General features: G+C 62.5%; 48 protein-coding genes and 5 pseudogenes (1 of these 53 running past the window's edge). 22 read left to right on the forward strand and 31 right to left on the reverse strand.

Going from position 1 to position 57,671, the window contains the following annotated elements:
* Positions 1-144: 144 nt before the first annotated feature.
* Together U1737_RS06510 and U1737_RS06515 are read left to right on the forward strand one after the other, a co-directional pair.
* Positions 145-1,176, forward strand: coding sequence for an HAD family hydrolase (locus U1737_RS06510; protein WP_332796053.1), 1,032 nt, complete (start codon positions 145-147; stop codon positions 1,174-1,176).
* A gap of 275 nt (positions 1,177-1,451) precedes the next feature.
* Positions 1,452-1,742 (forward strand): hypothetical protein, encoded by a 291-nt coding sequence (locus tag U1737_RS06515; RefSeq protein WP_332796054.1) that lies wholly within the window; start codon positions 1,452-1,454, stop codon positions 1,740-1,742.
* A gap of 134 nt (positions 1,743-1,876) precedes the next feature.
* On the opposite strand, the gene U1737_RS06520 is transcribed toward U1737_RS06515, so the two are convergent.
* From U1737_RS06520 to U1737_RS06535, 4 genes are all read right to left on the reverse strand, one after another.
* Positions 1,877-2,104 (reverse strand): ribbon-helix-helix domain-containing protein, encoded by a 228-nt coding sequence (locus U1737_RS06520; protein WP_443027100.1) that lies wholly within the window; start codon positions 2,102-2,104, stop codon positions 1,877-1,879.
* A gap of 98 nt (positions 2,105-2,202) precedes the next feature.
* Positions 2,203-2,871 (reverse strand): ParA family partition ATPase, encoded by a 669-nt coding sequence (gene parA / locus U1737_RS06525; RefSeq protein WP_332796056.1) that lies wholly within the window; start codon positions 2,869-2,871, stop codon positions 2,203-2,205.
* Positions 2,872-3,156: 285 nt separating this feature from the next.
* A complete protein-coding gene (locus tag U1737_RS06530) occupies positions 3,157-3,963 on the reverse strand; it encodes a helix-turn-helix domain-containing protein (protein ID WP_332796057.1) in 807 nt (268 codons plus the stop codon).
* A gap of 447 nt (positions 3,964-4,410) precedes the next feature.
* Entirely contained in the window at positions 4,411-5,454 is a 1,044-nt protein-coding gene (locus U1737_RS06535; protein ID WP_332796058.1) for a replication initiator protein A, read from the reverse strand.
* 553 nt (positions 5,455-6,007) lie between these two features.
* Here U1737_RS06535 and U1737_RS06540 point away from each other — a divergent pair.
* Positions 6,008-6,472, forward strand: coding sequence for a hypothetical protein (locus tag U1737_RS06540; protein ID WP_332796059.1), 465 nt, complete (start codon positions 6,008-6,010; stop codon positions 6,470-6,472).
* 785 nt (positions 6,473-7,257) lie between these two features.
* On the opposite strand, the gene U1737_RS06550 is transcribed toward U1737_RS06540, so the two are convergent.
* The 5 genes from U1737_RS06550 to U1737_RS06570 form a co-directional block, all read right to left on the reverse strand.
* A complete protein-coding gene (locus U1737_RS06550; protein WP_332796060.1) occupies positions 7,258-7,713 on the reverse strand; it encodes a hypothetical protein in 456 nt (151 codons plus the stop codon).
* Between the two features lie 9 nt (positions 7,714-7,722).
* A complete protein-coding gene (locus U1737_RS06555) occupies positions 7,723-8,091 on the reverse strand; it encodes a helix-turn-helix domain-containing protein (RefSeq protein ID WP_332796061.1) in 369 nt (122 codons plus the stop codon).
* A 23-nt stretch (positions 8,092-8,114) separates the two neighbouring features.
* Entirely contained in the window at positions 8,115-8,417 is a 303-nt protein-coding gene (locus U1737_RS06560; protein WP_332796062.1) for a type II toxin-antitoxin system HigB family toxin, read from the reverse strand.
* A gap of 216 nt (positions 8,418-8,633) precedes the next feature.
* A complete protein-coding gene (locus tag U1737_RS06565; protein ID WP_332796063.1) occupies positions 8,634-9,530 on the reverse strand; it encodes a site-specific integrase in 897 nt (298 codons plus the stop codon).
* 505 nt (positions 9,531-10,035) lie between these two features.
* Positions 10,036-10,773: a Crp/Fnr family transcriptional regulator gene (locus U1737_RS06570; RefSeq protein ID WP_332796064.1), complete on the reverse strand. Its 738-nt coding sequence runs from the start codon at positions 10,771-10,773 to the stop codon at positions 10,036-10,038.
* A 294-nt stretch (positions 10,774-11,067) separates the two neighbouring features.
* Between U1737_RS06570 and U1737_RS06575 the strand changes: the two are divergent.
* Positions 11,068-11,792, forward strand: a pseudogene (locus U1737_RS06575) (IS3 family transposase); the annotation flags it as partial.
* 10 nt (positions 11,793-11,802) lie between these two features.
* On the opposite strand, the pseudogene U1737_RS06580 reads toward U1737_RS06575, so the two are convergent.
* Positions 11,803-13,044, reverse strand: a pseudogene (locus tag U1737_RS06580) (IS3 family transposase).
* 775 nt (positions 13,045-13,819) lie between these two features.
* Between U1737_RS06580 and U1737_RS06585 the strand changes: the two are divergent.
* On the forward strand, positions 13,820-14,611 hold the full coding sequence (locus U1737_RS06585) for a hypothetical protein (protein ID WP_332796065.1): 792 nt from the start codon (positions 13,820-13,822) through the stop codon (positions 14,609-14,611).
* Between the two features lie 85 nt (positions 14,612-14,696).
* Here the strand turns inward: U1737_RS06585 and U1737_RS20660 are convergent, their stop codons facing one another.
* Complete coding sequence (locus U1737_RS20660; protein ID WP_443027094.1) at positions 14,697-15,218, reverse strand: J domain-containing protein; 522 nt, start codon at positions 15,216-15,218, stop codon at positions 14,697-14,699.
* 20 nt (positions 15,219-15,238) lie between these two features.
* Between U1737_RS20660 and U1737_RS06590 the strand changes: the two genes are divergently transcribed.
* The 4 genes from U1737_RS06590 (at position 15,239) to U1737_RS06605 (ending at position 20,970) form a co-directional block, all read left to right on the forward strand.
* Complete coding sequence (locus U1737_RS06590) at positions 15,239-16,030, forward strand: WecB/TagA/CpsF family glycosyltransferase (RefSeq protein ID WP_332796066.1); 792 nt, start codon at positions 15,239-15,241, stop codon at positions 16,028-16,030.
* Positions 16,031-16,108: 78 nt separating this feature from the next.
* Positions 16,109-18,256 carry a cellulase family glycosylhydrolase gene (locus tag U1737_RS06595; protein WP_332796067.1) on the forward strand — a complete coding sequence of 716 codons (2,148 nt, stop codon included), beginning with the start codon at positions 16,109-16,111 and terminating at the stop codon, positions 18,254-18,256.
* A gap of 144 nt (positions 18,257-18,400) precedes the next feature.
* Entirely contained in the window at positions 18,401-18,619 is a 219-nt protein-coding gene (locus U1737_RS06600; RefSeq protein ID WP_332796068.1) for a hypothetical protein, read from the forward strand.
* A 386-nt stretch (positions 18,620-19,005) separates the two neighbouring features.
* Positions 19,006-20,970 (forward strand): acyltransferase family protein, encoded by a 1,965-nt coding sequence (locus tag U1737_RS06605; protein ID WP_332796069.1) that lies wholly within the window; start codon positions 19,006-19,008, stop codon positions 20,968-20,970.
* A 702-nt stretch (positions 20,971-21,672) separates the two neighbouring features.
* Here the strand turns inward: U1737_RS06605 and U1737_RS06610 are convergent.
* From U1737_RS06610 to U1737_RS06625, 4 genes are all read right to left on the reverse strand, one after another.
* A complete protein-coding gene (locus tag U1737_RS06610; RefSeq protein WP_332796070.1) occupies positions 21,673-22,566 on the reverse strand; it encodes a P-loop NTPase family protein in 894 nt (297 codons plus the stop codon).
* Positions 22,563-23,927 (reverse strand): GNVR domain-containing protein, encoded by a 1,365-nt coding sequence (locus tag U1737_RS06615; protein ID WP_332796071.1) that lies wholly within the window; start codon positions 23,925-23,927, stop codon positions 22,563-22,565. Before U1737_RS06615 ends, U1737_RS06610 begins: the two co-directional genes overlap by 4 nt.
* Positions 23,924-25,255, reverse strand: a complete 1,332-nt coding sequence (locus tag U1737_RS06620; protein WP_332796072.1) for an AAA family ATPase — start codon at positions 25,253-25,255, stop codon at positions 23,924-23,926. The genes U1737_RS06615 and U1737_RS06620 overlap by 4 nt, the downstream gene beginning before the upstream one ends.
* Positions 25,256-25,397: 142 nt before the next feature.
* Positions 25,398-26,522 carry a GumK N-terminal domain-containing glycosyltransferase gene (locus U1737_RS06625; RefSeq protein ID WP_332796073.1) on the reverse strand — a complete coding sequence of 375 codons (1,125 nt, stop codon included), beginning with the start codon at positions 26,520-26,522 and terminating at the stop codon, positions 25,398-25,400.
* A gap of 183 nt (positions 26,523-26,705) precedes the next feature.
* Here U1737_RS06625 and U1737_RS06630 point away from each other — a divergent pair, with 183 nt between their 5' ends.
* The 6 genes from U1737_RS06630 (at position 26,706) to U1737_RS06655 (ending at position 33,622) form a co-directional block, all read left to right on the forward strand.
* Positions 26,706-27,620: a glycosyltransferase family 2 protein gene (locus U1737_RS06630; protein ID WP_332796074.1), complete on the forward strand. Its 915-nt coding sequence runs from the start codon at positions 26,706-26,708 to the stop codon at positions 27,618-27,620.
* Positions 27,621-27,711: 91 nt separating this feature from the next.
* Positions 27,712-28,890 carry an outer membrane beta-barrel protein gene (locus U1737_RS06635; protein ID WP_332796075.1) on the forward strand — a complete coding sequence of 393 codons (1,179 nt, stop codon included), beginning with the start codon at positions 27,712-27,714 and terminating at the stop codon, positions 28,888-28,890.
* A 15-nt stretch (positions 28,891-28,905) separates the two neighbouring features.
* Positions 28,906-29,685 carry a polysaccharide biosynthesis/export family protein gene (locus U1737_RS06640; protein ID WP_332796076.1) on the forward strand — a complete coding sequence of 260 codons (780 nt, stop codon included), beginning with the start codon at positions 28,906-28,908 and terminating at the stop codon, positions 29,683-29,685.
* A 72-nt stretch (positions 29,686-29,757) separates the two neighbouring features.
* The gene (locus U1737_RS06645; RefSeq protein WP_332796077.1) at positions 29,758-31,299 is read left to right on the forward strand and encodes a lipopolysaccharide biosynthesis protein; all 1,542 of its coding nucleotides are present in this window, start codon (positions 29,758-29,760) and stop codon (positions 31,297-31,299) included.
* A gap of 53 nt (positions 31,300-31,352) precedes the next feature.
* The gene (locus tag U1737_RS06650) at positions 31,353-32,456 is read left to right on the forward strand and encodes a cellulase family glycosylhydrolase (RefSeq protein ID WP_332796078.1); all 1,104 of its coding nucleotides are present in this window, start codon (positions 31,353-31,355) and stop codon (positions 32,454-32,456) included.
* A 14-nt stretch (positions 32,457-32,470) separates the two neighbouring features.
* Positions 32,471-33,622, forward strand: a complete 1,152-nt coding sequence (locus U1737_RS06655) for a glycosyltransferase family 4 protein (protein ID WP_332796079.1) — start codon at positions 32,471-32,473, stop codon at positions 33,620-33,622.
* On the opposite strand, the gene U1737_RS06660 is transcribed toward U1737_RS06655, so the two are convergent.
* Positions 33,619-34,944, reverse strand: a complete 1,326-nt coding sequence (locus tag U1737_RS06660) for a hypothetical protein (protein ID WP_332796080.1) — start codon at positions 34,942-34,944, stop codon at positions 33,619-33,621. The genes U1737_RS06655 and U1737_RS06660 overlap by 4 nt on opposite strands.
* A gap of 157 nt (positions 34,945-35,101) precedes the next feature.
* Here U1737_RS06660 and U1737_RS06665 point away from each other — a divergent pair, with 157 nt between their 5' ends.
* Entirely contained in the window at positions 35,102-36,058 is a 957-nt protein-coding gene (locus U1737_RS06665) for a glycosyltransferase (protein ID WP_332796081.1), read from the forward strand.
* Between the two features lie 58 nt (positions 36,059-36,116).
* Here the strand turns inward: U1737_RS06665 and U1737_RS06670 are convergent, their stop codons facing one another.
* Positions 36,117-38,078 carry a M10 family metallopeptidase gene (locus tag U1737_RS06670; RefSeq protein WP_332796082.1) on the reverse strand — a complete coding sequence of 654 codons (1,962 nt, stop codon included), beginning with the start codon at positions 38,076-38,078 and terminating at the stop codon, positions 36,117-36,119.
* Positions 38,075-38,527, reverse strand: coding sequence for a hypothetical protein (locus U1737_RS06675; RefSeq protein ID WP_332796083.1), 453 nt, complete (start codon positions 38,525-38,527; stop codon positions 38,075-38,077). Before U1737_RS06675 ends, U1737_RS06670 begins: the two co-directional genes overlap by 4 nt.
* Before the next feature lie 234 nt (positions 38,528-38,761).
* Here U1737_RS06675 and U1737_RS06680 point away from each other — a divergent pair, with 234 nt between their 5' ends.
* Positions 38,762-39,346, forward strand: a complete 585-nt coding sequence (locus U1737_RS06680; RefSeq protein ID WP_332796084.1) for a serine acetyltransferase — start codon at positions 38,762-38,764, stop codon at positions 39,344-39,346.
* Between the two features lie 104 nt (positions 39,347-39,450).
* On the opposite strand, the gene U1737_RS06685 is transcribed toward U1737_RS06680, so the two are convergent.
* The 9 genes and pseudogenes from U1737_RS06685 to murB form a co-directional block, all read right to left on the reverse strand.
* Positions 39,451-41,364, reverse strand: coding sequence for an Ig-like domain-containing protein (locus U1737_RS06685; protein WP_332796085.1), 1,914 nt, complete (start codon positions 41,362-41,364; stop codon positions 39,451-39,453).
* 340 nt (positions 41,365-41,704) lie between these two features.
* Positions 41,705-41,962, reverse strand: a complete 258-nt coding sequence (locus tag U1737_RS06690) for a hypothetical protein (RefSeq protein WP_332796086.1) — start codon at positions 41,960-41,962, stop codon at positions 41,705-41,707.
* Between the two features lie 95 nt (positions 41,963-42,057).
* A complete protein-coding gene (locus tag U1737_RS06695; protein ID WP_332796087.1) occupies positions 42,058-42,402 on the reverse strand; it encodes a hypothetical protein in 345 nt (114 codons plus the stop codon).
* A 52-nt stretch (positions 42,403-42,454) separates the two neighbouring features.
* Positions 42,455-42,526 (reverse strand): annotated as a pseudogene (locus U1737_RS20665) (hypothetical protein); the annotation flags it as partial.
* A 248-nt stretch (positions 42,527-42,774) separates the two neighbouring features.
* Entirely contained in the window at positions 42,775-44,424 is a 1,650-nt protein-coding gene (locus U1737_RS06700; protein ID WP_332796088.1) for a TolC family outer membrane protein, read from the reverse strand.
* Positions 44,425-44,512: 88 nt separating this feature from the next.
* Positions 44,513-45,856, reverse strand: a complete 1,344-nt coding sequence (locus tag U1737_RS06705) for an HlyD family type I secretion periplasmic adaptor subunit (protein ID WP_332796089.1) — start codon at positions 45,854-45,856, stop codon at positions 44,513-44,515.
* Between the two features lie 32 nt (positions 45,857-45,888).
* Complete coding sequence (locus tag U1737_RS06710) at positions 45,889-47,661, reverse strand: type I secretion system permease/ATPase (RefSeq protein ID WP_332796090.1); 1,773 nt, start codon at positions 47,659-47,661, stop codon at positions 45,889-45,891.
* Positions 47,662-47,688: 27 nt separating this feature from the next.
* Entirely contained in the window at positions 47,689-48,996 is a 1,308-nt protein-coding gene (locus tag U1737_RS06715; protein ID WP_332796091.1) for a UDP-N-acetylglucosamine 1-carboxyvinyltransferase, read from the reverse strand.
* Between the two features lies 1 nt (position 48,997).
* Positions 48,998-50,038 (reverse strand): UDP-N-acetylmuramate dehydrogenase, encoded by a 1,041-nt coding sequence (gene murB / locus U1737_RS06720; RefSeq protein ID WP_332796092.1) that lies wholly within the window; start codon positions 50,036-50,038, stop codon positions 48,998-49,000.
* A gap of 394 nt (positions 50,039-50,432) precedes the next feature.
* Here murB and U1737_RS06725 point away from each other — a divergent pair, with 394 nt between their 5' ends.
* The 3 genes from U1737_RS06725 to U1737_RS06735 all read left to right on the forward strand — a co-directional run bounded on the left by U1737_RS06725 (position 50,433) and on the right by U1737_RS06735 (position 53,493).
* Positions 50,433-51,734 carry a UDP-glucose dehydrogenase family protein gene (locus tag U1737_RS06725; RefSeq protein WP_332796093.1) on the forward strand — a complete coding sequence of 434 codons (1,302 nt, stop codon included), beginning with the start codon at positions 50,433-50,435 and terminating at the stop codon, positions 51,732-51,734.
* Positions 51,734-52,711 (forward strand): SDR family NAD(P)-dependent oxidoreductase, encoded by a 978-nt coding sequence (locus U1737_RS06730; RefSeq protein ID WP_332796094.1) that lies wholly within the window; start codon positions 51,734-51,736, stop codon positions 52,709-52,711. The genes U1737_RS06725 and U1737_RS06730 overlap by 1 nt, the downstream gene beginning before the upstream one ends.
* Positions 52,712-52,854: 143 nt before the next feature.
* Entirely contained in the window at positions 52,855-53,493 is a 639-nt protein-coding gene (locus U1737_RS06735) for an acyltransferase (protein ID WP_332796095.1), read from the forward strand.
* 160 nt (positions 53,494-53,653) lie between these two features.
* On the opposite strand, the gene U1737_RS06740 is transcribed toward U1737_RS06735, so the two are convergent.
* The 4 genes from U1737_RS06740 to U1737_RS06755 form a co-directional block, all read right to left on the reverse strand.
* Positions 53,654-55,042, reverse strand: a complete 1,389-nt coding sequence (locus tag U1737_RS06740) for an exopolysaccharide biosynthesis polyprenyl glycosylphosphotransferase (RefSeq protein ID WP_332796096.1) — start codon at positions 55,040-55,042, stop codon at positions 53,654-53,656.
* A gap of 233 nt (positions 55,043-55,275) precedes the next feature.
* Positions 55,276-55,689: a hypothetical protein gene (locus U1737_RS06745; protein WP_332796097.1), complete on the reverse strand. Its 414-nt coding sequence runs from the start codon at positions 55,687-55,689 to the stop codon at positions 55,276-55,278.
* A gap of 176 nt (positions 55,690-55,865) precedes the next feature.
* Complete coding sequence (locus U1737_RS06750) at positions 55,866-56,348, reverse strand: hypothetical protein (RefSeq protein ID WP_332796098.1); 483 nt, start codon at positions 56,346-56,348, stop codon at positions 55,866-55,868.
* Positions 56,349-56,515: 167 nt separating this feature from the next.
* On the reverse strand, positions 56,516-56,647 hold the full coding sequence (locus U1737_RS06755; protein ID WP_332796099.1) for a hypothetical protein: 132 nt from the start codon (positions 56,645-56,647) through the stop codon (positions 56,516-56,518).
* A gap of 119 nt (positions 56,648-56,766) precedes the next feature.
* Between U1737_RS06755 and U1737_RS06760 the strand changes: the two are divergent.
* Together U1737_RS06760 and U1737_RS06765 are read left to right on the forward strand one after the other, a co-directional pair.
* A pseudogene (locus U1737_RS06760) lies at positions 56,767-57,225 on the forward strand (transposase); the annotation flags it as partial.
* Between the two features lie 204 nt (positions 57,226-57,429).
* A pseudogene (locus tag U1737_RS06765) lies at positions 57,430-57,671 on the forward strand (integrase core domain-containing protein); its annotated part runs 70 nt beyond the window's last position; the annotation flags it as partial.

A 57,671-nucleotide genomic window follows, 5' to 3' on the forward strand; every position in this document is an offset into this window, starting at 1 on the left:
CCTCCTTCAGGATGCCGATGATCTGCTCTTCCGAAAACTGCTTCCGCTTCATCTGTCCGTCCCTTTCCGGGGTCGGACTCTAGCTCCAACTGGAGGAAAAAACGGGGGTCACGTCACCGCACACCAGCCGAGCAAGCCGCCTATGTGGCCGTGCTGGATGACCTCGCCGGCCGCGATCGGGGAGACGAAGCAGTCATGATTTTCCGTGAGCCGACCGACCCGGACGCGGCGGTGGTCGCCGATGCCATGATCCGCGCCGGCAACGTCAGTGACGATCAATACGCCCGCCTGCTCGCCGCTGCCGATCGTCTCTATGGTCCACCGCAGGTCACCCGCGCGGTCGCATTCGATGCGTTCGGCACACTGGTCCATATCCGCCGCAAGCGGCATTCGTTCGAGCGACTGATCCGGCGGGCGCGTAGCCGAGCGGAGGCCCTGCCCTCGCCAATGGTCCAACCAATCGGCCTTGCCGACTATGCCGCGGCGCGGGGCTTGCCGCACCCAGATGCCGAGCTGGCGATGCTAAACGAGGAACTGGCGACGATCACGCTCTACCCCGATACGCTGGATGCGCTGCGCCGTGTTCACAAGCAGGGTGTGAAGGTCGCCGTCGCCTCGAACCTTGCCCTGCCCTACGCCGCCCCGCTGAAGGCCCTCCTGAGCGATTTGGTGGATATTTGGCATTTCTCCTTTGATGCAGGCGCGATCAAGCCTGACAGGGCGTTCTACGCCAGCCTGACGGCACGCCTGGGATGCGAGGCCAGTGAGCTGCTGATGGTGGGCGATACTTGGCGCGATGATATCGTCGGCGCCGTGGAGGCTGGATCACGTGCGCGATGGGTCAATCGCGAGGGCCGCGCCTCCCATGCCCGCCGGTTTATCGTCGCTCGCGAACTAAGCGACGCCTATCCCGATCGTCGGAGAGCCGCGCAAATGACGGAACTGGAACCTGTCCGCATCAGCATCAATGCGAACCTTGCCTACCTTCATTCCCAACGGTGGGCGGTTCAAGCGGGTCTGTTGCGGCAGGCTCTTGAGGATGCCGCGGATGCGGAAAAGGTAGCTGCAAAGCGGGCGTTGGACGATCATTACGACATGCGTGATCAACCCGAAACCAGCCGTGCCGCCCTGATGCGAAACGCAATTGCAACTATCGCTGCACGAAAACATGTGTGACGGCCACTCTCACTACCCTGCCCTTCCCCGCTCTCTTCGACGCTGAGCTGACGCAACGCGCGGTGCATGTTCTCAGGGACCCTCATGAACGCCGGAAACTCACCCTCAGGTTGGATGAGAAACCGGGGGACCCTCACCTCAGCACAGAACAGCCGTGCGGCGTGGTCCAAGTGAAAGGGGGCGCCGCGTCGGCGGGATCGCGTGTGCATCCAGCACCCCCATCCACCCGTAGCTAACCCTAACTCAGCACATTATCATAGCCGGGGAGCGTGGTTATGGACGTCGAGCGCGAATTCGATTTCATGATCGAACAGGGCGGGGTCCCGGGTGTAATTCTACCGAAAAAGATACACATTCGCGGGGCGTTGAACGCGGCCGCGCTCCGATCTTTTCGGCACCACACAAAAAACCTCAACGACACGGCGATCGAAGACTTCCTGCGGCAAGCGTTCAAACGACGAATAGAACTAAAGGGTTTGGGCAACCCGGTGGTGGAGTTAAAAGTATCGGACATTCTAGAGTCAGCCCGTGCACGACCAACGAAAATAGGGGTAGACGGTAAATAGTACTTTGCTGAGTGCGCTCATCATGCCCAAGTTTACAGGCGAGCGACACGTCGCCGGCGCGTAGATAGGCCAGTGCTTTAGATGGTCAAGTTCTCCTCTATGCGGCTGCAGCTCCGAGAATAGGGTCTACGACCTCAATCGCCGATCGGGCTCTCTCCGTGCTTTCGCAGGACGTCGTTGAAGGCTTCGGCCATTAGCGCCTGGAGGCTTCGGCCCTGGCGACGTGCGAGCGTGTGCATGGCAAAAGACATTTCCGGCGAGAAGAAACCGGCGATCTGCTTGCGGCCCTGGCGGCTGGCGGGACCGGTGGTGGCCCCCTGCCCCCCTATGGTCTGGCCGTTCGGGATATTCACGGTCGGCATCTGGCCGTCAGTCGTTGCCTGCGCCGTGACAGTTCTAGGGGCCGTGACAGCTCCAGGGGATGTACGATCGCGCAGATTGGCGAACGAGGGTTTGCGGCTCATGCTGCGACTTTTCCTTTTCGAGCCGGTTTGACAGTCGGTGTCGACATGCCGACCTGTCGACATGTCCACTCATAGATTTGTCGAACATCGTCGGCGGCCTTGCCTGTCGGCTCGAATTCCATGACCGTACGCCCTTCGGCGCTGGCGTGACGGAATGCGGCGCGATCGGGGATCTGGATCGGACAGGCGGGCGTACCGAAGCTTTCGACCAGTTCGCCCGCCTCCTGATACACGCGTGGCGCATTGGGCGAGCCGGCAGTGAAGACGACGAAGGCGGGCTTGCGGAGCAACTGCACCAGCTTGGCGGTCGTCTGGATCGCCGAAAGATCGAACGCACTGGGACGGCACGGGATCAGTACCAGGTCGGCGATTTCGACTGCGGCGCGGGCGGCGCTGTCGGCATGCGGGGGCGTATCGATGACGATGAACTCGGCCCCCTGCTCTTTCGCCTGCGCGACCTTGGCGGCGAGCCGTGGTGGCGGGCTGTCGATTACTTCGGGTGGAGCCTCCTCGCGCCACGCTGCCCATTGACTGGCGGTCGCCTGGGGATCGGTGTCAATGACAAGCGCAACCCGTCCGGAATCGTGCGCGGCTGCGGCAAGATGCAGCGCCAGCGTAGTCTTGCCGGCCCCGCCCTTCTGGCTGATGATTGCGATTGTCGTCATGTCAGACCCCCTACATGTCTACATGGCGACAAAGCAACAGGGCTGGCAAGCGATCCGGCCACAAACCTTGCCCTTGCCCTCTTCTCGACGGTTCTCACCGATCGACAGGTCAGCCGTCTGAAACGCATCGCCAACCGCTTGCTCCAGCTAGGGAGCATATGACGGCGTAGCCGGCATCTCGGTGGTTTCCTTCGTTCCTGCGTTTGTTTCGGTCCGATCGTGCTTTCTGGTGCCGTCAGGCAGAGGCACCGACCGGCTAGGTCGGTTCGATATAATATAGTCATATTAACTGAGGAGCGGTTGCGGATGAATATGAGACTCGCGTTCTCGACGATCGATCGTTGCACCGAGCTTGGCGAGCATCTTGCCCAATTGCCCCCCGACCGTAGATGCTGCCATGTCCCGGCAAGATAGTCCCGCGACCATCGCCGCGACCGCGCCGGTGCGGTCGATCTCGTGCTGTACCGCATCGTCGGGCAGGGGGGCCGGCCGCATCCAGCGGGGCATGAAGCCGAGCACGCGCTGGGGCAGGGTCGGGCGGTACGCATTGGACGTCTGCCGATAGCGCGGTCCCGGTCCGTCCGCGTCGATCCGCTTGAAGCGGCGCTGGCGAACGAGAAATCCGATGTCCTCAAGGATGTGGAGGGCGCGGGCGATGGTCGCTCGACCGAGGCTCGTCGCATCCGACAGATGATCGTAGCTTGGGAAGACCCGCCCGCGGTTGAGCCGTGCCAGTGTGAGGATCTCCTCGTAGACCCGTACCGCGGCAGCGGTCAGCGTGACGATCCGGCGCTCGGCCGCGGTCAGGATGCGATCGCCGGCGCGGGCCTCGCGGCGCAACCGGCGGCCCGCATCGAGCGTCCGCCGGGCGATCCGGAGCAATTTGTCGGTCTCGCCCTTGGCCGGCACCGCATAGAACAGCTCCTCGAACGTCCCCGCCTCGATGCTGTCGCGCAGTACCGGCGCGCCTGTGCGATGCGGCATGCGGGCGCGCTTGGCGCCGGCATCAGACGCTGCATTGCGCGCGCTTACGCTCGCGACAGCCTTGCCGAGCGCCCTCGCGGTCGCCTGGCCCAGGGTAAAAACTGTCATCTTCCATCCCCTTGTAGGGGCTGGGACCAAGGCAAAAAGGGGCGTGGCGCGAAACGCGCATCCTTGAACCGAAGTTCGTGTCCGGCTATATGAAGGGGGTCTGAGTGAGACCCCGGATCGACGTTTGGCGACGTCGCTCCATCTAAGCTTGGGATGCCCGGCCTCGTGCCGGGCTTTCCTTTATGGGGTCACAGCCACTCCATCTTCGGTCGTGCCGGCATCAGCGCCGACATTTCTCGATTTTTGCAGCAAATCCCGAAGAGCGAAAGCACCTACGGTTCGTGCTTTCGAGTATCAAATACGAATTACTTTACATTTCGCCGTCGGAAGTTCGTGCTTTCGAGTATCAATTCATGCGCGCATTCGTGGTTTCGAGTATGAATTGCTGTGCACATTCGTGCTTTCGGATATCAATTCCGATGCAAGTTCGTGCTTTCAAGTATCAATTCACGTTGCCCGATCCGAATCGGACGATGTCGATTCGCGCCGTGATTCGGAAATCGAGTGGCGCATAGATTCCCGCGCCACGTCCCGCTCCGCTTCGTGGGCCGGTTCCGTCGGCGGACCGATCAATGGAGCAGAGTCAAGCGAGGCCGGGCGCCGGGTGATGACGACCTTGACCGGGTTGCTCTTGCGGCCGCGCTTGACGGTATCGACCACCGCATCGGGGTCACTGACGGTCTCGATCAGCTCGAGCCGGTAGTCCGGGATCGTGTCGGCGGCCGCGATTTGCCGCAGTGCAGCACGGAAGTTGGCGAGTGGATTCTGGTAGCCGATCTGCAGCCGGAAGGTCGCGAGATCGATCTCGAACCCGTCGCCATCGCCCGTCGAGCGTGCGACTTCGTAGATCCGACGTTCTATCGGCCCCAGTTGAAAATACGCCGCGGCATAGTCTAGGACATGCCTATCGAGCAGAATCGCCCTGAACAGCCAGTCGCAGAGCCGTACCTTGACTGCCTTCAACCGCCGTTCGCCGGCCCGCGTCTTGTTGTAATGCAGTTTTGCCTCGGACAACCACGAGAAAAACCCTTCCTCGCCTTCGCCGCCCGCCTCGATATTGGTCTTGATCTGCGTGCCCTGGAGCCGCTCCAGCGCCTCCGACAGCCGGCCATAGGAGCGCGCGCTGTGATTGCTGCCGGTCACGCTGAACAGATCGTGCGCGGTGAACACGAAATCCTGCGCGACATCCTCGCCCGCCTCGAGCTTGGCGGCCATGAGGCTGGCGATGTAGAGCACGATCTCTTTGTCGTAGATCGTCGCCACGCCACTGGCGCTCGGGCGGACCTCGATCGTGACGGTATCGGTCTGGTAGCTGAGCGGCTTCATCCAAGCATTCTTGCTGAGCGCGAAGAACGGGAAGGCCATCAGCGATCGCTCGCCGCGGATCTCTCCGTACAGCGGGCTGTCGAGCAGGAAGAGCTCGCCCTGGGGGATCCTGGACGGCGTCGTCTTGCCATCCTTGGTGCGCTTTACGGTGGGCGATCGGGTCATTGGCTATTCCTACTCGAAAGCACGAACTTTTGGCATCCCATCTCCTGTCATACGGGGCAGGGGGGGCGCTACCGCCCTCCAGTTCGTGCTTTCGAGTAGAAATACACCGAGCCTTTCAAGCAAATCGACAAAATGCCCCACTTGGACCGGACGTGGCTCGTACGCGTCACACCCTGTCCGGATGTCGACATGTCGGTGCGTCGAGGCTTCGACAGGTGCGGAAGCGTGATAGGGTAAGGGGCGCATTTGCCACGGGTATTCGCTTGGTGACGTTAGTCCGTATCCATCTCCCCGTATTGAGGGGAGAGGCACCAAAGCAAACATTTCCAACATCTGGACGTTCCGACGATCAAACAGATAGACAGTTCGACAGATCGACAGCTCGACAGCTCGATATGTCGACATGTCGGCAAATCGACATTTAAAAATGTTGCCGTACGGTCGTGGTTCTATCCCTGGCCGATCCGCCTCTCGAACATGTCCGGAACAGGACGGTAACGAAAAGCGAAAGATTTCGCTTTCCTTCGAATCGGCGGTGACTCATAGAATCACGATGCCGATCCGACCTGAAAACCGCTGGCTCTATCCGATCGACTGGCGGCAAGTGTCGGACACGATCCGGTTCGGCCGCGCCGGCGCACGCTGTGAACAGTGTGGACGGCCTCATCGCCGCTTCGTGGCGCACCTCGGCGACGGGCGCTGGTGGGACGCCGAAAATGGGTATTGGCGCTCCGAGCGCGGTCGGCGGATCGCGGTCCGCGACCGGTTCGAACTGGCCGGCGTCCGTACCACCTATGTCGTCCTAGCCTGTGCGCATCTCGATCACGATCCGGGGCACAACATGCCGGCCAACCTCGCCGCTCTGTGCCAGCGCTGCCACATGCTCCACGACGCGGCCGAGCATCGCTGGCAACGCTGGTGGAACGCGTTCCGCCTGCGCGCACTGCGCGACCTGTACGAGGATCCCCGCCTTACCCGCGAACGCCTAGGGCGAGGGGGCATGGTGGCGCGAGGGTAGGGGGCTTCGGTCTAGCGACGTCATCCCTTCCCAGCAGGGACGATCGTTCGCATCGGACGCCTGCAAACGCACCCGATGCAGCGCCAGCTCGATCCAACCACCGACCCTCCGGCCAACGGCCTTACCGGCAGCAACATATCCGAGGTCATCCAGAGTTTGATGGCAGCCACGGTCGAGCATCTCCATAGATAGGTGAACCGCGTGCCAAGTCGAACATGACAGCACTCGGCTACGTCACCACAGCTTTTCAAGCTTGACCTGATCGCGAGCACCACTCCAAACGTTAACGATGTCAGCAGACGCAGCGACCCTCGTCAGATCGGACGGGGCGTTCGAGTTAACCATTGTTGACGATAGCGCACCCGGGGTATTTCTCCCCGTGACAATCGTGGTGCGCGGGCAGATGTCTAGAGCTGCCCTTCGCCTGTATAGCAAGGCCGAACGCAATATGTCAGCCGAGCAACTGGACCACCTTTTGCGCTCGGCTGTAATGCTTGGGCGGAAGCGTGTCGGGGCCAAGGGTGGTCCCATTAACGTGACGATGACCGATTTTCGGTAGTTTTCCGGAATAGTCTTGCCGCCACCTGCATGAACCATTGGGCCGACGCCGCTGGATGGCGGAGCCAGCAAGGCATCCGTTTGCCGGATCTTCAAGGTCCCGCGCTCAACCCTCCTTGGCACGCTGCCCCGGATCGGCTGGCCCCCACCTGCTAATGTCTGAGCCGATGCCGCGTCGCGCCGTCCTGTCGGAGGAACAACGCGCGACATCGGCTACTTGGCTCGGGCTACTTGGCGCGATCCAGCGTCGCCACGCGTGTTCGGTTCTCAAGTTCGGGCAGACTAAGCTTCGAAGGCTTCTGCGGTTTCGTCTGGCGAGTGTCGCTTGGTCTCGAAACCGACCGCGAGGGCTGACCAGAATCGGATGTCGATTTTTCGGCCGGCATGTCCGGTGAAGATGCCGCGCCATATATCTTGGCTTCCAGTGCCTCCACCCGGCTGGTCAAAAGCTCCAGGTCGAGCTTGTCGGGGGTCGACTGCAATGCACCGACCTGCCGCGTCAATTCGTCGATCCGCTTGTTGGCCGCGGCTATGCGTATATCGGTCTGTATCCGGTCGATGTCCGCATCTATCTGGTCCTGCGCCGCTTTCGGTTTATCGGGCGTGGGCGATGATGCCCGGTCGCAGCCAGCCACAAGGATCAGGCACGCCAGCGACGTGGTGGCCCTACGAAAATATGTCATGCTCTCCGCCTACGCCTTTGCCAGCGCGTAATCCTGCACCAGCACCTTTTCGGGGACGTGCCACGCTCCCGCGATCTTGCGGATCATCGGCAGGGTGAGCGCACGGTGACGCGCCAGTATCTCGGTCGCGCGCGACTGCCCGATCAGCGCAGCGAGTTCGGCCCGGGTATAGCCGTTCATCTCCATCGCCGCCTCGATCGCACGCACCGGATCGAGTGGTTCGATCGGCCAGCGCCGGCTTTCATATGTCTCGGCCAAGGTCGCCAGCACGTCGAGCCGATCACCCGCCTCGGTGCCGTCTTCCGCGCCCCACAGCGCCTCGATCTCGCGCAGCGCCATTTCGTGATCCTCGTCGGTCCGGATAGGACGAATGTGCATCGCACCACCTCCATTGGGCATAGTCAAAACAGGCTCACCGTCAGGGCATCGATCTTGTCATAGTCCGCATGCGTGCCGACGAACTTGATGAAGGCGATCGACCGCTTCCAGTCGAACGCGGCCACCATCCGATAGTCCCCGCCGGCAACCTCGAACTGCACTCGCTCGCCGTCGAGCGACTTGGCTTTCGAAAAATCCGCGACGACCTCCAAGGGACTTTTCCACGAGGCCGCGTTGGCGACCTCATGCCAATGCCGCAAGGAAGCTTCGGTCGTCAGATGCCTCGCCCAGAACGCGATCAAGCTGTTCCTGGCGATGATCCTCATGACTTGGCGAGCTAGCATTTCCCGTCATGGGAAGTAAGGCACTTTCCCGCCATGGGAAGTATGCGCTCGCGCGTCCTATATACCGGCCTACATATAAGGCCGGATCGCTATCGCTTCGCCGCTACAGAAAGCGCTCGCCAGCATGGTCGCAGAACAGCTCGTGGTTGCGGACATAGTCGGACAGGATCTCGAGCGACTTGTGCCGGCTGACCTCCTTCATCTTAACACCGTCGCGCCCTGCCGCGCCGCTTCGGTTAGAAAACAGGCACTCAGCGAATGCCCGGCAACCTGCGCCGGGTTATAGCCCGCAGCCGCGGCGCGCGCCTTGACCACCGGCGCCACGCCGCGGTCGCTCATCGGCTTGGCCGTGATCCGCCCTTGCGGGGTCAGCTTGCGGAACACCGGGCCGTCACCGAACCCGGCACAAGCGATCCATGCCAGCACCAGTGCCTTGGGTTGGATCCGGCGCCCTTCGGGCACCGCGATCGTCGCGCCTTCGCCTTCTTTGTCGGTCTTCGATTTGCGGATCGTGATCAACAGCCCGTCGGGCGTGAGCACGACGTCGTCGATATCCAGCGCGACCAGCTCGGATCGCCGCAGGGCGGCCGCCATGCTGATCGCGAGCAGCGCGCGATCACGCACCGCACGCACGCGGTCGCCCTCGCAGCCACACAGCATATCGCGCAGCATGTCGCCGTCCGCAGCACGCTTCTGGACCTTCTTGATCCCGTGAGTGCGCCGGATCCTGGCCATGACATTGCGGATCGCGACCGCGCCCGGCTGTTGTTGCGGCGGATCATATCCGGCCTGCGCGTGCATATAGCCGATCGCAGCCAGGCGCCGCCCGATTGTCGATGGCCGCGCGCCAGCCTCCGCTTCGGTCGACAGGAAGATCGCCACTGCGCCGGACGCGGCGGGCATAGGGTCGATCGCCCGCGCCGCGCACCAGGCGAGAAATATCCGCCAGTCCGATTCATATGCCCGTCGCGTCGCCGACGACCGCGCCGCGGCGACATAGCCGCGTGCCGGCTCGGTCTCGTCGTCCAGCAGCAACGGGATCAACGGTGTCAGCGAAATCCGCTTCAGCGCGGTGTCGTCGAGATCGTCGGTCATGTGTCGTTGCTCGGGATCGGGGATAAACGGCGACAGGTTCGTTTGATCGCAAGAATGCGAGCCTTTTTTGCCTTCCCCAACCCTATATCTTTATTCCGAGAAATACCAATTATCGGAATAAAGATATAGGGTTGGCTAAACGGAGTCGGGGCCAGATCGATAGCGATCACTCGGTCATCGACTCAATGCCGCACGCCTTCCAATCGATCAGTTCGGCACCGTGAACATTATCTGCCAGCTTTTGTTTAAGCTTTATTATCAACATAGAGAAGTATGCGACTAATTGGATGATATATTCTTCAAGTACACTCTACAGATATCATGCCTTCCACTACCTATAATTAGCTAGTAATCAGGGTGTGGCGCGCAGTAGGCGACCCAAAGTCGGACGCTCAGGTTGGAGATCCGCGAGCCCGAAAGCAGTCATTCGACAAGCCCAGAGCCGCATCGATGCCTCAGCAGCAGGTGCTTCGCTTGCAGCAGGGAGACCGCGCGGCGTACCACACTAGTTTTCGCTCGTTTCTCTACTTGGCAAGTGTAGATACCGGGCGTTGAAATCGGCTCGGTCCCGTAGGGCGACGATACTAGGTATGCGCAGCTGGCGACCCATTTTCACAATCAAACTCTCGGCCTCAAGTAGTTTAAGCATTCGGTTCACATGAACAGCAGTCAAGCCGGTGACGTCACCCAACTGTTCCTGCGTCATTGGAATGTCTATTACGTCACCGGAAGAAAGACCTCGGTCGTTCATACGTGCCGCATACTCACAGATAAAATGCGCAATGCGAGTTTGTCCATCCCGCCGCCCAAGGTTTAAAATCCATTCACGACTTATAGATCCTTCGGTTAGAACCGACAACAATATGGCCCCAGCGAGTGCTGGCGAATTCTGTACAAGCTCATTAAATTGGACTGCTGAAACGGTTGCTATATTAGCTTTTGTTAATGTCCGAACATCGTGATCGGTAGTCCCGAGAAAGACATTTGGTAGGTCCAGCGCGTCACCGGGAATAATAAGGGAGACAATCTGGCGATGACCGAAAGCGGAAACCTTTTGACGGAGCGCAATCCCACTTATCAGGATCGAACAGGTGCGTGCGACGTCACCCTCCCGTACGATATAGCTGCCCGCGGGCATCTCTCGTTGCGTCACATCCAACGATAATAGGTCGTCCTGGTCATTCTTCGATAGTAGGAACATATCGGAGAGGAGGTTCGTAAAAACTGAGAGAGCTCTTGCCACACATACTCCTCGAGGACTCAACGCCGTTGCGGGAACGAAGCGCAAGGACCAGCGTGTTCGGGCATGACCTTATAACACATAGCAAGCTCGGAGAAGCTCCCTATATTAACGCCCGATGAGAAAGTTGGCCAATACTCAGCGAACGAATTCGACTTCAGTAGAGACACTTTCCGTCGCAACTGGTGCTTGTCAGCAGGGAACAGTCCGGCATTGATCCCGCTCGTGGTCAAAAACCATCCGTACCGCGCGCTCGCGAACATCCGGCGCAAACTTGTTCGTCCTCTTGCTCAGGCGCCCCATGCTGTAAGTGAGCGGCGCAGTTGCTCGGCGTTGGGCGTTGAGCGGTCGTCGGTGCGCTACATTCCGCACAAACCGGACCAGACACCGCTGGTGATGCGCATCCGTGATCTGGCGGCAACGCGGACACGCTATGGCTATTTCCGGATCTACATCCTGCTGCGCCGGGAAGGATGGGTCGTGAACCACAAACGCGTCTATCGGTTATATCGGAATGATGGACTGAGCCTTCGGCTCAAGAGGCCAAGGCGCAACGTCAGCGCTGCCAACCGCGAACGCCAACCTGCGGCACTGGCGGCGAACGAGATGTGGTCGATGGATTTCGTCTCGGACGCCCCTTCGACAAGCTCAGGACAGGCCTGTTCGACGGCCGGCGGCTACGGGCGTTGACCGTGGTCGACGCCTTCACCCGCGAAGTACTGGCGATTGACGTCGACCAGGGGATCAAGGGCGAACATGTCGTCGAGGCGATGGCACGGATCTCGACTATCCGCGGCGTGCCGAAGGCCATTCGCGTGGACAATGGTCCGGAGTTCATCTCGAAGGCGCTCGACCGCTGGGCGTACGAGAACGGCGTGACGCTGGACTTCAGCCGACCAGGCAAACCGACCGACAATGCCTTCGTGGAGTCGTTCAACGGTAGCCTTGGCGACGAGTGCCTGAACGCGCATTGGTTCCTGTCCATCGCCGACGCCCGAGCCAAGATCGAGGCCTGGCGACGTGTTGTTGCCCCTAAAGGCCTGACAGGGCCTCGCAGGTTTGCGCGATGAACTCGCGGGGTGATCGATAGCGCAAAGCGCGGTGCAGATGCACCTCGTTATAATGGGCGAACCAGCCGGGCAGTTGGTCGATAACGCTCTGCGCATTCGGCCTGGGGTTCACACGGACATAATCGCGCTTGAGAGTGCGAACGAACGCCTCGGCCATGCCATTCGATTGAGGACTGCTGACCGGGGTCGTGCGCGGGATCAGCCCGATGCCCCGGGCGAACGCACGTGTGTTGCGAGCGGTGTAGCAGCTGCCGTTATCGGTGAGCCACTTGATCGGTTCGGGCACGCGGTTCACCTGTCCGTAGCGATGCTCGACCGTGGCGACCATCAGGTCCTGGACGTCCTCTGCGGTGATGCCGCCCGTCGTCGCCACGTGGCCCATCGCCTCGCGGTCGCAACAGTTGAGCGCGAAGGCGACACGCGCACCTTCTCACCATTGTCGCAGGTGATCTCCAACCCGTCGGAACACCAGCGGGTGTTGCGGAGGTCGACGGCGACCCGGCCATCGTGACGCCGTTCCTCACGGCGTTCGCCGTCTCGCTGTAGGAGCAGCCCGTGCACTTTCATGAGGCGGTAGACGCGTTTCGGATTAGGTGCTGCGCGCCCGGTCTTCTCGGCTTCCCGGCGCAGCAGAGCATGAACGCGGCGATAGCCATAGGACGGCAGATCGGCGACGAGCGCGCGGATGTCGGCGACCAGCTCGGCATCCGGCAGCGGCGGTCGTCCGCGTGGTCGGGGCGCCGGGCGATGGCGCATTGCGCACAGGTGTGGGCGAGCAATTCCGACCGCCTCTGCGACCGCGCTTACCGTGCATCCCGCGGCAACGAGGTCGAGCGCAACAGCAGTTTTTTGGGCCTGCGGCCCGGAACACGGCCTCGCGGAGCAGCTCGTTCTCCATGGCCTTTTTGCCGAGCAGCCGGTGTAGTTCGCGCACCTGCGCTTCGAGCGCACGATACTCGGACGCCGGCACCACTTCCTCGCCAGCTGCCGCGGCGGTCAGCGCACCTCGCGCCATCAGGCGCCGCCAGGTGAAGATCTGACTGCCACCGATGCCGTGTCGGCGGGCGACGAGCGACACGCTCATCCCCGGTAGATACGTTTCTTCGACGATCCGGACCTTTTCCTCCGGTGTCCACCGCCTCCGGCGCTGAACACCAGAGAGAACCTCGCCATCGTTGTAACGCCTGGTCGTACCGTCAGTCATATGCCTCACTCTTATCTAAGAGCCGGGCCCTGTCAGGTCATTTAGGGGGCCACCTCACAACGGGACTATAACGAAAGCCGCCATCACACATCGCTTGGCTGGATGACGCCGGTCGAATATGCTGCTGCCGCGGCCATCAAAGCGGCCGAATGAACGCCGGAAACTCACCTTCAGATTGGATGAGAAATCGGGGGACTCTCATGAACGCCGGAAACTCACCCTCAGGTTGGATGAGAAACCGGGGGGCCCCTAAACGCTGCGCCATATTCGGATATCTCCATTATTGCCGGCAACGCTGCGGCAGCCATCGTGAAAGTCGGCCGATTGCGGCAACATGCCGGCAACTCGCAGATCAATCCGTGAGCCATGTGGTTAACGTGACAATTTTTCTAACGCGGCGTTAATTTTCGTACCGCCGCGGTGCAGGGCATGGCGGGGGATCGTGCTGCACCCCGCTAATTCCTAGCCGAAACACGTCGCCGAGCGTCCCTGTGTGAGGTGTCTTTCGTCGTAATCCTGCGGTTTAGCGCTAGTCTGCGTCATTCTGGCACATTTATCTTGATATTGCTGTGGAACTTCATGGTTGATGAAAAGTAAATGCGCTACGTAACAGGCACTGAGGTGGTTGCCGGTTTGGTGGTTATCGCGTCTGCGAAAGCCCAGAGCCTGAGACGAAGTTAGTTAACGGGGTGAGAGGCGGGGGGGTACCAACCCGAACTGCTGGTTCACTATCACAGTCGTTTATCGACAGACGCAAGATACAGGGATGATGGACATGGCTTTTCGCAACAATGACGTATTGATTCGCACGGCTGCTACGCAGAACGTTGCCGTAGGCAACACCGACGACGTATTCAACGGTGCCGGTGGTGCCACTGCATTCGTCATTGCCAACGGCGACGTAGGTGACGACACCTTTACGAACTTCGGCAGCGATGATTCGATCATCACCGGCAAGAAGATTTTTGACGGCAACAACGATGGCTTTATCGCATTTGGCCCGAATGGCGTGCTTGACGTTGATCGTTTTGGCGGTGGCGATAACCGTGCGGGCAATGACCAGATCCAGGTCGTTGGTGAAAACGGCAATGACATTACCGAGATCCGCTATCTTGGCACCAAGGGCGGCAATTTTGCTTACGCCGATTCGGCAACCCTTCGTAACTTGTTTGACACGTTCGGTCAGACCAACGTGATCGAAGGTACCGTCGGCAACAACACGATCGAAGCCGGCGCTGGCGCCAAGGTCATTCTGCATGACAACGCCCTGGGCCTGAACCTCGGTGGGGACACGATCAACGGCTTTGGTGCCGACGATCTGTTCGTTACCACCGCCAAGCTGTTCGACAGCGACAGCAGCGAAGTTGTGACCTTCGGTAGAAACGGCGTGCTCGACGTTTCGGGTTCGACCGGTCCAGCAGCAACTGATCCCAGCAAGGGTCCGGGCGGCCAGGTCGATTTCACCGGTATTGACGGTATTGCCTATCTGGGTACGAACGACATTGATGGCGTGACCTATTACTACTACGGCACCGCCGACACGACGGTTAGCCCTTTTGGTAATTAACCTGACCGGGTCGGGCGATGCTCGACCCTGTCGGATACGATAAAGAGGCCCGCCCCGTCACGGGGTGGGCCTTTTCGTGTTTAGGCTACATCAGCGCGCGTAGTACGTCACGGCTGAAATCCGTGGGTGCCGACAAGGCAGGCAGAAACGTAGCGATCGCCACCAGTGCGGCACTCCCTGTCGAAGCAATCCACAGCATCGTCCGCCGCCGGTGAACCGCCCTGTCGACGCATCCTATTTGGGGTGATGGTTGCCGGCGTTCGCCATGGCGGCGATCCGATCCGGGCAGTATCGGTATCTGCTGACGGCGTCGGTCATATTGCCGTCGACGTTCGGGATGCGACAGCGTCCGGTATGCTTGGATGATCTGTGACGCTCGGTCCTGCGACCCGCCCTGTTCGCCGCAATCGGCCCGTCCGCTGCAATCGGGATGCCATGTGCGGATGAGCGCGCGAAACGCCGCGCGCACGGTTGCCGCGTCGGCAACGGGGGAAACCATCAGGATATCGTAATAACTGGGACAATAACGGTCCGACACCCCCAACCCCTTCAATTGCGACCAGGACCGAGACTTGCTACAAACCGGTGTACCGAACGTTGAATTCATTGCTTAGCGAGCCGTTCACCATGGAACCGTCCCCGAATATCATGACGGCAGCGGTTTCTGCCGGTTGTCCGATCAGCCAGATCGGTCCGGTCCGGATTGCCGTACTGACCGAAGCCGAGGCCGTGCGCCGCGTAAACGCGATGATTGATGCCACCGGCGAACGGATCGTGGCATTCTGCAACGCCCACAGCGTCAACCTGGCACGCAAGAATCCGGCATTGCGCGACGCCTATGCCCGGTCGCTGGTGCTGAACGACGGGATCGGCGTCGACCTTGCGCGCAAATGGCTGGAAGGGGAGGCCTTCCCCGCCAACCTTGCCGGTACCGATTTCCTCACCCGGCTGCTGTGCGAACGTCGTACGCCACTGTCGCTTTATCTGCTGGGCAGCAAGCCCGGGGTCGGCGCAGCGACCGCCGTCGGGCTGTCGGTGATCGCCCCGCAACATCAGGTGGTCGGCATGCAGGACGGGTATTTCACACCGGATCAGGCCAATGCGGTGGTGGCTGACATCGTCCGCTGCAAACCCGATATTGTCCTGGTCGGCATGGGTCAGCCCCGGCAGGAGATTTGGGCAGCCGATTACGCCGTACGGACGGGCGCGCTGGTGATCTGTGTGGGTGCCTATCTGGATTTCGTCGCCGGCGTTTTTCCCCGCGCACCGGCATTGTTGCGCATGCTGCGGGCCGAATGGCTCTATCGACTGATCCTGGAGCCGCGGCGACTGTTTAGCCGTTACGTGATCGGAAACCCCAAGTTCCTGCTCGGCATTTTGCGAGATCGCAGTAAATCCGAAATTAAGCAGTCATCCTAAGGCTTTACACAAGTCCCTTGCCGCATTGGTTGTCTGAACGGTCGCACCACGCGACTATCGGGGCTAGGCAAGGCGAACATGCTGGGAATCAATCTCTCCGGGGCGGAATTCGGCAAGGGTGACAAGTATGGATATGACTATATCTATCCGTCCTCGAAAGATTTGACACTTTACGCTGATCAGGGACTGACGCTGGTTCGATTGCCGGTGCGGTGGGAACGTCTTCAACCGGAACTGGGGGGTGCGCTCGACGCCGCCGAACTCGGACGGCTGAACACCTTTCTGTCCAATGCGGCGAAGGCCGGGGTGCAGGTCATCATCGACGTGCATAATTACGGGCGGTACGACGGCAAGGTGATCGGATCGGCCGACGTACCGATCGCCAGTTTCGCCGATTTCTGGTCAAAATTGGCCGGCGCCATCGGATCGTCGCCCGCGCTACTCGGCTACGACCTGATGAATGAACCGCACGACATGCCGAACAAGACGATATGGCCCCAGGCGGCGCAGGCCGCGACTGACGCCATCCGTGCGGTGGGCGATACCAACACCATCTTCGTCGAGGGCGAACATTGGGCCAACGCGTCCAACTGGGCGGCGAAGAATCCGTTCCTCGACGTGCAGGACCCGCTCGGCAACCTCGCTTACGAAGCCCATGTCTATTTCGACAAGGATGGTTCGGGCACGTACAAGGGCACGTACGAGCAGGAAGGTGCCTATACCGAGATCGGCGCAAACCGGCTGAAAAGCTTTGTCGGCTGGCTGGAAGAGAAGGGTGCCAAGGGCTTCATCGGCGAATTCGGTGTTCCCTCGGACGATCCCCGGTGGCAGACGGTGCTCGACCATTTTCTGGCGACGATGAATGACTATGGGCTGTCGGGAACCTATTGGGGCGCGGGTTCGTGGTTCAACGGCTACAAGCTGGGCCTGCTCGACAAGAAGGGGGCGGGGACGGCGTCGCTGGACACCTTGCTGTCGCACGTCGCCGATGGGGCGGATGTCGGAATCGGTGCCGTTGCACCTGTGGCGATCGACAGCCCGCTGCGCGTCGAACAGAACGGCACCGTCCGTTATGTCGGCACGGCGGACCATGACGCGGTCGACCTGTCGGCGTCGGGTGACGCCGTGATCGCCACGCTTGACGGGGTCCGGTTCGTTTCGATCGAGGAACTGATCGGCGGTCGCGGCAACGACGTCCTGACCGGCGACGGCATGGCCAACCGTCTGCAGGGCGGTGGCGGCAACGACTGGCTGGACGGGCGCGGCGGCGCAGACATCCTGACCGGCGGGGCCGGCGATGATATCTATTTCGTCGACGATGGTGGTGACCAGGTGATCGAGCGTGTCGGCGAAGGCCGCGACCAGGTGATCGCCAACGTCGACTGGACGCTGGGCAGCTCGATCGAGAACCTGACCCTGGGCGGAGCCGCGGTGCAGGGGACCGGCAACGGCTTGGGCAATGTGCTGATCGGCAATGCGCTGAACAACCGTCTGATCGGGCTAAGCGGCGACGACGTGCTGGACGGCGGGGCAGGGGCGGACACGCTGACCGGCGGGACCGGCAACGACCGGTATCTTGTCGACAATGTCGGCGACCTGATCGTCGAGCGGGCGAAAGAGGGAACCGATACGGTCGTGGCGTCGCTGAACTGGACATTGGGCGCCAATGTTGAACATCTGACGCTGACCGGTACCGCGCGCCTGACCGGCACCGGCAATGCGCTTAACAACCGGATCGACGCCAACAATGCGGGCAATAGCCTGATCGGTGGCAGCGGCGATGACATCCTGACCGGCGGGGCCGGTGTCGACCGCCTCGAAGGCGGAAACGACGAGGATACGCTGATCGGTGGCGGCGGCGACGATATCCTGATCGGTGGTCTGGGCCGCGACTGGCTGACCGGGGGGGGCGGCAACGATCGTTTCGTGTTCCTGACGCGCAACGATTCCAAGAGCTCGGGCATGGACCGGATCCTCGATTTCGTGCGCGGCGAGGATCGGATCGACCTGTCGGCGGTCGACGCCAATACCAGGGTATCGGGCAACCAGAACTTTGCATTCATTGGCGCGGACGCGTTCGGCAAGCGTGCCGGCCAGCTCCGCTACGACACGCGTGACGACTATACCGTCGTCCAAGCCGATCTGAATGGCGATGGCGTCGCTGATATCGCCTTTCGTCTCGAATCCTTTGTCCACAAGCTGGACGCATCCGACTTCCTGCTGTGAACCGGGTCAGGGGGGTGCCCGACCGACCGCGCCTAGATCACGCATCGAAAGTTTAGTAACCAAAGAACATATACGCTACGACAGCTTAGCGATAAATGCATCGTTAACCATTGGCTGACAAGCTACGGTGACGGGAGAACAATGATGCTGTCCGAAATTGCGAAGCTGATTGCCGACGTCGAGACCATGGGCGGCGATCCGATCAGCGAGATACTAGCGCCCAGCGAAATCCGCGCGATTGCTGAGACGATCATCGCGTCGAATCTGCTGGCCGGCGGCAAGGTCATGACGGCGGCCTATCCCCCGCATGTCGCGTGGATGGCGGCGGTCCCGTCGCACCTCCATGACTGCTTCAGCGCCTGAAACTTGTGCCGACGGCGGAGTTACTGGGAAGCGGTTTCCGACCGACCGACCGACCCGTATCATGATCGGCACCAGCGATCTGGAAAGATACGGTATCAGGGTGCGGCAGCGACTGCAGCGGACGGACACTAAACCGATACCCGCTCTAACCACACAGCAGCGCGCCGACCGCCCGCAACCCCTGGATGTCGTCGTACCGATCCTGGCGCGGGCGTGGAATATCAAGGACCGTCTGCAGTGCGCCATAGTGTAGAAGTGCTGAAACCAAGACTTCGGGACATTTTAACCGTGGCTGTGATAGGCGACCAGTATGTGACCGCAGCCGGGCCTGCCCTGACAGACAGGGGGACAGGCCAGCGTACGGAACAGTGAAACGGGGTGGTGGCGTGTTGAAATATCGTACCGATATCGATGGCCTGCGCGCCGTTGCGGTGGGTGGCGTGGTCCTGTTCCATGCATTCCCGACGTTGCTGACCGGGGGGTTCATCGGCGTCGACGTGTTTTTTGTCCTGTCGGGCTTCCTGATTACCGCGATCATCCGTTCGGATGCGGAGGCCGGCACCTTCTCGATCGGTGGTTTCTACGAACGCCGGTTCCGACGCATCCTGCCCGCGCTGCTGGCGATGGTGGTGGTCACGTCGCTGGCCGCGATCGCCATCCTGCCGCCGTTCGAATTGCGGAACTACGGCAAAAGTCTGGGCGGCGTCGGACTGTTCGTGTCCAATATCGTCTTCTGGAACGACAGCGGCTATTTCGACACCGCGTCGGCCGACAAACCGCTGCTGCACACCTGGTCGCTGGCGGTGGAAGAGCAATTCTACATCGTCTGGCCGATCGTCGCGGCGGCACTGGTCCGCATGGGGCGACGGCGGTTGCTGGCTGGGTTCGTCTGGGTGACGGTCACGTTGTCGCTGCTTGGCGCGATCATAGCGGTGCGATATGCACCGTCGCAGGCGTTCTACCTGTTGCCCTATCGCGCGTGGGAACTGGGCATGGGGGCGCTGCTGGCCACCGGCGCGGTACCATCGCTGCGGACCCGCTGGTCGCGCGAAGGCGCAGGCTGGGCCGGGCTGGCGCTGATCCTGGTTCCGATGCTGGTCTACAGCGAAGCGACTCCCTTTCCAGGCCTGGCCGCGTTGCCACCGTGTCTGGGCGCACTGCTGATCCTGCATGCCGGACAGGGGGCGGAGACCCGTGTTGGGCGGATGCTGTCGTGGCGGCCAATGCTGTTCGTCGGGCTGGTGTCGTACAGCTTCTACCTGTGGCACTGGCCGTTGCTGGTGCTGCCGCGCATCGCGCTGAACCGCCCACTGACACCGATCGAGGCGGCATTGGCGGTGGCCGTCGCGCTGGGGCTGGCGGCGCTGTCGCTACGCTACGTCGAGAAACCGTTTCGCGGGCGGGGGACGATTGCATTGTCGCAGCGCAAGGTTCTGGTCGCCAGCGTGGCGGCGTGTGCGACATTGATGCTGACAGGGGCCGGGCTGTTCGCGACCTGCGGGTTTCAGGCGTTTGCCGCCCCCGACGTGGTTGCCGCCGAACGCGCGGTCGAGAGTATCAACCCGCTGCGCAAAGTCTGCCACAACGACGCCGGCACCGACGTGCTAGGGCCGGTCGGTCGCTGCACCGGCGGTACACCGCACCCGGATGGTGGGTATCAGGTGCTGCTATGGGGAGACTCGCATGCCGATCACCTCGCCGCCGGGTTCGACCGGTTGGGCCGCGAACAGGGATTTGTCTTCCGCCAGGCCAGCGTTTCGGGATGCGACACACTGGCGATTCTTGATACCGACGATCGGCGCAAGGCTTGTGCGGATTTCCATCGCAAGGCGCTGTCCGAGGCGGCAAGGCAGCCCGACCTGCGCGCGATCGTCATCAGTTCGCGCTGGTCAAAGTCGTTGCCAGGCCGTGCCGCCAACCTGAAGTCGGAACCGGCGGCCATCCGCCAGATGCACGACAAGCTCACGCAGATGGTGCAGCGCATCCGAACCCAGGCCGGACCGCGGCCGGCAATCATCCTGATCGGCTCGACACCCGAATTCGATTTCTGGCCGGCAACCTGTCTGGCGCGTGCCGCCAAGTCGGGGCTGGGCAGGGCGCAATGTACGCGCGCCGTCGCCGCCGACCGGGAATGGGGGCCAAAGGCCGATCGCGTCTTGACCGGGACCGCCGGCGTGACCGTGATCCTGCCGCGTCGTTCCTTCTGTGCCGGTGACCGGTGCCAGACGGTGGCGGGCGACATAATGCTCTACCGCGATGACGATCACCTGACCAACGAAGGGGCATGGTTCGTGGCCCGCCAGACGGCAGCGGCGATCGCCTCCGCCCGGTTTTCGAGTAGCCAGCCCTGACCAGATAGCCGGTTTCCCCCTTCATGTGTGGTGACATCTGTGCCGGCATGCAGAAGCTTGTTCAATGTTCGCAGTCCCGCTCGTTTCGATGGTCAGTGCCTTCTGTAACCGTGCCGGTCGGCTGGTGGAATTGGTCGGCAGCGTGCTGGTGCAGGATTATCCGCCCTAGAAGTTATCGTTGTCGTCGACGACGGATCGCGTGATGACACGCTGGTCGATCCACGGCTGACGACCATCGGCCGTAAAAACTGTGGGTTCTTGGCATCCATGAACGAGGCCATCGCCGTCAGTCGCGGCCAGTTCATCGCGGTGCATGGTTCGGCGCGCTGATGATGGTGAAGGGCAAGGTCGAACAGGGCTGGCCCATCGTCGAACGCGCATGGCGAGCGTCCGGGCCAACAGGTCCGAATGATCCGCGCGCTGGCCACGCTTCACGATCGTCTAGTGCTGTGGGTGCGGATCGGTCGCCCGATCCTGGCACGGCGGTTGAGTCAGTTCCGCGAGGGTACTGCCCCCCCGGAGTGGCTTCCGTCCGGTTGGCACCACTGTCATCCCTCCCGTGGGCGACGCCTAGCCCGCCGGGGTTTCCGATCTTGGGTTTTTCGGTCCGGGGCGGCGTTGCCGGTCGTGGTCGATGCCGCAGCATTGACCACGCCTCCCGCCCTGCCGTACCGGCGGTGCAAACTGGTTCAACCTGGTGGCTCAACGCACTAGGATGTTGCCCAGGATTGGCACGTCGTTAGCGACCAGACGGTCGATCAGGGCGCGCACCGACTTCAGTGAGGTATGGCGACGCTCGGACAACAGCAGCACGCCATCGGCACCCCGCGCGATCGCCGCAACGACGTCGGCGGGTTGATTGCCGGCATCAACGATGGCGAAGCGATAGCCGCCACGCAACGCGCGCAGCTGTTCAACCAGCGACACCCGTTCCACCGCCTCGCTCAACCCGGAGATAACGGGGCCGGATGCAATAAGATCGAGGTTGGGTACCGGGGTCGAAACAATGCTGTCCTCGCGCGCCGCGCCGCCGGTCAGAAGCGATGTCACCCCTTCTACCGGAGCGACCCCGAACAACGCATCCTGTGCCGGTGCGGCAAAATTGGCGTCGACGACGATGCCAAGCCTGCCCAGTTGCGCGAACAGCGTCGCCAGATTGGCCGCCACTCCCGCCGTATCGTCGGTGCCGCAGCCCGCCAGCACGATGACCGACAATGCATCACGGTCGAGATCGAGCACGGTCAGCAAAGACGACCGCAGCTCACGCAGACTCACCGACAGGGGATCGTCGGGCGCATAGGCGGCGACGACCGCACGGTTGACGCCGGTGGCATCGGGATCAATCAGTTCGCCCGCTTCGGCATGGCGAGCCACCGCCTGGCGCATCACATTGGGATCAATCAGTCCTAGGTCGACCGCGGCGGCGTCGATACTGGCACCAGTACGTGCCTGATACTGAACGATGCGTTCGCGATCCTCAGCACTCAGGCTGTCGGTATCGATCAGCGACGCATCCGTTCGCCGGGCCTTGCCCGGCTTGCCGAGATCGACAGATGTCGCAACCGGGCCTCTACCCGTGCTGGAACGCAGCTTCATGCCATGGCTCCCGAACCCAGAATCTTCTGCTCCCGGTTGAGGTCTGCCAGCACCGGCACGCCGGTCAGCGACACCAGTCCGCCAACCGTGCGGACCTTGGGATTGCGCCATTCCAGGAACAGCGCGGCAGCGATGCCGGCGAACAGGCCCGCGAACAGCCCTAGCAGGAAACGCAGCGCGACATTCGGGCTGGACGGCAGGGTCGGCGCGACCGCACGGTCGAGCAGGCTGACGTTGCTCATCGGCACTTCGCTCTGCAGTCGTACTTCGTTCAGGCGTGTCGTGACCGCGTCATAGGCGTTGCGGGCGGTATCGACGTCGCGCTGAAGCACGGCCATCTGATCCTGCGCCCCCGACAGACGCAGCACCTGATCGCGTTTGGCCTGAACAAGGCCGCTCAGCGCGCCGGCGCGGGCTTGAGCGGCGGCATTGGCGGTCTGTACGGCGGATACGGCCAGACCGACCGCCTGGCCGCGCTTGGAACGCAACTCGGCGATCTCGGCATTGGCGGCCGTCACCATCGGATGATTGGGACCGAGCGACTGGCGCAGCTGCTGCAACGCCGCGGACTTGCCGGCGATCTGGGTGTCGAGGCCCTGTACCACCGCCGATTGCTGGGCATCCGACGAACTGCCAATGTTGCTGCCCGCCTTGGCGCGCGCCTGGGCTGCATCGGCCTGCGCGGCGGTCAATTGCTGGCTCAGTTCGCTCAGCTGCGTCTGTTCGATGTCGAACCGACCGGCCCCAACCAGCCCGCGTTGCTGCTGAAACCGCGTCAGTCGGGCCTGCGCCTGTTCCAAGCGGCCGCGTGCATCACGGATCTGGCTTTCAAACCACTGCGAATAGACCCGTGCCGGATCAATGCGCAGCTGGAGCTGGATCTGCACATAGGCCTGCGCAAAGGCGGTCGCCAGACGCGCCGCCAGAGCCGGATCCTCACTCTTGTAGTTGACGGCTAGCACGCTGGTATTGCGGGTCGGCAGGATATCGAGCGGCTTTGTAATACGCCGGCCGATCCATTCGCGGATCGGCAGCGTGCTGCCGGATGCCTGGTACTGGCGGACCAGTTCGGGGTTGCGGTCCATGGCCAGATTGCCGGCGACACGTTGCGCGACATAGACGCTGCGGATGATGTCCGCCTGGGTGCCGATCACCGCCGCGGCCTTTGCTGCGCCGCCCGCCCCGGATTTGGATGCGACCGGGTCGGCCTGTTGCGTGTCGAACAACAGCGTTGCCGCAGCGGTATAGGTTCTGGGCGAGGTCAAGGTCCACACGCCCACCACCGCGAGAACGACCAGCGTCGCCAAGACGATCAGGCGCCAGCGGGCGCGCAGTGCCTCGATATAATCCCAGGCGTTCATCGCCCTTCCCCCTTGATGATCCGGGCCGGGCCGGTCTGATTGGCCGACCGTTCCACAGCGCAGAAGGTCAGCAGAAACTGCGGGGCCAATACATCCTCGAACGCCAGCCGCGCAGCTCCTTCGTCGAGGCGGCCCAGCGCCGGCGACAGGGCCTCGATCAGTTGCGGCATGATCGCCGGGTCGATACCCGCCCCGGCCAGCGCCCGGGTCAGGTCGTCGGGCGTAAATTCCAGCCGCATCGCCGCGGTCTGGGCAAAAGCCTCGATCGCGGCCAGCGGGAAGCGACTATCGCGCACCAGCGATGCAAACAGCGCCTCGTCGCGCAGGTTCGTTTCGCGCCAGATTTCGCGCGCGCGCACGACGCCGGCAAGGACGGTGTCGGTATTGGCGAAACGATGGTCGCGTTCGATCGCGCACAGGCAACTGTGCAGGCTGAGCAGGCGCATGTGATAGGGCGAACCGCATACCAGCCATCGCAGCAGCGCCAATGCCTCGTCGTCGAACTGCAGGCCGATCGCCTGGCTCGTCGTCTGGATAAAGCGTTCGACGTCGTCGTCGGCGATCGGGGTTAGTCCGACCGCCAGAATATGCCGCCGTACAGATGCGTGGACGTCAATCAGGTCGCCGACATCGCCCGAAATGCCCACGAAGATCAGGCGGACGCGCGACCGCATGTCCGACAGCAGCTTGATGAGCAGCGCGATCTGCCCTTTCGTCGCCTTGTCCTCCAGCCGGTCGAATTCATCAAGGATCAAGATCACGTCCTCGCGCTCGACGCGGGCCAGCATCGTGGCAACCGAGCGCGGTGTCGGCGACGTGCGGACCAGCGCCATCGCGTGTGCGAAATCATCAGCCCGCATGCCGAATGTAGCCGGGCCGATCTCGTCTAGATACGGCAGCATCAGTTCACCGAAATCGCCGCCACCCGCGCACGACAAATAGATGACCGACACGCCCCGCGCATCGGCCAGGTCGCCGAACACGCGAACAAGCGACGTTTTGCCGCTGCCGCGCGGGCCATAGATCACCGCGTGCATGTGCGAATCGATCACCGCTCCGGTCAGGCTGTCGAGTTCGCCTTGGCGACCGAACAGATCGCGGGGACTGTCGACGGGCTGATGCGCGCCGAACAGCCGGATGGCCAAGGTGCGCGTCCGTTCCGCCATCCGCACCGCGCGTTCGGGTGCGACCGGTGGCGACGCGGGCGGCGCGCGCCGTGCCGGGGCATGAGCCGCCTGCGACGCACTGCGCAACGGATCAGGCAGCGCAAGCAGACCCCGCTGGCCCGTCAGCCAGCCACGCACATGTCCGAACCATTCACGCAACATGACTATCTCCGGCAGCCGTGGAAATGAAGCTGCCCTTCTCCGACGAGACAATCTTGAACCGCATCCTTGTCTGCCTATGACCTAACCGACGTCTGGACAAGTCCTGCCCATTTTTCATGGCCCGTTCTTTACGGCTCGCTCTTCATGGCAACCCGGTATCGGGATATTGTTCGGGATGCAGCAGCCGTTCGCCGATTTCCTCCCACCGCGGAAAGGACCTAGGCCGGATCGTGCTAGCAGCGGCCAGCGCCATGGCCACCGCGCGTTCGATCGACGCAGGATCGTCCGGGCGGTAGGGGGACCGAGATTCGATGTCGCCTACCGCGAAATCGGGGCATACCGCCGGCAGCCCCAGATATTCGAACTGGGCGAGCTTGAGGCTGGTGTCCGCCAGGTATTCGACGTCTGGCGCGTCCAGATACGGCGCCACGCCGATTGTCGCATGGGCGATGTAGGGCAGGGTGTCGCGAAAGGCCATTTCGTCGTGCACGATGACGTTGGCAGCGGCCGTAAACCGCCGGCCGCAGCCGATCACGTGAAAGACGACATCGGGAAAGGCGGCCGCGGCGTGATGAAAAAAGCTTTCATCGAACAGCATTGATCCGACCGACACCGCATTACGGGTACCCGCCGGATAGGGGCTGGGACCAATCCCTGCAAAGTCAGCGGGATCTATGCCGAAACCGATCCGCGTCAACCGGTCGGGCGCCCATGTGAAATCGGGCGCCATCAGCCACGACCGCATACTGACATGGTGGATTAGGTCCGCATCGCGCGCCAGGCGATCCTGGACGAACGGATGCGCGCCGACCGTCGCGAGCCGATCGGTCGCGTAATAAATGATGCGCGCGCGCGGGTTCAGCCGGCGAATGCGACGCAGCAGGATCGCGGCAACGCTCGCCTCGACAACGACATGGTCCGCCGCCGCCAGCAAGGCGTCGACATCGCGGTTGGGCAACCGTGCGTACAACCGGAACATCGGCCCCATCAACCGGTCGGCCAGGGCGTTGCCCGTCGCGAAGGGGTGAAGGTGGGTACGCCACAGATAGCAGCGGATACCGTCGACCATTTCGGCGCGGTTGGCCCGATCCCACAGGTTCAGTCGGGAATCGCCCTTCGACCGGGACAACCGGCTGAACCGCGTGGAAAGGAACGAAACGTCATAACCGCTGCGCGCCAGGGCGTGGGCGATCTGATGAATGCTCGCGCGCTTTGCGGTACGGTAATCGTGGAAGGCGGAGATGAAGACCACATTGCCCTTGTTCATCTCGTTCCCAGCTCCATGAGGATCCCAGCTTCACGAGGATCACTGCCGCGGCATGGCCTTGCGGGTCGACAGGGTCAAGTCGGTTGCGGTGCAGCAACGACAACTGCTACCGCCCGGAAAACCTAGAAAAGCGGTCGGCGAACATCGACCCGACGCACCGCCTGAGTGGAAAAGGATATGGTCATGCCTGACACAGCGCCGCTCATCTCCGTCATCGTGCCCGCGTATAACGACGGTGCGCGACTTGCGTTGTGCCTCGACCTGCTGCTGGCCCAGTCGATCGTGGCGCAGGCGGAAATCATCGTCGTCGACAATGCGTCTACCGACGACATGGCATCGCTGCAGTCACGCTATCCCATGGTGCGCTGGCTGTACGAAGCCACGCCGGGATCCTATGCCGCGCGCAACACCGGCATCGCGGTAGCGCGCGGGCGTATCCTAGCCTTCACCGATTCCGACTGCCTGCCGTCGGCCGGGTGGCTGGAGCACGGCATTGCGCCGCTGCTCGGCAATGATCCGCCCAGTTTCGTGGGCGGCGCGATTGATCTGGTCACCACCGAAGCATCGGGCAAAGCATCAGGCGGATCGTTATCCTTGAGCGCCGCGGAACTGTTCGACCTGGCATCGGGATTTCCGCAGCATCGCTTCGTCGAACAGGTTCATTTCGCGATGACCGCCAACATGCTGACCACCGCCGACACGATGCGCAAGGTCGGCCCGTTCGCCACAAGCATGAAATCGGGCGGCGACCGCGAATGGGGCAATCGCGCCTGGGCAATGGTCGGGCCGGGCCGCTATGTCGCGGCCGCCCGCATCGGCCATCCCACCCGGTCCAGCCCGGCCGAGGTGTTGAAACGGGTGCGCCGGGTCGCCGGCGGCGAGCGCGACCGCAAGCCGGGCTGGGCCGATTGCCTCGCTTTCTGCGCGCGCCAGCTGCCACCGCCGCGCCGCGCGTTCCTCGATATTGCCGCCCTCGACCCGGCGGTCGCGCCGTCGGTGGCCAAGGCGGGGGCGATGCTGTTCGCATATCGCACCCGGCTGGCGCTAATCCGTTACCGGCTTGCGCTCCAGTTCGGAGGGGAGTCGAGCCGTTCATGAAGCTTTGACGCCCGCCGTTGTATGCCATAACAAGAGCGACTTGCGCATCGCCGTCCGCCGGATAGCGCGGCGACCCGGGGGACCCAACTTCATGATTCGCGGCTTGATCGTTGGCATGTGCGTCAGCCAGCTGTCGCTGACGGGCATGGCCTGTGCGCAGGAAAACAAGTTCAAGCTGTCGGCGCAACTAGTCGAGGTGTACGACAGCAACATCCTGCGTATCGGTGATCAGCGGACCGACAATCCGACCGACAACGTGTCAATGTCGCCGCGCGTCGCGGTGGATTTCGATCGACGTTTCGGCCGGCAGCGGGCCTTTATTACCGGCTATGCCGGCTATAATTTTAACAGCCGGTTCCGCTTCCTTAATCGCGAGGATCTGGCGCTGAACAGTGGCCTCGACCTGCGGTTCGGGCCACGCTGCCGGATCACCCCGACCGTATCGGTGCTGCGCGGCCAGTCCGACCTTGAGGATCTGGGCCAGATCGTGACCAACGCCGTCACGGTCCAGGATTACAACATCCGTGCATCGTGTCCGCGCCCAGCCGGTTTCTATCCCACGGTCGGTGCGGGCTATTACCAAGTGAGAAATTCCGAAATCCGGCGCGAACGCGACCAGTCCATTGTCGATGCGCGGTTCGGTGTTGCCTATGCCCGGCCCAGCATCGGCAATTTCGAACTGTTTGGGCAGATCACCCGCATCCAGCGCAACCGCCGCGACCCGACGCCGGCCGGGCTGCTGCGGGACGAAACCGATGTGCGGACGATCGCGCTGCGCTTCAGCCGCGACGTCGGCACCCGGTTCGAATCCGCGCTTCAGATCGGCTATACCAATGTCGATCCCAAAACCGTCGACGTACCCAGATTTTCCGGTCTGACCTATCAAGGCAGCCTGACCTATCAACCAACGCCGCCTCTTGCCCTGACGGTGGCCTTCGGCCGTCAGGTCAGCGGGCGCGGCAACGTGGGCACGAGCTATTACGTGTCGGAGAACGCCGAGTTTCGCGCGCGCGCGAAGCTGACTGCGCGGACGTCGGTGGGTGCCGGGGTCCAGCTGTCGAAACGCGATTTCGCGGGCGAGGACCGGGTGTTCCAGTTCGGGCCGCGTGGTCAGGACCGGCAGTTGGAGGCCAACGCCACAATCGGCTATCGTCTGGCGCGACCGATCAACCTCGACCTGTCGACCCGATATCGCCGACGCAATGCCGAGAATAATTTCTACGACTACGACAGCTTCTCCGCCACGCTAGCGGCAGCGATGAGCTTTTAAAAGAACGGAGACGGAATGATGAAGGCATTCGCATTTGCAGGGATCGCCCTGTTGTTGGCACCAGTGGCCGGTGTGCCGGCCGCATCGGCCCAATCGAGCTGGCAGGGGTATCAGCTGGGCGCCGAGGACCAAATCGAGGTCCAGATCCACGGGCAGGGCGGTGCCATCGTCAAGACGCGGGTGAAGTCTGACGGCTCGATCACGCTGCCGCTGGTGGGTCGTGTGCGTGCCGCCGACCAGACGACGCAGGCGCTGGCGACCGCGATCGAGGGACAGCTGAAGCGCGGCGGGTTGATGACCAACCCGATCGTGAACGTCGAGATCCTAGAATATGCCAGCCGTACCGTCACGATGCTGGGCGAATTCGCCAGCCCCGGCCTCGTCCCGCTCGACCGTCCGCTGACCCTGACCGAAATCGTCGCGCGTGTCGGCGGGCTGAAGGCGGGGGCGGCCGACAATGTCGTGCTGCGACGCGCGAGCGGTGCGGTCGAACGTTACAACCTGACCGCGATCTCGCGCAACGAAGCCCCCGACGTCGTGCTGTTGCCTGGAGATGCGCTGTTCGCAACGGCAGCGCCGCAATATTACATCTACGGCCAGGTCGGTAATGCCGGTACGTTCGCGATCACGCCGCAGATGACGATCCGCCAGGCACTGGCCCGCGCCGGTGGCCCTACGCTGGCTGGATCGGAGCGCAAGATCACGCTGTATCGCGGCGGAAAGGAAACCGACGCCGACCTGTCGGCGCTGATCCAGCCTAGCGACGTCCTGTTCGTGCGTGAGCGCATTTTCTGATCGTCCTGCATTCCGCCCGGACGCGGTTCGGACCGCGCCGGGCATCCGTCGATGCCGAGTGGGGCGAACCGCATGACTGATGATAGCCGCATCAAGACCGACGACGCTATTCGTCCCGGCGGCTCGGCGGGTTCGATGAAGCGCAAGCTTGCCATCGGTGCGGGCTGGATGACGGGGCTGCAACTGTTGTCCAAGGTTGTCGAGGTCGGTTTCATCGCCGTTCTGGCGCGCATCCTGTTCCCCGACGATTTCGGCGTCATCGCCGGCGCGACCATCTTCATCCAGCTCGCATCACTGCTGGTCGAGGTCGGCATTGGTGCTACAATCGTGCAGATCCCGACCCTTACCCGAACCGACCTGCGTATCGGCGGAACGATCGTGTTCTTGAACGGAATCGGCTATTTCGTGCTGGCGCAACTGCTCGCCCCGTTCGCGGGCGATTTTATGGGTATTCCCGGCGTCGAACCGGTCATCCGGGTGCTGGCGCTAGTGTTCATCATCCAGTCGTTCGGCATCGTGTCCGAAAATGTGCTGGTCCGCGACCTCGAAGTACGGCGGGTAATGATCGCGCAGCTGATGTCGCGGGTGATCGGGACCGGTGTGATCGGTATTGCGCTGGCGTGGGCGGGATGGGGTTATTGGGCGCTAGTCGTGGCCACGCTGGCCGAAACGTTGATCAAGGCAGTATGGCTGGTGCTGCTGGTACGGCCGCCGTTGCGACCGTTGCTCACGCGGCCCGGCGCGGCGCGGCTGATGCGGCGCGGGGCAGGATTCTCGCTGGCCAAGGTCATCAATTTCTTCGCATTGCGCGCGGACAACGCGATCGTCGGGCGGACGATGGATGCCGCCGCGCTGGGGCTGTATTCGCGCGCTTATAACCTGATGAACGTGCCGGCGGACCTTTACAGCCGCATTGCCGAACGGATTGTCTTTCCGGCGATGGCTAGGGTGCAGAATGACCCGGCCCGGTTGCGGTCGGCGTTCCTGCGCGGGCTGGAACTGACCGCGGTTTTCGGGTTGCCGATCTCGGCGCTGCTGGCGCTGCTGGCGCCTGAGATGATCCTGTTCATCCTTGGCCCGCGCTGGGTCGCGGTGATCGTGCCGTTCGCGGTGCTGTCCTCAGTCACCTACCTTCGTCTGGGTGCCAAGATCAGCGGATCACTGCAACGGGCCAAGGCCGCGACCGGGCCGATGATTACCAACCAGATCGTGTATGCCGGCATGGTGATCGGAGGCTGCCTGATCGCTTATCCGCATGGCATCGTCGCGGTGGCGACCGCGGTCTGCATCGCGGTCGTCGCCTTCTACCTTATCGTCAACTACAACGCCTGTCGCCTGGCGGGCGTCAGCCTGCGTGATTTCGTGGCGGTCCACGGCCATGGTGCGTTGCTCGCCCTGGCCTGTACGCTGGTGGCGGCTCCGGTCGTCTTCGGGATGCGCGCCGGTGGCCAGCCACCGATCGCGATCCTGGCCGCGATCGGTGCGGCGATCACGGTGTTGGGGGTGATCCTGATCGTGTGGCGGCCACGCTGGCTGCTAGGCGATTTCGTGCTCGAACTGCTGGGCGACGCGGGTCGGCTAACGGGTCGGCTCCGCAAACGAAAGGCGCGGTGATGACGACGCTTGCTGTGCCCCCCCCATCCCGGCTCCCGTCGCGCCCTCTACCGATGCGCAAGCGCCGATGGGGGCTGGCGGTGCTGACACTCGCGTTTCTGGCGCTATCGCTGTTGGCGGTCGCGACGCTCCTTGTCGACCGCACAGGCGAAGAGTCGATCGGTTCGCTGATAGCAGGCGATGCCGCCGGGTCGGAGGAATCGTCGCCCGCCGCGCCGGCCACGACACTGCCGCGGTTCGGCGTGAACCTGTCGGGGGCGGAGGCGCAGCGCACCGACGCAGTACGACCAACTCTTGCCGATCTGCACTATAATGTAGAGCAGTTGCGGTTCGACATGATCCGCTATCCTTTCAAAATGGACCGGATGACGCCCGATCGCATCGCCGAACTGCGGACGCTGACTGATTATGCGCGCAGCCGCGACGTGCCGTTCATCCTCGACAACCACAATTATGGCTGGCCTCCGGTCGAAGCCCAGATTGCCTTCTGGACGCGTTTTGCCCGCCAGTTTCCCGACGACGGTTCAGTTCTGCTCGACCTGAACAACGAACCCAAAGGTGTCGAATGGATGCATTGGGCCAGTGATGCCAAGCAGATCGTTGCGGGTCTGCGTCGCGGCGGCATCCGCCATCCGATCCTGCTGGAATGGCCGGGCTGGTCGGCGGTGACTCGCTTCGACAAGCATGAGGCCCGAGACAAGCCATGCGAGAGCGCCGGCTGTGCGCTTGACCGGACACCGGGGCCGCTCGACCCCCTGGGCCGGACTTATATGAACGGGCACCGGTATTTCGATGCCAATGGGTCGGGCCTGGCGGCAGCGTGCCTCCAGCGCAACGGCACCGCGCGCGAACGCAGCGGGTTCGTCGCGTTCGCCGCGCAGCTGCGCCAGCGCGGCCTGCAGGGCTATATCACCGAAGCGGCATTCGGAAACTATCGTGGCATTCCCGAAAGCTGCAAGGCCGTCGGCGACGAAGCGGTCCGTGCGATCCGCGCCAATGCCGACGTGCTGCGCGGCATTACCTGGTGGGGCGGCGGGCGGCTGTGGCCCGATCGCTACCCCTTCAAGATCGAATGCCCCAATGCGCAGCGCACGACTTGCCCGCCATCCGTCTATCAACAGGCAATTAGCCCGCGCCTTGCCGCCCGCGCCAATTGACCCGAGGAAACACTATGCCAGACACGCCACCTATCGCGCCGCACGCGCGGCTGCTTGGTGTCACTCATGTCGTGCGGCAATTCCATCCCGGCATCGGCGGGATGGAGGAATGCGTGCTGCAACTGGCCCGGTATCAGGTCGCGGGCGGCCACCGGGTCCGCGTCGTCACGCTCGACACGATCTTCGACGATCCCGCCGCGCGCACGCTGCCCCATGCGGAAACGCACGACGGGATCGAGATACGCCGCGTGTCGTGGCGCGGGTCCAAACGCTATCCGTTGGCACCTGGGGTACTGAAGGCGCTGGGTGCCCCCGATCTGGTGCATGTCCACGGCGTCGATTTCTTGTCCGATTATCTGGCGCTGACCCGACCTGTCCATCGTCGTCCGCTGGTCCTTTCGACGCATGGCGGCTTTTTCCATACGCAGTTCGCCGGTCGGATGAAACTGCTGTATTTCCAGAGCGTCACCCGCACACTGCTGACCCGCTATGCCGGGGTGGCGGCGTCGAGCCAGTCCGACTTCGAACGCTTTGCACAGATCCGGCACCGCGATCTCGACTTGATCGAGAACGGCGTCACGGTCGACAAGTTTCGCGGGCTGGCGCGGCGCGACGCCCGCACGATTCTGTATTTCGGACGGCTTGCCCCCAACAAAGGGCTGGCGGCGCTGGTCGCGTGGTTCGCGGCACTGGTCGCGGCCGATCCTGACTGGCGGCTGATCCTGGCAGGACGGCCGATGGGGGTGACGCTGGAGTCGTTGCAGGCGCAGGCCGCGGTGTTGGGCATCGCCGACCAGGTAGAGCTGATCGACACCCCCAGCGACGCGCAGATCGCAACGCTAATCGGTCGGTCGTCGGTCTATGCCTCCGCATCGACCTATGAAGGGTTCGGACTGGCCGCGATCGAGGGGGCATCGGCGCATCTGTATCCGCTGCTCAACGACATTCCGCCGTTCCGCCGCACGGTCGAAGGGCTGGGCTTTGGCCATATCGTCGATTTCGCCGACCCGGCGACGGCGCAGGGGTTCGCCCGCAACTGGCCTAGTGCAACCATGCCCGATGCAGCGACGATCGACGCGACGCTGACCGGTCGTTTCGGCTGGCGCGGCCATGTCGACGCGTTCGAGGCGCTGTATCGCCGCGTGCTGGCGTCACGCGGGGGTTAGGCGCCGCCAGCTGCGGTCAGGCCCGGCGACCGGGCGCCTGCACCCTTGCGCTCAAAATGCGTCACGCGGACATAGCCCACGAGCAGCCACAGCAGCGGTGCGGTCTTCATCGAGAACGAACCGGTGCCGCCGACTAGCAACCACATGTAGATATAGACGTTTACCGACCACAATGTTCGGCGGTGCGTCACGCTGTCCGGTCCGATAACTAGTGTCAGATAGACCCAATAGGCCAAAGCACCAAATATAGTCGTCGAGACGATAATGAAACCGTAACCGGTGTCCCCGCTGCGTGGAAGCAAGGCATAGTTGCCAAGAAGCAATTCTCCGGCTGTCAATCGGGTCAATGCCCGATAAGTCGTGGCGATGCGTCCGACCAGATCATCGCCGGAACGTACTTCAACGAATTCGAACAGAACGAATGCTCCTGCCAGAAGCAGGACGGGAATAAGAGCGTTCGCATAGCGCGGCAGTCGCGGAAATAAAAAATAACCGACGATGAAAATTGGTGCGATGATCGCCGACATCCGCGCATTGTTGGTTACGACGATCATAAAGATCGTAATCAACATTAATCCCCGTTCAAGCCAAGACACTTTTCCCCAGAGCGACGTGATATAAACCATCAGCACAATTGCGAAGATGTTGATATTCACCTGTTCCAGAAAGATGGAGGAGGTCCGCGGCCCGTCGAACAGCCCGAAGCTGAACCGGCCTTCATAGGCTATGGTGCCCATCGCCAGGCCAGTATCCTCATAGAACTCCTTAACGGCCAAGCCGCGCGTCTTCGTTAGGTAATCGCCTGGACGGAACAGTGCAGCATAGGTTTCGAGACTCGATATTTCGATCAGCAATACTACCAAGGTAATGACGGCGCACAATGCGAAGGCAAGACGGACCAATTTCAGGTCGGCGCGCCCCCCCAGCATAGTGAATGTGACAATAATGAGGACGTTACGTAATCCTTCAACAAACGCACGGTCGGCGGCAAGCGACATAAAAAGCGCAAGCGCGACTGATAATCCCAAATACAGCATTGGCAGCAGGTCGCTGCGCCGCGGTCCGTCCAGCAGGCAACCGCCCAGTGCTGTCACCAGGATCAATATTTCCACGACTGAAACGATAGTATAATTTACAGGCACGCCAGCCGCACCCAGCAGGGCAAGAATGGCGTTATAGATTACGCCAAGAACCGGGGTCGCGACGATGATCCACCGTTTCAGCGGCCGTTGTGTCTCCTCGGCTTGCCAGGCCGGGATCGCCAGACCTGTGGCGGATGAAAAACTGCTCAACAAAAGGCCCTTTCGTGGCAAGATAATCATGCACCGACCCCGCCCGGGGTATGCCCGCTTGCTTCTTTGCACGACACCATATTAACGGGCGTGCGGCGCGTGGGACAGTGGTTTAACGGCAAAGGCCTTTGCTCAAGGCCCGGAAATTGAGAAGGACAGGCATATTCCACATTCGCCCAAAGTCTCCGTGGTCAGCGCCTTCTACAATCGCGGACCGGCGGTCGCCGAATCCGTGGGCAGCCTGCTTTCCCAGTCGCATGAAGATCTGGAGGTCATAATCGTCGATGACGGTTCGCGCGACGATACTGTCGCCGAACTGCACGCTCTTGACGACCCAAGGTTGCGGATTATTACCCGGGAAAACCGGGGTTTCGTCGCATCAATGAATGAAGCGATTGCGGCCAGCACCGGAGAAATCGTCGCGGTCCATGGGTCGGGTGACATATCACTGCCCAATCGCATCGCGCGACAGGCCGCGTGTCTTTCGGAGAATGCAAATATCGGGGTCCTGGGCTGCTGGGTGGAAACCGATGCGACTGGCAGTGGCGATCCATGGCTATATCGGCCGCCGACAGGCCTGCCGTTTCACGAGACGCTGCTCAAGCGCAACCTGTTCACCCACGGCGAGGTCATGTTTCGCCGGTCGCTGTATGACAAGGTCGGTGGTTATCGAGATTTCTTCCGGTTTGCACAAGACCGCGACCTGTGGTTGCGAATGTCACGCCTATGCGACTATGCGATCGTGCCCGAAGTGCTGTATCGTCGCTTCAAACCCGAAGGCGGGGTCAGCAGCGATCCGGGCAAGATGTTGCTGCAAAGTTATCTGGCTGATTTTGCCGTGCAGTGCGCCCGGGTGGTCGACGCCGGTGGCAAGGATCCGATCGAACGGCACGGCCACCTGGCACCGTTTCTGCGCGAACCTAGCGAAATGCTGGCTAGGAAGCTGGCATGGCACGGCGCGCACCGCATGGTGCAGGGCGATATCGAGCAGGGCTGGGCAATTGTGAAACGAGCCAACCGCGAGGGATCGGCCCGGCAATTGCGGATGATCACCGCGCTGGCCGCGCTGCACCTCAATCCTGTCCTGTGGCGCAGCGTTGGACGGCCTATGCTGGAACGTCGCATGAAGCAGTTCCAGCAGTAAGTATTTCCCGAACAGGTTATCGGGGCGGGCCGTAGATACGATCCGCCCCGATCCGGCATCAGATATCGATGCTGCCTAAGCCGAACGAAGATCCGACCGCGCTGTAGACGTAATAGCGCATGCCGTTCTGTTCGATCATGCCGTCATATTCGAGCGTATTGGTACCCGTGACCGCAACCGTGCCGCCGGTACCCGACAGGTTGAGGGCACCACCGTCGAAGCGGATGATGCCGTCGGCATTGTCGTCCGTCAGTGCGGTGGTGGTGACAATCAGGTCACGCGCCGAGAAGTTGACGCGGTCATTACCCAGGCCGGCGACCGGATTGGCGGTGTCGAAAAAGAAGACGTCCGATACCGTCCGGCTGCTGCTGCCGCCCAGCGCATTGTCACCGAAGTCGCTGACATGGACGACTTGTCCCTTCTTCGCCGTTGGGGCGACACGGGCATCGGCATAATAGAACGTGCCGTCGACCTCGCCCATTAGGCGCAGGCCTCCACTGCCGCTGGCACCGGTCAGGCGGACCGCATCGCTGTCGCCGGTGTCGAGCCGCAGCGTAGAACCGGTCCAGGTGATGATGCCATCGCCGTTGCCGTCGCGCAGGCTCTTGTCCACGGCTAGCATGTCGCCGCGCATCCAGTCGGTCACCTGATCGACGCCGGTCGTGCCGCCGTTGCGAAGTTCAAAGACATCGCGACCAGCTCCACCGGTCAGACGGTTGTCGGCCTGATTGCCGATCAGACGGTCGTTGCCACCGCCGCCGATGGCGTTCTCGATCACCGTGCCATAGGCGATGGCGATATTATCCCTGTAGAGACCCGTCGTCAGGCCAAGATCGGCGGCAAGGTCGGTATAAGCGTCGTAGGTCGCCTGGCTGCGGGGGGCGAGACCCAGTGCTGCGCGACTGGCGTTCACCGCTTCCAGCGACGCGAACGCCTCGATCCCGCCGCCCGACGAGAAGGCACCGCCGTTCAGGTCGATTGTCGACGGCGTGTTCCAGCCCGAAAAATCGAGCGTGTCGTTACCACCGGCATCGTAGACGGCCACGATCGGCGCGGCGTTCTGGGTAAAGTCGAATTCGGCGCGGTTGGCCGTCGAATTAAAGCCGTACACGGTATCGCCGGTGCGGGTGGTCGGGTCTGCGCCGTACATCCGCTGAATCGCGGCGATATCATGGACCAGCGGCGTCGCGGCATAGCCGAAGCGCAGGTTCGCCCAGTCGATATGCTGCGCCCCGGTTTCATAGGCGTCGAAGTAGCTCATGATCGAATATTGCATCGTATCCTGCGCATACGCCGCGTCGTTGGCGTAAGTGATGGGATCGGGCACGCCGTCACCATCGTTATCGTCGAGCGCATCATAGCTGCCAGGGTGGCTCAGCCCGAGCGAATGGCCCAGTTCGTGGACGACCGTGGTTTTGGCATAATAGCTGTCGCCCAGCGGTGTGAAGTTCGAACTGACAAAACCGTCGATCCACACATCCCCGCCCAGCCGGCCGATTTCCTCGAATCCGATGGTCAGATAGGATGCATCAAGAACGTCCCCGAACGGCAGATAGGCGTAGGCCTGGGCACCGCCGGTATCGGTGTTGCCGACGACGATATCGGCGTTGAACGACTTGGTTTCCTGGAACGAGATGGCAATCAGGTCGTCCCACAGCGCGATGCCTTCGCGTACCAGGGTGCGCTGCCCAGCATTCAGGACCGAGAATGCGTCGCGGTCAAAGGCTTCGGTAAACGCGCTCGTCCCGGTGGCATTGACGTAATAGCTGTTCGCCAGTTCCTCGTAATTCGCCCAGAAGCCGAAATTGAGGACGCCGTCGTCCAGTTCGCCATAATTATTTAGATACCAGCTGTCGCCAGTACGGTTGAGGTTGGCTGCCGCCTGACCGATGGTCAGGATAATCTTGCCGTTGGCGCTGCCGCCAGCGAACGGATCGAGCGACAGGCTTTCAGGCGTTTCGCCGCCTACGCCCGGCCAGTCGCGTTCGACCGAAGGTACATCGCTGCTGTGATTGCTCATTTCAAAGTCTCCCCTCTTGGTAAATGTATAATGCGTCCCGGACCGCGCCGGCCCCGCCACGGCAGGAAGGCGTCGAGGGCGCGATCGAGAAACTGCGTGGTGCCTTCGCCGACGGCAGCGACAAAGCGCCGCGGCAACAGGCTGCCTTGGGCGTCATCCATTTCGACCGGGCGATCGGCGGCAAGTGTCAGCGACAGCGCGCTGTCAGTCTCCCCGAACGTCGCGCTGACGCGGAGCGTGGCGAGGGTTTCAGTCTCGTCAGTCGCAGTCTCGTCAATGGTCGAGATTCGGATCGGTGCATCGCGCCGGGCCTGCTCGGCCAACTGTCTGCACAATTTGGCGCGCGTGTCTTGGCAATGTAGCACAATCGTGGTGACGCCGTGCCACAGCGGGGCAGGTCGTGCGACCTGCGTGGTAGTGATTACGGCATCAACCATCGGCACAGGCATGGTCCCCAACTCCGTATGTGTCCGCAAATGATACCTATTAACATTCTATTAACAAGCACATAATCAAGTCCGGCATCAGTACCGGCAGGGGCACCAGCATCACCGGCAGGGGCACCAGCATCGGCAGACTCGGGGGCAGGGGCGCGGTATCAAGACGTTCGGACCGGCAGGTGGGTCTTGGCGATGGTATCATATGACCATACAGGTGCGGTGAGCAGCGTGAACAGGGGCGGCATGGCAACGTGTAAGCAGGTCGACCGGAACAACCCGAAGGATCCCACGCCCCTTGAGGCGCTGGCGTTCGATGTCCACGGCCCAGAGCCGAGCCGAGCCGAGCCGAGCCGACCGATCACGATCCTGCGGGCGCTGTGGCTGCTGCATGCCCGTGGCGGGCGTTACCGGGCAGTGACGCTGATCCGGTTGTCGCAGCATTTCGACCGCCCGGGCCGACGCCGGCTGCGCGACTGGGCGCGGCGTCAACTCTCGCGTGACTATGGGTGTTTCCTGCAGGTGGGCGCCCAGATCGGACCGGGACTGAAACTGCCGCATCCTCAGGGAATCGTGATCGGTGCCGGTGCGCGGGTCGGCCGCAACTGCGTCCTGTATCAGCAGGTGACGCTGGGCGGCGCCCGGCGCGGCGACTTCGCGGCAGACCGGTATCCCGTGATCGGCGACGATGTCGTGGTGTTTGCCGGGGCCAAGCTGCTGGGTGCCGTTCGGGTCGGCGACGGGGCCTGCATCGGCGCGAATGCGGTGGTGATCAGGGACGTTCCGGCCGGCCGCACCGCGGTCGGCGTGCCGGCTCGCCTGCTGCCGTAACGGCCATCGGGTCGTCGCCAACGACAACGCCCCGCCCTGTTGCCAGGGCGGAGCGTGCGTTGCCTTGCAGGCCATGCGCAATCGCGCATGGCCGGATCAGAGTGTCAGAACCCCAGATCGCTAGTATTGGTGGCGGTCGAACCGACCAGCGAGTAGACATAATAGGTGACGTCGCCGTGGACGACCGCGCCGTCGAACTCGATCGACGACACCGCCGCGCCACTGGTTCCCTTCAACTCAATGCTGCCCAGACCGTCCGACAGGGCGAATAGGCCGTTGTCACCCGTGACGATCCCGTCGTTGTTGCCGTCAGCCAGCTTAGTCGTCGTCGCGATCAGGTCGCGCTTACCGAAGAGGTTGATGGTGTCGCTACCCAGATCGGCACCCAGCGCGGTGTCGAAGAAGAACACGTCCTTCTTCTTGTCGCCCTTGTCACCGGTGAAGGCGTTGTCGGCCAGGGTGCTTTCCTTGGCCCCGCGCGGACGTGTGCTGGCATCGGCATAGACGGCGTGGCCGGCATCGTCGGTGCCAAGGAAGCGCAGCGCGCTCACGCCGTCGATCCGCAGCATGTCGCCGGCCTTGGGTGCATCGATCGACAGGACGTTGCCCGACAAGGCGATGATGCCGTCCTTGTTACCGTCGTATAGCGCCTTTTCAAGGACGAGGACGTCGTTCTTCTCGAAGTTCAGGATGCGGTCGTTGCCGGTAACTCCCTCGTCGAAGAAGAAGCTGTTCGCACCCGATTTCCCTGTCAGGATTTCGCTGGCCGCAGACGACCCGTTGATCGTACCCGCACGGTTCAGCAGGTCTGTGACGACCGGCGGAACAACAACCGGCGGTAGGACTGGTGGCAGCAGCGGTGCGGCTTCGACGCTTAGCGTGACCGTCGCCGAATCCGTCGCTGTGCCGTCCGATGCGGTATAGGCAAAGCTGTCGGTGCCGCTGAAACCTGCCTTGGGCGTATAGATAAAGCCGCCATTGGCCGCGAAGCTAATCGTGCCGTTCGCAGGACCCGTCTTCAGCAAGGCGCTAAGCACATCGCCGTTGGCGTCCTTGTCGTTGGTCAGGACGTTGCCCTTGACGCTGGCGTCCTGCTTCAGCGTAAAGCTGTCGTTCACTGCGTCGGGCGCGTCGTTGGTTACCGGCGGCGGAGGCGGTGTGGTCAAAGTGCCTTCGCGCGAATCGATCTGGGCGATGGTCGCCTTCAGATTGTCGGTCACGCCCATGTACAGGGTGATTGTGGTCGATGCCCCCGCTCCCAGCGTGCCAAGCCCGAAGGTCAGGTTCAACGTCTGGTCGACCTTGGCCGTATACCCTTCTTTCTGCGGCTTGTCATAGGCCGCTGCGGCATAGGGATCGGAGTTCACGAAGCCGTAGAACGACGCCACCGCGCGGTCATCGTTCGAATACAGGAAGAACGGGTTGGTCGCGGTCAGATAGGCTGATACCAGTGCGCCATCCACACCTTGGCTCTCGATCTTGTTTGTGGTGGCATATTTATCCGACTGATCGGGATCGAACGAGCGCATGTAGCGCAGATCGGTCATCGCCGCGCCCGACTGGTTGGTCAGCGTCACGTCGATGCGGATGTACTTGGCATCGTCCGCCAGCGAGATCTTCTGGGAAATGCCCAGGTTCTCGGTGGTCTTGCCGTTCCAGGTGGCCGACGCGACGGCTTTGTTCGACGTGTCGGCCAACGTACCGTCGACTTCCGAAAAGCCGGTCAGCAGCATGTTGCTCTGCACAAAGGTGCTGCCACCGGTCTTGTAGCCGATGTTGAAGCCCTCGATCGCGCGGCCTTGCAGCAGGACGTCGTTCAGCGCCATTTTGTTACCGACCCCGAAGCCGTCGAAGTCGGCGATCATGCCGACGCGCAACAGTCCCGTGGCAGTGTCGCTTACCAAGCCCTTGGGAGCGGCCTTGGTCGTACCCAACGTGCCATCAGCATTGATGCCGATACCAAGATAAGTGCCCTGAAGGAAAACTTCGTTGTTTGTAGCCGCACTTGTTATCGTCATCCCAGCCTCGCGAAAGTATGAGTTTATATCCGCAGGTCAGAGTCTGCAGCACCGGTTCGGTGCGCCTTCCCTGCCCCCCGTCGTGATTGATACCGGCAGCGAAGTTCCATAACTGTGACTCCACGCAGTTAGTCGGGCGTTAAGCCTTTTTTCGTGAACTTAATTTGTGGAGCCTTTCGAGGTACATCGCCGCGTCGTTCCGTCTTGGAAAAAGCTCATCGTTCAGTATCGACGATGATGCCATGCGTCCCGCGATGATACGGTATGCACATGCGGTAGTCGGCTCTTTTTGTCGCCAGGCCGGGACCAGCGGCAAGATTTATTGGAACAATTTATTGTCTCAAGCGTGCGAATCGTCGGCATAGCGGTCGATTCGGTTCAACCGCGGCGAACCGGAATGGGTCGCGGCATCGTTGCCGACCCGGATGTCGGTGTCGTCAATCCATATGCCCTCGATCGCGTCCGCGCCGTTCAGCGTGTCGACCGCGACCAGCGCCAATCCGCCGTAATCGAGCCGGCGGTAGCGGTAGATCGTGCCCGACACACCGTTCAGGCCGACCGTGACCAGCAGCTCGCCGGGCAGGATCGCCATGAGCACCGATGGCGTTCATGCACTGGTCGCTGTTGGCGGGCAGGGGCATCGGTGCCGACCGCACGGCACCCGACCGGTCGCAGGCGATCAGCTCGCCGGTGTTACGCAGGATCCCATGCTATGCCGTTGGTGCCGGCGGACAGCGGCACGGGCGGCGTCGGGACCGTACCGATCGCCGGGTCGAACCGGACCAGATGGCTGTCGGTGCCGGACGCACCCGACAACTTTACCACTATCCACAGGCTGCCGTCGGTGCGGTCCAGCGTCATGCCCTGACACGAACCGGCCATGTCGGCGGACAGGCCAAGGCGTGTGAGGATGAACTCCGCCTCGATCGTGGTCAGATCGGGCGACATCCGGCTGAACAGCAGCGGATGCCGGGTCGTGCGGCCGTTGCCGACGTACCAGCGCCCGGCCAGATCGCGAGTCAGACCGGTGATCGCCATGCCACGCGATCAGGCTGGAGGCGGTCGTGCCTGTCAGCCGGACATGGCTAGTCTGTACCGGCAGGATGGTTCCCGTCGGCACGCCGACGAAGCGGACGTCGGCGGTATCGCTGACATACAGCATCTTGGACGTATGGGGCAGTGGCTGCTAGTCGTCAGGCTGGATGGCCAGCAGCCGGCGGGCGGGGCGATGGGGCTGTCGGAATGCAGGGCAAACGGATCTGCCATGGAACCTCGTGAACCATCATGAGTCAATGTTCTTGGTATGTTTCAAATTCGAAGCGTGTAGGAAAGCGCTTATTCGCGTGCCCGCCACACGGTCGGCACCGCTTCGGAACCCGCGGACTAGGGCGCCTTCCGAAGCGGGCTGGCTCAGTTGCGGGACTTAGCCTTAACCTGTGTCTGCGACGGGGCCGGCTGCTTCTGGTCGGGCAGGTCCGGGCGGCCCTGCCCTTCGTTGACGGGCAGAGCGCGACTCAACGGCCGGGTCGGGCCCGGAGTGTCGGGCGTGCGCAGCACCGCGTTCGCGGTAGCAGGTACCACCGGTGCGTCGCGAGGATCGTCCGGCGCCCGTGCCAAACGGTCGATCGGTCCAACGATGATCTGAAACGGATCGATCTGCTGCCGTTTGCGCCGTTCCAGATTGGCTTGCATGTCATAGGTCGTTACGGCGGGGCTGAGTGTCGCGGCCTGCAACCGGCCCAGATAGGTCAGCAGGTTGGCCTGCGAAGCGTATCGCTGATATTCGGCGTTTGCGACAATGATCTGCGCGTTCAATAGGCGCTGTTCGGAATCGATCACCTCGAAATTCGAACGGAACCCTTCCTGGAAGCTGCGCCGCACGCCCTCCAGCGCCCGTGCCGCTGTTTCGGATGTTGCCTGGCCGATCGCGACCTGTTCCGCTGACGAGATTGACTGGTTCCACGCATTCTGGACCTGCGACTGGACCCCACGCCGGCTGGCCTCGACGGTGAAGGCCAGCGACTGCTGGATGGCAATCGCCTGGCGGATGCGCGAATCAACCACGCCGCCGGTCAGCAGGGGGATGGTTAGCGTGGCCCCCGCCGAAGCGCCGCGCCGCAGGTTGTTGAACCCGATACCGTTGGAATCGATGATGCCGATCGACGCGTCCGCCGACAGGACGGGATTGCGCTCGGCGCGTTCGGCGGCGATCTGTGCACGGCCCGACCGTTCGTTCAGGATCGCCTGCCACAGCGTCGGGCTTTCCGCCTCGGCTACGCGGAAGGCCACGTCGATGGATTCGGGAATGCCGGGCAGTGGCGGCGGTGGAGCAAGCGTGCCGGGATTACGGCCCACGACGGCGGCGAACCTCGACCGGCTGCGTTCCAGATTGGTTTCGCTCTGCGCCAGCTGCGTGCGGATGATACCCAGCTGCGCCTCGGCCTGCGCGATGTCGATCCGGGTCAGGTCACCGCCGCGTTCGCGCGCCTGCGCCTGATCCACCTGTCGTTGGTAGGACAGGATTGATCGCTGTTGGATTTCAACTAGACGCTGGTCGCGACGCACCGAAACATAGGAATCGACGACTTCAAGCAGAATGAAGTTCTCGACCTCGCGCAGCCGTTCGCGGCCCGACAGCACGGTCGCCTCGGCGGACGATACCCGCGCGGCGGTGCGACCGCCGTTGAACAGTATCTGCGATGCCGTCAGCGATACACCGCTGTTGCGTGCGCGGTTAGTGACCAGTTCGTTGAAGAACACGTTGCGCACAACCTGTTCCTGATACCGGACGTTGCCGACGACGCTGGACTGCAACCGATAGGGTGCGCTGGCCTGGATGACGGTTTCATCCAGCGACCGCAGCTGCGCGCGCTGCGATTCCAGCTGGGGGTTGTTGCGATAGGCATCGACCAGCGCCTGGTCCAACGTATCGGTACGGCCCGATACTGGTGGTACCGAAAGGTCTACCGGTACCACAGGTCCAACCTGCGCGGCCACCGGCCCCGCCGCCATGCCCATCGACATGACGGCCCCGGTTAGCAACCAAAAACGCATTCTCATGATCGATTTCCCCCCGCTCGGCCCGTGCTCGGGCGGCCGATTCCCTAGCGCGATTTTTACACAAGCCCAATGATATCACGCCTGCCCGTCAACGTTCGTGCATTGATCGACGGAATGTTTCCATCAATGGGTCGAGCAGATACTGGAGCGCGGTACGCTGGCGCAGTTTCACCAGCACGCTGACCGGTACGCCCGGACGGATGCCCAGATCGGCACCGCGAACCCGGCGCAGCATTGCAATCTGGTTCCGCGGCACCACGATTTCGGCGGTGAAATAGCGCTGACCCGATTTCTCGTCGCTCAGGCTGTCGGCTGACACGTTGCGGATTGATCCCAGCAGGATCGGCAGATCACGTTCGTGCAGCGACAGAAACTTCACCTCGGCCGTGCGGCCTTCATAGACGCCGTCGATGTCCCCTGGCGCGAAATTGGCCTTGATAACCAGCGGCGCGGTATCGGGCACGATGTCAAGGATCGGCTGTCCGGCCTGAACCACGCCGCCCCGCGAATAGATTTTCAGGTCGACGACCCGGCCGGCGACAGGCGCGCGGATCACGGTGCGTTCCAATTGCTCCTTCGCCGCGAGCCACCGCGGCATGACCTCGTTCAGCTGGAACTGGGTATCGCGCAGGGCGGTCGCCGCATCCTCGGTATAGCGACGCGTACTCGATACGGCGGATTCCCGCGCCTGTCCCGCCTGTTCCCGCGCGGCGCCGGCACGCGCGCCATAATCAGCATCAGCGCCTTCCAGCTGCTGGATCGAACGTTCGATGCCGCGCACCGTGTTGCGCGACACATAGCCTTCGTCGGCCAGCTTGCGCGTGGCGACAAGCTGTTCCTGCAGCGACTGGCGCTGTTGCGCCGTGGCACGGGCCTGCGCCGAATAGCCGCCGACCTGCTGCGATGCTTCCGCTTCCTGCTGACGGATGACGGCACGGTTGGATGCCAGCGCACCCTGACGGGCGGAACGCTGGGCGTTCTGAAGCTTGATCGAACGGTCGACTAGCGCGCGATCGGGCCCAGTCAGGGTCGCAAACCGGGCAGGCCACTGGATCGGGCCGCCTCTGATTTCGGCTTCCAGGCGCGCGCGCTGTGCTTCAAGGTCGATGACGCTGCCGGCAAGGGCGCGTTCGGTCGCCGCGACCTCCGCCCCTTTCAGCCGGATCAGGATCTGATCGCGCGCCACCGTCATACCGTCGCGAACATCCATTTCATCAATGATGCCGCCATCGCGGTGCTGCACCGTCTGCCGGTTGCCCGATACGGTCACGCGGCCCTCGCCCGCCGCCGCCGCGTCGAGCCGGACGATCGCCGCCCAGCCCAGCAGGATCACGAAGAACAACACGGCGATGGCGATGCCAGCCAGCATGGCCCGGTTCGGCGAATCGTTTAGCACCGCTTCGGGATTGCCGACGACGCTGCGTTCGGCCACCAGAACCTGCTGGCGGGGGACGGGTTCTCCGCTCACGATTGGCCTCCTTGGGCGCTGGATTGTCCGGCTGCCTGGCCCCGTTGGTCAAGTTGGCCGGGTTCGCGGGATTCCTCTGGCGGCGGTGCCGACCGCAGAACGTTAGCCCGGTCGTCATAGACCTGGATCACGCCGTCGCGCAGCAGCATCACCTTGTCCACCGCCTGCAGCAATCCGGTCCGGTGGGTCGAGACGATTACGGTCGCGCCTCGCGCCTTCAATTCCTGCAATGTCGTGATGAGCCGCGTCTCGCCGTTGATGTCGAGATGGGCGTTGGGTTCGTCCAGATAGAAGATGGCCGGCGATCCGAACAGCGCGCGCGCCAATGCGACCAGCTGGCGCTGGCCCGACGACAGGCCGCCGCCCTCGCGCACGGCAAGCCGCGTGTCATAGCCATGCTCGAACCGCAGGATAACCTCATGCGCGCCTGCCAGAGTGGCGGCGGCCAGCACGTCCTTGTCTAACGCCTCGCCGCCGCTATCGGTCAGCGCGCGGAAGCGTGAGATATTTGCATGGACGGTGGCGGGGAACAATGTCGGCGTCTGCGGCATATAACCGACATGGCGACCCAGTTCGTCGGGGTTCCAGTCGTTCAACCGCGCGCCGTCGATGCGCACCTCGCCCTCATCCGGCACGATCCCGCCGGCCAGCGTGCGCAGCAGCGTCGACTTGCCGGCCCCGCTTGGTCCCACCAGCGCGACGATGGTACCCGGTTCGATCGTGAAGCTGAGGTTATTGAGCAGCACCCGATCCGATCCCGGCACCCGCACTGTCATGCCGTCCACCTCGATCCGGCCGCGCGGTACGGGCAGGGTGGTACGCGACGCGGTGACGTCGGGCAAACGACAGAACTGGTCGAGGCTCTTGTAGGCGTTCTGCGCGCCCATTACGTTCTTCATGGCGTTCAGGATCTGCTCGACCGGTTGCAACGCCCGGCCCAGGATCAGCGACGCGGCAAAGATCGCCCCGCCCGAAATCTCTTGATTGATCGCCAGATACGCACCCAGCGCTAGCGCCATGGATTGCAGGAACAGCCGCAGGAACTTGGTTGCAGCCAGGAAGCCGCCCGAACTGCCGGCGATGTCCGACTGGCGCTGGGCGAGGTCGGCGCGTTCGGACAGGTGGCGGCGCACCACCGCCTCGCGCATGCCCAGCGCCCGAGCCACTTCGGATGCCTGGATCGAATAATCCTGCGACCGATAGGCATGATTTGTGCGGGCAGAAACGTCGGCGACCGATTTCTTGACCGACCAGTCGCTGGCCACCGCCAGCGCGATCAGCATCAGCGAACTGATCAGCGCTAGCATCCCGATCATAGGGTGCAGCAACCACGAAATGATGATGTAGATCGGCGCCCATGGCGCGTCGAACAGCGCGATGATCGCCGGTCCGGTCAGCGTGCCTCGCAACGTGTCGAAATCGCGCATCGCCTGCGCTCGTTGAGCCGGGCTGGCGCCGCCGCTGCCGATGATACGGTGCAGGATGTTAGACGCCGCGAGCTTTTCCAGACGGAGGCTGGCGCGCATCAGCAACCGGATCCGCACCGTGTCAAGCAGCGCGAACACGATCAGCGACACCGCTAGGATCAGCGAGAGGACCAGCAGCGTCGGCACGCCGCGCGTCGGTACCACCCGGTCATAGACCTGCAGCATGAAAATCGACGGGGCGAGGTACAGCAGGTTGATGAGGCCGGAAAACAGCCCCACCGACCAGAAGTGACGCCGACATGCCTTCAGCGCGTAGCGCAGCGGATTTTGTTCAACCTGCATTCTGATTCCTTCGACCCGATGCCCGGACTATTGGTCGAAATAGGTCATGCTGGCGTTAAGCCCGCGCGCTTTTTCAAGAAATTTATCATAACCACGCTCGATCTGCCACGCATCGGCGATCCGCGTCTCGCCAGCGGCACGCAGGCCGAGCAACGCAAGCGCCGCCCCAGCGCGCAGGTCCAGCGCCCGCACGTTCGTTCCGCGTAGATCCTGCGTCCCATGGATATGCGCCGTACCGTCGCGCACGAAGCTTTCCACACCCATCTTCGCGAATTCCTCCAGATAGGCATAGCGGCCGGCGAAGCGCAGGTCGACAATCCGCGATTCGCCCTGCGCGCACGCGCCCAGTGCCGCGAACAGCGGCTGCATGTCGGAATTGATACCCGGATACGGTCCGGTGCTGATCTCCACCGGATAGGGGCGGCCCGACCGCACGATCGCGGTTGATCCCTCACGGAAGATTTTCGCCCCGCTCTCGCGCAGGAAGATCAGCGGCACTTCAAGGTCGGCAAACGGAAAATCGCGGATTTCCACGTCGCCGCCGGTAATGACCGATCCGATAAGCCACGTCATGGCTTCCATGTTGTCGGGCATCACCCGCCGCGTCACGCCGTTCAGATGCTCCGCGCCGGTGATCTCGATGCTTTCCTGGCCATGCACGGTGATCGTGGCCCCCATCGCGCGCAGGAAATCGCATAGGTCGAGGATTTCGGGCCGGATATGCGGGTTCCACAGCCGCGTCGTGCCGCGCGCCAGCGATGCAATCATCAGCGCGTTCTCGGTCGCGCCGGTCGAACGCAGCGGCAATATGATATCAGCACCGGTCAGGCCGTCCGGGGCCTCGGCATACAGCCGGCCGTCCTTGCCGTACACGCGCGCGCCCAGCTTGGTCAGCACCAGTTCGTGCAGATCGTAGCCACGCCCGCCAAGGTCGCAGCCGCCGGGCAACGGCACGCTGCCAGCCCCGGTCCGCGCGGTCAGCGCGCCGAGGATCAGCAGCGTGTTGCGGATCGAGCGCCCTTCCCAGATCAGTTCGCCCGGCGGGGGCGATGCTTCCTCGATGGTCAGCGTGCCGTCGGTAACGGTGCAGCGCTTGCCCAGCACTTCCAGCATACCGACATGGACCTGTGCGTCGAGCAGCCCTTCGGGATAATTGTCGAGAACGATGCGCTCTCCGGTCAGCAGCGACGCGGCCAGCAGGCGCAGCACGCTGTTCTTGGCGCCGCTGACCGTGACGATTCCTTCGAGGCGTGACGGGCGTACCGATAGGATGCGGTCGGGGTCGCGGCTTTCGATCGTGGCGTTGTCCGGTGCGGAAAATGCGGGCGCAGTCATGTCAGATTCCTTGGTACTGGGCGACGTCGAGACGGTCGGCAACTTCATGGGCCGGGCACAAAGTGCCGTCGGGGGCCAGGTGGCGCACCTCGGCATCCATGCGGATGCCCGACAGGTCGGCTACCCGGTCACGGGCGATACGAATCAGCGCCAGCACGTCGGCCGCGCGCGCGCCGCCGTTGTTGACGATGAAATTGGCGTGGTCGGGCGACAATTGCGCGCCCCCGATCGCCTTGCCCTTCAGCCCGGCGCGCTCGATCGCCATGCCCGGCGGGCCGATCAGGTCGTACAGCTTGGGATCACTAACGAACACCGATCCGCAGTTCGCGCGGACCTTCGGGAATTTCTCGCGGCGCGACCGCAGGATCGACCGCGCCTCGCGGTGCATCGCGGCGCCATCACCGTGCGCAAAGCGCAGCCGGACCGAGGTGACGACCAGATCGCCAGCCTGCAACCGCGACGCGCGGTAGCTGTAGCCAAGCGCCGCATGGTCGAGCCGGTGCGAGTTGCCGTGATGATCCAGCGCGTCGACATGGACGACGTTCTCGCCGATACCGCGCCGCTGGCTGCCGCCGTTCATCGTAACCAGGCCGCCCAGCGTGCCGGGAATACCGATCGCATGAACCGCGCCCGACAGGCCGGCACCGATCACCCGCCGCACGAACGTCGGCACCCACAGCCCTGCGCCCGCATCGACGATACCGCCGTCAGCGACCGCGAACCCATCCAGCGCGCGACCGATGCGGACGATGACGCCGCGAAAGCCGGCATCGTCGAACAACAGGTTCGATCCGTCGCCGACGATGACGCGCGGCACGCCCAGATCCGTGATCGCCGCCAGTACGCGGCCGAGCGACTCGGCATCGGTCGGGGTGACTACAAAATCCGCCGGCCCGCCAATCTGCCAGCGGCCCAGCGTCGCTAACGGCACATCAGTCTCCACGCATGCGGCACCCACCGCCGCCGTCAGGACGGTGAGCGTGGTTGCGGTGCGCGGGTCGTTCCACCGGTCATCCGATGTTGCAGAGTAGGTCGATTCCATCTTTATTTCTGCGCATCCTGACCTGAGCGACCGCTTGGCATGCCTGTCCTGCGTCGTGCCCGTTCCCTCTATGCGGCGGGGAACATGGTCATCATGCGGTGACTGGATATAGATTGTGCGACCGACCGGGTCCAGATACTTATTCGGCACCGATCGGACCAATATTGCCGGCGCTGTTCCAACCGTTTCATTCCGGCACATTCCGGTTCTGCGATCGCGCCGTGGCATGGCCCATGGCGGCTTTCACCCGATCGGCAAAATACTTCACCCGCCGCGCGATATTGTGCAGTCTGCGGTCAATCGCGTACGTGCATCGTTTGTTGGTGGAAGCGTTAAACTTATGCGTTTAAGGCGTGCTGCATTGCAAGATACGATAGTGGCGAAGGAATTATAAATGCGCATCCGGATGGTTGGATCGGGGTATGTCGGACTGGTATCCGGGGCGTGCTTCGCGGATTTCGGGCATGATGTAATCTGCATCGACAAGGATCAGTCGAAGATCGACGCGCTGCTCGACGGGCGGATGCCGATCTACGAACCGGGTCTTGACGAGCTTGTCGGGCGCAACGTTGCGGCCGGACGGCTGCGGTTCAGCACCGATCTGAGCGAAAGCGTGAAGGATGCCGAGGCGATCTTTGTCGCGGTGGGTACCCCGTCGCGCCGGGGCGACGGCCATGCCGACCTCAGCTACGTCTATGCTGCGGCCAGGGAAATCGCGGGCGCGATCACCGGCTTCACCGTCATCGTCGACAAATCGACCGTGCCGGTCGGCACGGGTGACGAAGTCGAACGCATCATTCGCGAGGCCAATCCCGACGCCGATTTCGCGGTCGTCTCCAACCCAGAATTCCTGCGTGAGGGCGCCGCGATCGACGATTTCAAGCGACCCGACCGCGTGGTCGTCGGCGGTGACGACGAACGCGCGATGGAAGTGATGCGCCAGATCTATCGTCCGCTGACGCTCAATCGGTCGCTGGTGATCGAGATGAGCCGCCGCGCCGCCGAGCTGACCAAATATGCCGGCAACGCGTTCCTCGCGACAAAGATCACTTTCATCAACGAAATCGCCGACCTGTGCGAAAAGGTGGGAGCCGACGTTCAGGACGTGGCGCGTGGCATCGGCTTGGACAATCGCATCGGGTCGAAGTTCCTGCATGCGGGGCCGGGCTATGGCGGTTCGTGCTTCCCCAAGGATACGCTGGCGCTGCTCAAAACCGCGCAGGACCATGACGCTCCGCAGCGCATCGTCGAAGCGGTCGTCAGCGTGAACGACAACCGCAAGCGCGCGATGGGGCGCAAGGTCATCGCCGCGATGGGCGGCGACGTGCGCGGCAAGACCGTTGCCATCCTGGGCCTGACCTTTAAGCCCAATACCGACGACATGCGCGACAGCCCGGCGATCGCGGTGATCCAGACGTTGCAGGATGCCGGTGCCACCGTTCGCGCCTTCGATCCCGAAGGCACTGAACAGGCCAAGAAGGTGCTCGACAACGTCGCATATTGTGAGGGTCCGTATCAAGCGATCGAAGGATCGGATGCAGTCGCGATCGTCACCGAATGGGATGCGTTCCGCGCGCTCGACCTCGACCGGGTCAAGTCGTTGCTTAGCGCACCAATCATGATCGACATGCGTAACATCTATCCGCGCGACATGATCGAAAAGGCCGGCTTTACCTATCACGCGGTAGGTCGCTGATGCCGACGCCGATCCTTGTCACCGGGGCGGCAGGCTTTATAGGCCATGCCGTATCCCACCGCCTGATCGAACGCGGCGAGACGGTGATCGGCGTCGACAACCTGAACAACTATTATGATCCGGCATTGAAGGATGCGCGGCTGTCGACCTTCAACGGCCGGCGCGAATTCGTGTTCGAACGCATGGACATCGCCGACGCCGAGGGGATCGCCGCACTAGTGGCGCGGCACGGGATCACCCGTGTCGTCCACCTCGCGGCACAGGCGGGGGTGCGTTACAGCATCGACAATCCCTTCGCCTATCAGCGGTCCAACCTTGCCGGACACCTGTCGATCCTGGAGGCGTGTCGCCATGCGCCGGGCTTCGAGCATCTGGTCTATGCCTCGTCCAGCTCGGTCTATGGCGACAAGCCGATGGGCGGCAACGGCTTTACCGAGGATGAGCGCGTCGACCGCCCCGTCTCGCTCTATGCCGCGACCAAGCGGTCGTGCGAATTGATGAGCCAGTCCTACGCGCACCTCTATGCGTTGCCGCAGACGGGCCTGCGCTTCTTCACCGTCTATGGCCCGTGGGGCCGACCCGACATGGCCTATTTCGGCTTCACCCAGAAGATTCTGCGCGGCGATCCGATCGAGGTGTACGGCGAAGGGCGCATGGCGCGCGACTTCACCTATATCGACGATATCGTCGATGGCATCGTCGGCGCACTCGACAATCCGGCAGCAGGTACCGAAAACCGGCTGCTCAATATCGGCGACAGCTGCCCGGTCGGTTTGATGGAGATGATCGAGACGCTGGAGCGCGCGATCGGCCGCGAGGCGGTCAAGGTCATGCGCCCGATGCAGCCCGGCGACGTGACCGCGACCTATGCCGACGTGTCGAAGCTGCATGCGCTGACCGGTTACAAGCCGAAAGTAATGCTGGCGGAAGGGCTGACCCGTTTCGCCGACTGGTACCGTGATTTCTATGGGCAGTAGGGTACCACCGGCTGATAGGGCGCTGTCCCCTCGCTGTTGGGGAATGTTAATACTGACTGCCATATCACTGTAGCGATCCGTGGCTCATACGCCACTCATCCGCCGCGCCGGCAGGCGAGGCCATAACGAGGTTCGGTGACAGTATGACCGATCGTTCCGACACGGCGCCCTCGTCGTCCGGCCGTCTGCGGCGCATGGCCATGCTGGCGCCATGGGCCACGCTGCTGGCGCGCCTGCGCCACCTCCGGCCGATCCTGATCTATCAGCGGGGCTACCTGGTCGCCGCGTCCGACGCCATCGAAGGGCCGGGGCGCCTGTCGATCGGTAAACGGTGGGATGGACAGGCGGCCCGACCGACCGAGGTCGTTGTGCGCCGCGGTGGCCGGTTGCAGGTGGACGGCAATTTCGTGCTCCACCGTGGCGGCAGCATCCGCATCGGGCCACGCGGGCGACTTACGCTGGGCAGCGGCTATATCGCCGACAATTTTCATGTCGAATGTCTGGGCACGGTCACTATCGGCCATGACGTGGCGATCGCGCGCTGCGTGACGATCATGGATACCGACCATCACACTCTGACCGGGGCGCGCAGCCGCGAAGGGCCGGTGCGGATCGGCAACCATGTCTGGATCGGTGCCAATGTCACGATCGTGAAGGGGGTAACGATCGGCGACGGTGCGATCGTCGCCGCCGGATCGGTGGTGACGCGCGACGTGGCTCCCGGCGCACTGGTCGCCGGCATACCAGCCCGGTACGTCCGCGACGTTGAATGGCAGGTATGACGGATTGCTGCCTGCCAGGGTGGAATCGCCGCGCATGCAGAGCTGCGCGATATCGGCTGCCCGTGTACCGCGCCATTTCCTTCAACATCGACGGAATCGCGGAGAGCAACCGCGTGCCAAAGCCCGTAACGGAAAACGCCGCCTTGCGAGCCGGTGCGGTTCAATAGGCGTTACGATGCAACAACACCTTGAAGGTTATCAGGACGATTTTGATATCGCGCCAGATCGACCAGTGTTCGAGATATTCGAGATCGGCCTGAAGCCGGTTGCGCAGGTCGTTCTCGAACGGCGTCGCGCCGCGATAGCCGCGCACCTGTGCCAGCCCGGTCAGGCCCGGCTTGACTGAATGGCGCTGCCAGTACCGACCATCGATTTCCCAGAACAGCTTTTCGGCGGCGCGCGATCCCAGCGCATGGGGACGCGGGCCGACAATGCTCATGTCGCCTCTGAGCACATTGATGACCTGCGGCAGCTCGTCCATGCTGGTCTTGCGGATGAACCGGCCGACACGGGTGATGCGGTTGTCTTCGCGCGAGGCGGAGCGGTGCCCGGCGCTGTCGCTGCCCTCGACGAACATGCTGCGGAACTTCCAAATGCGGAACATCTCGTTCCTACACCCGATCCGCACCTGCTTGAACAAGATCGGGCCGGGGCTGTCTAGCTTCACCATCAACGCAATCAGCGCCAACAACGGACTCAGCGCCAGCAACGCCGTACCCGATACTACCACGTCGAATACCCGCTTGATAAAGCGCTCGAACAGGCCAAGCGGGCCGACCGCGACGATGACCGTCGGCATATCGGCGTAGGCGGAAACCCCCAGTGGAGCCAGCTGGTCCAGTTCGGGGATGAATATCTCGCTCTGCACATTGGTGCTCTTGAGCGCATTTGCCCATGACGCGCGTTTTTCGGGAGCGCATGCGATGATGACCCGGTCGGCGCTGGTAATGATCCGCGCCAGCCGGTCATACATGATCGGATCGTGTACGTCGGGATCGAACCGATCCTGGATCGCCACCATGGACGAATTACTGCCGGCGGGCACCGGCGAGTAGCCGTCATGCAGCAGCATTACGGTGAACGGATTGCCGCCGATGATATGACGCAGGTTGGTTACGAAGACATAGCGTGCCGCGGCAATCAGCAGAAAGGTCGTCACGGCGCCGAACAGCATTACCGTGCGGGGGAAATCCTCGGTCGCCTGGAATGCGAACGCGACCAGGATGACGGTACAAACCGCCAGCAGCAGGGCCTTGCCACCTTGCCACGCGGCATGGCGCGACCGCTGCAGACATTCGCTGTCATAAGCGCGGACCCCGAATGCAGTGACGAAATAGACCGGGACCAACGCGATGACGGCAAGCGCCCACGGGGTCTGTCCGAACAGCACGGTGCGCAGATGTCCTGCCGCCGAAAACCCCAGAACGAGGGACAGTGCATCAATCAGGATCAGGCCGCCAAAGGCGCGATAGCGAAGGATGGCAGCCGGTGTAACGCTCCGTTCCCCCTGTTGCCGCCTGTCCCGACCATAAAACGCATCAAAGCCCATATTGGTTATTTACCCCGACTGCGACCCAGTCGAACCATTTATCGCAATGCGTATTAAGAGATAACAAAATTTTGCAGTGCAGCATGGATTAAACAACACCGTATGTATTACCGCAAAACAGGGCGGCCGGATGCCGACTATCGATGCAATGTACCATATTCTGGTCGAACCGCCACCCGCTTCCCGATGTATCACGCCGCCCGTCCGGCTATGCCCGGGCCATCGTCAGCGGATCATGACCGATGGCCGCGACCGATGGTAGTCAGCCGCCGACGGGTCATTGGTGAGTCTTCAAACAGGTCGCGGACGGCACACTGCCGGAATACGTTCCACCACCGTTGCCAGCGGTGCTCGACCGCGTCGTGCAGCATGTGGCAACGCTGACAGAGCGCGGCAAGATTTCCGGCGGTGTTGTTGCCCGGATCATGGTCAAGATGCGCACATGCCAACACCACATAAGTCGTCCGGACATCGGCCAGCGCAATCTTCGGAGGCCGCGCGATCCGCCGGCCGCGATCCGAACACCATTCCCGCACTGCACCATCCCACCAGCGCCCGTCGCCCAGATGTGCGATCCGCCGCAGATGCGGTGGCCGGCATTGTTCGCACCGCGCTCGCGCCCGACCGAACCGGATGGCATTCGACACCTGATCCCAGTCGATCGGTCAGAGCCAGCGGTTTTCGGCGCGGATCAGCATCCCGACTCCATGAATCATTCACGAGTCGCTGCAAAGGAAAAAACACGGTTTGTTTGCGTTTCGTTTGATTTGTGTTCCACTGCGGTTCCCGGTTTCGCGCATACGCCCGATCCGCGAACGGTGCCTCAGGCGAGAACGAACGCCACGGCCCCGACCGCGCTCCAGCACAAGGCCATCGCCACGCCGATCATTAAGAGGCGGGTACGCGGTGCCAGTTTGTTGTTCGCATCGGACGGTGCCGCGCTCTCCGGAGCGAGCGGGAACGACAGGACGTTGGGCGGCCCGAACGCAGCCGTCACGGAACCGGCGGGCAGGGGGCGATCGAACATGCAACCGAAGCTGTCCGGCCCATGCCACAGCACGGTTCCCGAGATACGCCCCACATTAGCAATCCCGATCTCGATGCGAGTTCCCGGCTTGACCGGTGCGCTGCATTGGATGCCACAACCGTCGCGGGTAAGATCCAGGACCAGCACGTCGCTCGCCTGCACGTCTTCGCCGACCCGCAATACGCCGCGTCGGCCCAGCAGACCGCGCTCGACTTCACGATTGTCGCCATTATTGCTGCCATGCGAGGCATAGGCGGTCTGAACGGTATTGGAGCGCATGTTGCTTTCCCGAATGTTAGGGAAACTGTACGCTCCAGCACTTATAGCATGTTTAAGCGACAAGGTTAGCGACAGCGTAAGATCGTTAAGCGCCGCAAGACCCGGACATCCCGTTGCCGGAGCCGCAGGCCACTGCCGGCCGCGACCCGGCGCGGGGTATGACATCGTCAGCGAATGGTCACGACCTTGCCCCCCGCCTCGTCGGCGATGACGCGCCATGTCACATCGCCAGTCCAATACGGCAGGACATAGCGCCGTGCCACGGCGAGGCGGCAGCGACCGCCCAGATCCAGTCCCACGGGGTCGGTGATCGCGCGTAGCTCCCCGCATCCCGCGCTAATTGATCATAATTTAGGCGCTCGCTGTCGTGAATTCTAAGCTGTCGTGAATCTGTGTCCGAATAATGCACAGAGGCGCAATGCCGCGGGGCTTCATCTACTTCGTCGCCGTCATCGACTGGTTCACCCGGCGCGTGCGGGCGTGGCGGGTGTCGATCTCGCTCGATACAGAATTCTACATCGAGCGATGGAGGAAGCTTTGGCTCGCTACGGCAAGCCCACGATCATCAACAGCAATCAGGGCTCGCAATTCACGACCACGAAGTTTTCGCCGTTGACACGCCGTCCTGCACCGCGAGCAGGTCGCCATCAGCCTGGATAGCAGGGGGTGCTGGCGCGACAACGTGTTCGTGGAGCGCCTATGGCGCTCGGTCAAATACGAGGATGTCTACCTCTACGCCTATGCGTCGGTCCCCGAGGCCCGCGCCAGCATTGGACGCTATCTAGCGTTCTACAATGCCGCCAAGCCCCACTCTGCGCTTGGCGGCCGCACGCCCGACCAGGTATACTTCTGGCAGCCGCTTCTCGCAGCGGCATGATCAACTGCGGTAATTCACTTATCCGAGCCGCAACCCTGTGCAGACAAACCAAGCCATCTGTCCCGGCAGGCGTTCCGCTTGGCAACCGCACTGAGCTGTTCAAATGAACCGAGCCACCTCTCATGATTTCAGATTAGCGGCATACCTAGGGAGCGAATTTCGTCATCGTAATGTGTGCAGTCAGCCGCTGCTGTTATGCCAGCGATCACGAGCGACAATGGCACCGAGCTGACCAGTCACGCTGTTCTCGCCTGATGCCAGGACAGAGGAATCGAGTGGCGTTACATCGCACCTGGCAAGCTGCAGCAGAACGGCTTTGTAGAATCGTTCAATGGTTGCTTGCGTGACGAGCGCCTGTTCCCAACGCTGGCTACGGCGAGACGGATCATCGAGGCATGGCGGACGGACTATAACACCGTACGTCCGCACAACAGCCTTGGCGGGTT

This window comes from Sphingomonas fucosidasi (assembly GCF_036663855.1).
GTDB classification, from domain to species: domain Bacteria; phylum Pseudomonadota; class Alphaproteobacteria; order Sphingomonadales; family Sphingomonadaceae; genus Sphingomonas; species Sphingomonas faeni_B.

Coding starts and splice junctions, on each gene's coding strand:
- U1737_RS06515 (WP_332796054.1), top strand. CDS start 1,452: ATGGACGTCGAGCGCGAATTCGATTTCATGATCGAACAGGGCGGGGTC.
- U1737_RS06520 (WP_443027100.1), bottom strand. CDS start 2,104: ATGCCGACCGTGAATATCCCGAACGGCCAGACCATAGGGGGGCAGGGG.
- parA (WP_332796056.1), bottom strand. CDS start 2,871: ATGACGACAATCGCAATCATCAGCCAGAAGGGCGGGGCCGGCAAGACT.
- U1737_RS06530 (WP_332796057.1), bottom strand. CDS start 3,963: ATGACAGTTTTTACCCTGGGCCAGGCGACCGCGAGGGCGCTCGGCAAG.
- U1737_RS06535 (WP_332796058.1), bottom strand. CDS start 5,454: ATGACCCGATCGCCCACCGTAAAGCGCACCAAGGATGGCAAGACGACG.
- U1737_RS06540 (WP_332796059.1), top strand. CDS start 6,008: ATGCCGATCCGACCTGAAAACCGCTGGCTCTATCCGATCGACTGGCGG.
- U1737_RS06550 (WP_332796060.1), bottom strand. CDS start 7,713: ATGACATATTTTCGTAGGGCCACCACGTCGCTGGCGTGCCTGATCCTT.
- U1737_RS06555 (WP_332796061.1), bottom strand. CDS start 8,091: ATGCACATTCGTCCTATCCGGACCGACGAGGATCACGAAATGGCGCTG.
- U1737_RS06560 (WP_332796062.1), bottom strand. CDS start 8,417: ATGAGGATCATCGCCAGGAACAGCTTGATCGCGTTCTGGGCGAGGCAT.
- U1737_RS06565 (WP_332796063.1), bottom strand. CDS start 9,530: ATGACCGACGATCTCGACGACACCGCGCTGAAGCGGATTTCGCTGACA.
- U1737_RS06585 (WP_332796065.1), top strand. CDS start 13,820: ATGGCTTTTCGCAACAATGACGTATTGATTCGCACGGCTGCTACGCAG.
- U1737_RS20660 (WP_443027094.1), bottom strand. CDS start 15,218: ATGAATTCAACGTTCGGTACACCGGTTTGTAGCAAGTCTCGGTCCTGG.
- U1737_RS06590 (WP_332796066.1), top strand. CDS start 15,239: ATGGAACCGTCCCCGAATATCATGACGGCAGCGGTTTCTGCCGGTTGT.
- U1737_RS06595 (WP_332796067.1), top strand. CDS start 16,109: ATGCTGGGAATCAATCTCTCCGGGGCGGAATTCGGCAAGGGTGACAAG.
- U1737_RS06600 (WP_332796068.1), top strand. CDS start 18,401: ATGCTGTCCGAAATTGCGAAGCTGATTGCCGACGTCGAGACCATGGGC.
- U1737_RS06610 (WP_332796070.1), bottom strand. CDS start 22,566: ATGAAGCTGCGTTCCAGCACGGGTAGAGGCCCGGTTGCGACATCTGTC.
- U1737_RS06615 (WP_332796071.1), bottom strand. CDS start 23,927: ATGAACGCCTGGGATTATATCGAGGCACTGCGCGCCCGCTGGCGCCTG.
- U1737_RS06620 (WP_332796072.1), bottom strand. CDS start 25,255: ATGTTGCGTGAATGGTTCGGACATGTGCGTGGCTGGCTGACGGGCCAG.
- U1737_RS06625 (WP_332796073.1), bottom strand. CDS start 26,522: ATGAACAAGGGCAATGTGGTCTTCATCTCCGCCTTCCACGATTACCGT.
- U1737_RS06630 (WP_332796074.1), top strand. CDS start 26,706: ATGCCTGACACAGCGCCGCTCATCTCCGTCATCGTGCCCGCGTATAAC.
- U1737_RS06635 (WP_332796075.1), top strand. CDS start 27,712: ATGATTCGCGGCTTGATCGTTGGCATGTGCGTCAGCCAGCTGTCGCTG.
- U1737_RS06640 (WP_332796076.1), top strand. CDS start 28,906: ATGATGAAGGCATTCGCATTTGCAGGGATCGCCCTGTTGTTGGCACCA.
- U1737_RS06645 (WP_332796077.1), top strand. CDS start 29,758: ATGACTGATGATAGCCGCATCAAGACCGACGACGCTATTCGTCCCGGC.
- U1737_RS06650 (WP_332796078.1), top strand. CDS start 31,353: ATGCGCAAGCGCCGATGGGGGCTGGCGGTGCTGACACTCGCGTTTCTG.
- U1737_RS06655 (WP_332796079.1), top strand. CDS start 32,471: ATGCCAGACACGCCACCTATCGCGCCGCACGCGCGGCTGCTTGGTGTC.
- U1737_RS06660 (WP_332796080.1), bottom strand. CDS start 34,944: ATGATTATCTTGCCACGAAAGGGCCTTTTGTTGAGCAGTTTTTCATCC.
- U1737_RS06670 (WP_332796082.1), bottom strand. CDS start 38,078: ATGAGCAATCACAGCAGCGATGTACCTTCGGTCGAACGCGACTGGCCG.
- U1737_RS06675 (WP_332796083.1), bottom strand. CDS start 38,527: ATGCCTGTGCCGATGGTTGATGCCGTAATCACTACCACGCAGGTCGCA.
- U1737_RS06680 (WP_332796084.1), top strand. CDS start 38,762: ATGGCAACGTGTAAGCAGGTCGACCGGAACAACCCGAAGGATCCCACG.
- U1737_RS06685 (WP_332796085.1), bottom strand. CDS start 41,364: ATGACGATAACAAGTGCGGCTACAAACAACGAAGTTTTCCTTCAGGGC.
- U1737_RS06695 (WP_332796087.1), bottom strand. CDS start 42,402: ATGGCGATCACCGGTCTGACTCGCGATCTGGCCGGGCGCTGGTACGTC.
- U1737_RS06700 (WP_332796088.1), bottom strand. CDS start 44,424: ATGAGAATGCGTTTTTGGTTGCTAACCGGGGCCGTCATGTCGATGGGC.
- U1737_RS06710 (WP_332796090.1), bottom strand. CDS start 47,661: ATGCAGGTTGAACAAAATCCGCTGCGCTACGCGCTGAAGGCATGTCGG.
- U1737_RS06715 (WP_332796091.1), bottom strand. CDS start 48,996: ATGACTGCGCCCGCATTTTCCGCACCGGACAACGCCACGATCGAAAGC.
- murB (WP_332796092.1), bottom strand. CDS start 50,038: ATGGAATCGACCTACTCTGCAACATCGGATGACCGGTGGAACGACCCG.
- U1737_RS06725 (WP_332796093.1), top strand. CDS start 50,433: ATGCGCATCCGGATGGTTGGATCGGGGTATGTCGGACTGGTATCCGGG.
- U1737_RS06730 (WP_332796094.1), top strand. CDS start 51,734: ATGCCGACGCCGATCCTTGTCACCGGGGCGGCAGGCTTTATAGGCCAT.
- U1737_RS06735 (WP_332796095.1), top strand. CDS start 52,855: ATGACCGATCGTTCCGACACGGCGCCCTCGTCGTCCGGCCGTCTGCGG.
- U1737_RS06740 (WP_332796096.1), bottom strand. CDS start 55,042: ATGGGCTTTGATGCGTTTTATGGTCGGGACAGGCGGCAACAGGGGGAA.
- U1737_RS06750 (WP_332796098.1), bottom strand. CDS start 56,348: ATGCGCTCCAATACCGTTCAGACCGCCTATGCCTCGCATGGCAGCAAT.